This is a genomic window from Prevotella sp. Sow4_E9_plate (genome assembly GCF_052116205.1).
GTDB lineage: Bacteria > Bacteroidota > Bacteroidia > Bacteroidales > Bacteroidaceae > Prevotella.
Window position 1 is genome coordinate 1 of sequence record NZ_JBQKLN010000015.1, and the last position, 57,503, is coordinate 57,503.

Annotated in this window: 66 protein-coding genes (1 of these 66 running past the window's edge); 8 read left to right on the plus strand and 58 right to left on the minus strand. The window is 42.0% G+C overall.

The annotated features are described in order from the left end of the window. Positions 1–90: 90 nt before the first annotated feature. The 26 genes from ACTQ53_RS07580 to ACTQ53_RS07705 all read right to left on the minus strand — a co-directional run bounded on the left by ACTQ53_RS07580 (position 91) and on the right by ACTQ53_RS07705 (position 25,624). A complete protein-coding gene (locus tag ACTQ53_RS07580) occupies positions 91–1,080 on the minus strand; it encodes a toll/interleukin-1 receptor domain-containing protein (protein ID WP_441932679.1) in 990 nt (329 codons plus the stop codon). Position 1,081: 1 nt separating this feature from the next. Further along, positions 1,082–1,282 (minus strand): hypothetical protein, encoded by a 201-nt coding sequence (locus ACTQ53_RS07585; protein ID WP_441932622.1) that lies wholly within the window; start codon positions 1,280–1,282, stop codon positions 1,082–1,084. Between the two features lie 463 nt (positions 1,283–1,745). Continuing rightward, entirely contained in the window at positions 1,746–2,879 is a 1,134-nt protein-coding gene (locus ACTQ53_RS07590) for a dTDP-glucose 4,6-dehydratase (RefSeq protein ID WP_441932623.1), read from the minus strand. 208 nt (positions 2,880–3,087) lie between these two features. Beyond that, on the minus strand, positions 3,088–3,996 hold the full coding sequence (gene rfbA, locus ACTQ53_RS07595; RefSeq protein ID WP_441932624.1) for a glucose-1-phosphate thymidylyltransferase RfbA: 909 nt from the start codon (positions 3,994–3,996) through the stop codon (positions 3,088–3,090). An 11-nt stretch (positions 3,997–4,007) separates the two neighbouring features. Beyond that, entirely contained in the window at positions 4,008–5,108 is a 1,101-nt protein-coding gene (locus ACTQ53_RS07600; protein ID WP_441932625.1) for a glycosyltransferase, read from the minus strand. A 9-nt stretch (positions 5,109–5,117) separates the two neighbouring features. Next, positions 5,118–6,038 (minus strand): NAD-dependent epimerase/dehydratase family protein, encoded by a 921-nt coding sequence (locus ACTQ53_RS07605; protein WP_441932626.1) that lies wholly within the window; start codon positions 6,036–6,038, stop codon positions 5,118–5,120. A gap of 12 nt (positions 6,039–6,050) precedes the next feature. Next, entirely contained in the window at positions 6,051–7,523 is a 1,473-nt protein-coding gene (locus ACTQ53_RS07610; RefSeq protein ID WP_441932627.1) for an HD domain-containing protein, read from the minus strand. A gap of 7 nt (positions 7,524–7,530) precedes the next feature. Then, positions 7,531–7,839 carry a hypothetical protein gene (locus ACTQ53_RS07615; protein ID WP_441932628.1) on the minus strand — a complete coding sequence of 103 codons (309 nt, stop codon included), beginning with the start codon at positions 7,837–7,839 and terminating at the stop codon, positions 7,531–7,533. 6 nt (positions 7,840–7,845) lie between these two features. After that, positions 7,846–9,480, minus strand: a complete 1,635-nt coding sequence (locus ACTQ53_RS07620; protein ID WP_441932629.1) for an ATP-binding protein — start codon at positions 9,478–9,480, stop codon at positions 7,846–7,848. A gap of 464 nt (positions 9,481–9,944) precedes the next feature. Then, a complete protein-coding gene (locus ACTQ53_RS07625) occupies positions 9,945–11,207 on the minus strand; it encodes an SIR2 family protein (protein WP_441932630.1) in 1,263 nt (420 codons plus the stop codon). 240 nt (positions 11,208–11,447) lie between these two features. After that, positions 11,448–12,650, minus strand: a complete 1,203-nt coding sequence (locus ACTQ53_RS07630; protein ID WP_441932631.1) for a Coenzyme F420 hydrogenase/dehydrogenase, beta subunit C-terminal domain — start codon at positions 12,648–12,650, stop codon at positions 11,448–11,450. Further along, positions 12,637–13,830 carry a polysaccharide pyruvyl transferase family protein gene (locus ACTQ53_RS07635; RefSeq protein WP_441932632.1) on the minus strand — a complete coding sequence of 398 codons (1,194 nt, stop codon included), beginning with the start codon at positions 13,828–13,830 and terminating at the stop codon, positions 12,637–12,639. Before ACTQ53_RS07635 ends, ACTQ53_RS07630 begins: the two co-directional genes overlap by 14 nt. A gap of 8 nt (positions 13,831–13,838) precedes the next feature. After that, positions 13,839–14,900 carry a glycosyltransferase family 2 protein gene (locus ACTQ53_RS07640; protein ID WP_441932633.1) on the minus strand — a complete coding sequence of 354 codons (1,062 nt, stop codon included), beginning with the start codon at positions 14,898–14,900 and terminating at the stop codon, positions 13,839–13,841. Continuing rightward, positions 14,900–15,664: a hypothetical protein gene (locus ACTQ53_RS07645; protein WP_441932634.1), complete on the minus strand. Its 765-nt coding sequence runs from the start codon at positions 15,662–15,664 to the stop codon at positions 14,900–14,902. The genes ACTQ53_RS07640 and ACTQ53_RS07645 overlap by 1 nt, the downstream gene beginning before the upstream one ends. Positions 15,665–15,684: 20 nt before the next feature. Continuing rightward, on the minus strand, positions 15,685–16,473 hold the full coding sequence (locus tag ACTQ53_RS07650) for a glycosyltransferase family 32 protein (protein WP_441932635.1): 789 nt from the start codon (positions 16,471–16,473) through the stop codon (positions 15,685–15,687). A gap of 10 nt (positions 16,474–16,483) precedes the next feature. Beyond that, on the minus strand, positions 16,484–17,386 hold the full coding sequence (locus tag ACTQ53_RS07655) for a glycosyltransferase family 2 protein (protein WP_441932636.1): 903 nt from the start codon (positions 17,384–17,386) through the stop codon (positions 16,484–16,486). Between the two features lie 4 nt (positions 17,387–17,390). Then, positions 17,391–18,680: an O-antigen polymerase gene (locus ACTQ53_RS07660; RefSeq protein WP_441932637.1), complete on the minus strand. Its 1,290-nt coding sequence runs from the start codon at positions 18,678–18,680 to the stop codon at positions 17,391–17,393. Beyond that, the gene (locus ACTQ53_RS07665) at positions 18,677–19,321 is read right to left on the minus strand and encodes a CatB-related O-acetyltransferase (RefSeq protein WP_441932638.1); all 645 of its coding nucleotides are present in this window, start codon (positions 19,319–19,321) and stop codon (positions 18,677–18,679) included. The genes ACTQ53_RS07660 and ACTQ53_RS07665 overlap by 4 nt, the downstream gene beginning before the upstream one ends. Before the next feature lie 4 nt (positions 19,322–19,325). Beyond that, positions 19,326–20,180 carry a DUF4422 domain-containing protein gene (locus tag ACTQ53_RS07670; RefSeq protein ID WP_441932639.1) on the minus strand — a complete coding sequence of 285 codons (855 nt, stop codon included), beginning with the start codon at positions 20,178–20,180 and terminating at the stop codon, positions 19,326–19,328. Positions 20,181–20,295: 115 nt separating this feature from the next. Continuing rightward, positions 20,296–20,631 (minus strand): TIR domain-containing protein, encoded by a 336-nt coding sequence (locus tag ACTQ53_RS07675; protein ID WP_441932640.1) that lies wholly within the window; start codon positions 20,629–20,631, stop codon positions 20,296–20,298. Positions 20,632–20,648: 17 nt separating this feature from the next. After that, positions 20,649–21,800: a UDP-galactopyranose mutase gene (glf, locus tag ACTQ53_RS07680; RefSeq protein WP_441932641.1), complete on the minus strand. Its 1,152-nt coding sequence runs from the start codon at positions 21,798–21,800 to the stop codon at positions 20,649–20,651. 7 nt (positions 21,801–21,807) lie between these two features. Beyond that, the gene (locus tag ACTQ53_RS07685; RefSeq protein ID WP_441932642.1) at positions 21,808–23,244 is read right to left on the minus strand and encodes a flippase; all 1,437 of its coding nucleotides are present in this window, start codon (positions 23,242–23,244) and stop codon (positions 21,808–21,810) included. Further along, on the minus strand, positions 23,244–23,828 hold the full coding sequence (rfbC, locus tag ACTQ53_RS07690; RefSeq protein WP_441932643.1) for a dTDP-4-dehydrorhamnose 3,5-epimerase: 585 nt from the start codon (positions 23,826–23,828) through the stop codon (positions 23,244–23,246). The genes ACTQ53_RS07685 and rfbC overlap by 1 nt, the downstream gene beginning before the upstream one ends. Before the next feature lie 5 nt (positions 23,829–23,833). Next, a complete protein-coding gene (gene rfbA, locus ACTQ53_RS07695; RefSeq protein ID WP_441932644.1) occupies positions 23,834–24,742 on the minus strand; it encodes a glucose-1-phosphate thymidylyltransferase RfbA in 909 nt (302 codons plus the stop codon). Between the two features lie 534 nt (positions 24,743–25,276). Continuing rightward, positions 25,277–25,411, minus strand: a complete 135-nt coding sequence (locus ACTQ53_RS07700) for a hypothetical protein (RefSeq protein ID WP_441932645.1) — start codon at positions 25,409–25,411, stop codon at positions 25,277–25,279. Between the two features lie 81 nt (positions 25,412–25,492). After that, positions 25,493–25,624: a hypothetical protein gene (locus ACTQ53_RS07705; RefSeq protein WP_256626130.1), complete on the minus strand. Its 132-nt coding sequence runs from the start codon at positions 25,622–25,624 to the stop codon at positions 25,493–25,495. 443 nt (positions 25,625–26,067) lie between these two features. Between ACTQ53_RS07705 and ACTQ53_RS07710 the strand changes: the two genes are divergently transcribed. The 3 genes from ACTQ53_RS07710 (at position 26,068) to ACTQ53_RS07720 (ending at position 27,251) form a co-directional block, all read left to right on the plus strand. Beyond that, positions 26,068–26,298 (plus strand): hypothetical protein, encoded by a 231-nt coding sequence (locus tag ACTQ53_RS07710; protein WP_441932646.1) that lies wholly within the window; start codon positions 26,068–26,070, stop codon positions 26,296–26,298. A 71-nt stretch (positions 26,299–26,369) separates the two neighbouring features. Then, on the plus strand, positions 26,370–26,579 hold the full coding sequence (locus tag ACTQ53_RS07715) for a DUF4248 domain-containing protein (RefSeq protein WP_441932647.1): 210 nt from the start codon (positions 26,370–26,372) through the stop codon (positions 26,577–26,579). A gap of 156 nt (positions 26,580–26,735) precedes the next feature. Further along, a complete protein-coding gene (locus ACTQ53_RS07720) occupies positions 26,736–27,251 on the plus strand; it encodes an HU family DNA-binding protein (RefSeq protein WP_441932648.1) in 516 nt (171 codons plus the stop codon). Here ACTQ53_RS07720 and ACTQ53_RS07725 read toward each other — a convergent pair. Beyond that, a complete protein-coding gene (locus ACTQ53_RS07725) occupies positions 27,234–27,446 on the minus strand; it encodes a hypothetical protein (RefSeq protein WP_441932649.1) in 213 nt (70 codons plus the stop codon). The genes ACTQ53_RS07720 and ACTQ53_RS07725 overlap by 18 nt on opposite strands. A gap of 109 nt (positions 27,447–27,555) precedes the next feature. Here ACTQ53_RS07725 and ACTQ53_RS07730 point away from each other — a divergent pair, with 109 nt between their 5' ends. After that, entirely contained in the window at positions 27,556–27,654 is a 99-nt protein-coding gene (locus tag ACTQ53_RS07730; protein WP_441932650.1) for a smalltalk protein, read from the plus strand. An 80-nt stretch (positions 27,655–27,734) separates the two neighbouring features. After that, positions 27,735–28,169: an N-acetylmuramoyl-L-alanine amidase gene (locus ACTQ53_RS07735; protein WP_441932651.1), complete on the plus strand. Its 435-nt coding sequence runs from the start codon at positions 27,735–27,737 to the stop codon at positions 28,167–28,169. Between the two features lie 260 nt (positions 28,170–28,429). Here the strand turns inward: ACTQ53_RS07735 and ACTQ53_RS07740 are convergent, their stop codons facing one another. From ACTQ53_RS07740 to ACTQ53_RS07780, 9 genes are all read right to left on the minus strand, one after another. After that, positions 28,430–28,882, minus strand: a complete 453-nt coding sequence (locus tag ACTQ53_RS07740) for a hypothetical protein (RefSeq protein ID WP_441932652.1) — start codon at positions 28,880–28,882, stop codon at positions 28,430–28,432. 370 nt (positions 28,883–29,252) lie between these two features. Next, the gene (locus ACTQ53_RS07745) at positions 29,253–29,669 is read right to left on the minus strand and encodes a hypothetical protein (RefSeq protein ID WP_287621995.1); all 417 of its coding nucleotides are present in this window, start codon (positions 29,667–29,669) and stop codon (positions 29,253–29,255) included. A gap of 187 nt (positions 29,670–29,856) precedes the next feature. Then, the gene (locus ACTQ53_RS07750) at positions 29,857–31,044 is read right to left on the minus strand and encodes a hypothetical protein (protein ID WP_441932653.1); all 1,188 of its coding nucleotides are present in this window, start codon (positions 31,042–31,044) and stop codon (positions 29,857–29,859) included. 197 nt (positions 31,045–31,241) lie between these two features. Further along, a complete protein-coding gene (locus ACTQ53_RS07755) occupies positions 31,242–31,394 on the minus strand; it encodes an ABC transporter ATP-binding protein (protein ID WP_441932654.1) in 153 nt (50 codons plus the stop codon). A 349-nt stretch (positions 31,395–31,743) separates the two neighbouring features. Next, complete coding sequence (locus tag ACTQ53_RS07760) at positions 31,744–31,995, minus strand: hypothetical protein (RefSeq protein WP_295346478.1); 252 nt, start codon at positions 31,993–31,995, stop codon at positions 31,744–31,746. An 11-nt stretch (positions 31,996–32,006) separates the two neighbouring features. Beyond that, entirely contained in the window at positions 32,007–32,552 is a 546-nt protein-coding gene (locus ACTQ53_RS07765; RefSeq protein ID WP_441932655.1) for a UpxY family transcription antiterminator, read from the minus strand. 490 nt (positions 32,553–33,042) lie between these two features. After that, entirely contained in the window at positions 33,043–33,999 is a 957-nt protein-coding gene (locus ACTQ53_RS07770; RefSeq protein WP_441932656.1) for a tyrosine-type recombinase/integrase, read from the minus strand. Positions 34,000–34,203: 204 nt separating this feature from the next. After that, positions 34,204–34,425, minus strand: coding sequence for a hypothetical protein (locus ACTQ53_RS07775; RefSeq protein ID WP_441932657.1), 222 nt, complete (start codon positions 34,423–34,425; stop codon positions 34,204–34,206). A gap of 75 nt (positions 34,426–34,500) precedes the next feature. Continuing rightward, entirely contained in the window at positions 34,501–34,686 is a 186-nt protein-coding gene (locus ACTQ53_RS07780) for a hypothetical protein (protein WP_441932658.1), read from the minus strand. A gap of 232 nt (positions 34,687–34,918) precedes the next feature. Between ACTQ53_RS07780 and ACTQ53_RS07785 the strand changes: the two genes are divergently transcribed. Then, the gene (locus tag ACTQ53_RS07785; protein ID WP_441932659.1) at positions 34,919–36,112 is read left to right on the plus strand and encodes an acyltransferase family protein; all 1,194 of its coding nucleotides are present in this window, start codon (positions 34,919–34,921) and stop codon (positions 36,110–36,112) included. A 136-nt stretch (positions 36,113–36,248) separates the two neighbouring features. Further along, positions 36,249–37,841 carry an AAA family ATPase gene (locus tag ACTQ53_RS07790; RefSeq protein WP_441932660.1) on the plus strand — a complete coding sequence of 531 codons (1,593 nt, stop codon included), beginning with the start codon at positions 36,249–36,251 and terminating at the stop codon, positions 37,839–37,841. On the opposite strand, the gene ACTQ53_RS07795 is transcribed toward ACTQ53_RS07790, so the two are convergent. The 15 genes from ACTQ53_RS07795 to galE all read right to left on the minus strand — a co-directional run bounded on the left by ACTQ53_RS07795 (position 37,730) and on the right by galE (position 49,866). Further along, complete coding sequence (locus ACTQ53_RS07795) at positions 37,730–38,272, minus strand: type II toxin-antitoxin system RelE/ParE family toxin (protein ID WP_441932661.1); 543 nt, start codon at positions 38,270–38,272, stop codon at positions 37,730–37,732. The two genes, ACTQ53_RS07790 and ACTQ53_RS07795, sit on opposite strands and share 112 nt — an antisense overlap. Continuing rightward, a complete protein-coding gene (locus ACTQ53_RS07800) occupies positions 38,263–38,544 on the minus strand; it encodes a hypothetical protein (protein WP_441932662.1) in 282 nt (93 codons plus the stop codon). Before ACTQ53_RS07800 ends, ACTQ53_RS07795 begins: the two co-directional genes overlap by 10 nt. A gap of 28 nt (positions 38,545–38,572) precedes the next feature. Continuing rightward, positions 38,573–38,896: a type II toxin-antitoxin system RelE/ParE family toxin gene (locus tag ACTQ53_RS07805; RefSeq protein WP_294968350.1), complete on the minus strand. Its 324-nt coding sequence runs from the start codon at positions 38,894–38,896 to the stop codon at positions 38,573–38,575. Then, positions 38,884–39,171, minus strand: coding sequence for a hypothetical protein (locus ACTQ53_RS07810; protein WP_295346718.1), 288 nt, complete (start codon positions 39,169–39,171; stop codon positions 38,884–38,886). Before ACTQ53_RS07810 ends, ACTQ53_RS07805 begins: the two co-directional genes overlap by 13 nt. Positions 39,172–39,468: 297 nt before the next feature. Further along, positions 39,469–40,539 (minus strand): mannose-1-phosphate guanylyltransferase, encoded by a 1,071-nt coding sequence (locus ACTQ53_RS07815; protein ID WP_295346717.1) that lies wholly within the window; start codon positions 40,537–40,539, stop codon positions 39,469–39,471. A gap of 185 nt (positions 40,540–40,724) precedes the next feature. Then, positions 40,725–42,212 carry a xylulokinase gene (locus tag ACTQ53_RS07820; protein WP_217760677.1) on the minus strand — a complete coding sequence of 496 codons (1,488 nt, stop codon included), beginning with the start codon at positions 42,210–42,212 and terminating at the stop codon, positions 40,725–40,727. A gap of 105 nt (positions 42,213–42,317) precedes the next feature. Beyond that, positions 42,318–42,683: a hypothetical protein gene (locus tag ACTQ53_RS07825; protein WP_441932663.1), complete on the minus strand. Its 366-nt coding sequence runs from the start codon at positions 42,681–42,683 to the stop codon at positions 42,318–42,320. Between the two features lie 127 nt (positions 42,684–42,810). Next, positions 42,811–43,110, minus strand: coding sequence for a winged helix-turn-helix domain-containing protein (locus tag ACTQ53_RS07830; protein WP_294968300.1), 300 nt, complete (start codon positions 43,108–43,110; stop codon positions 42,811–42,813). Positions 43,111–43,385: 275 nt separating this feature from the next. Further along, positions 43,386–45,143, minus strand: a complete 1,758-nt coding sequence (aspS, locus tag ACTQ53_RS07835; protein WP_441932664.1) for an aspartate--tRNA ligase — start codon at positions 45,141–45,143, stop codon at positions 43,386–43,388. A 197-nt stretch (positions 45,144–45,340) separates the two neighbouring features. Then, positions 45,341–45,784 carry a hypothetical protein gene (locus ACTQ53_RS07840; protein WP_441932665.1) on the minus strand — a complete coding sequence of 148 codons (444 nt, stop codon included), beginning with the start codon at positions 45,782–45,784 and terminating at the stop codon, positions 45,341–45,343. Positions 45,785–45,836: 52 nt separating this feature from the next. Further along, positions 45,837–46,223: a hypothetical protein gene (locus ACTQ53_RS07845; protein WP_294968291.1), complete on the minus strand. Its 387-nt coding sequence runs from the start codon at positions 46,221–46,223 to the stop codon at positions 45,837–45,839. 53 nt (positions 46,224–46,276) lie between these two features. Further along, positions 46,277–46,816 (minus strand): RNA polymerase sigma factor, encoded by a 540-nt coding sequence (locus tag ACTQ53_RS07850; protein ID WP_441932666.1) that lies wholly within the window; start codon positions 46,814–46,816, stop codon positions 46,277–46,279. Between the two features lie 17 nt (positions 46,817–46,833). Continuing rightward, positions 46,834–48,354: a L,D-transpeptidase family protein gene (locus tag ACTQ53_RS07855; RefSeq protein ID WP_441932667.1), complete on the minus strand. Its 1,521-nt coding sequence runs from the start codon at positions 48,352–48,354 to the stop codon at positions 46,834–46,836. A gap of 11 nt (positions 48,355–48,365) precedes the next feature. Next, on the minus strand, positions 48,366–48,686 hold the full coding sequence (locus ACTQ53_RS07860; RefSeq protein WP_441932668.1) for a T9SS type A sorting domain-containing protein: 321 nt from the start codon (positions 48,684–48,686) through the stop codon (positions 48,366–48,368). 142 nt (positions 48,687–48,828) lie between these two features. Beyond that, positions 48,829–49,866: a UDP-glucose 4-epimerase GalE gene (galE, locus tag ACTQ53_RS07865; RefSeq protein ID WP_295346712.1), complete on the minus strand. Its 1,038-nt coding sequence runs from the start codon at positions 49,864–49,866 to the stop codon at positions 48,829–48,831. 216 nt (positions 49,867–50,082) lie between these two features. On the opposite strand from galE, the gene ACTQ53_RS07870 reads away from it, so the two are divergent. After that, complete coding sequence (locus ACTQ53_RS07870) at positions 50,083–52,074, plus strand: fructose-1,6-bisphosphatase (RefSeq protein WP_295346711.1); 1,992 nt, start codon at positions 50,083–50,085, stop codon at positions 52,072–52,074. Positions 52,075–52,172: 98 nt separating this feature from the next. Here the strand turns inward: ACTQ53_RS07870 and rsxA are convergent, their stop codons facing one another. The 7 genes in view from rsxA to ACTQ53_RS07905 are tightly spaced (at most 50 nt apart) and all read right to left on the minus strand, a layout consistent with a single transcriptional unit that may run on beyond the window. After that, complete coding sequence (rsxA, locus tag ACTQ53_RS07875; RefSeq protein ID WP_089542704.1) at positions 52,173–52,775, minus strand: electron transport complex subunit RsxA; 603 nt, start codon at positions 52,773–52,775, stop codon at positions 52,173–52,175. Between the two features lie 40 nt (positions 52,776–52,815). Then, positions 52,816–53,400 (minus strand): electron transport complex subunit RsxE, encoded by a 585-nt coding sequence (gene rsxE / locus ACTQ53_RS07880; RefSeq protein ID WP_089542705.1) that lies wholly within the window; start codon positions 53,398–53,400, stop codon positions 52,816–52,818. 6 nt (positions 53,401–53,406) lie between these two features. Next, complete coding sequence (locus ACTQ53_RS07885; RefSeq protein WP_294968274.1) at positions 53,407–54,081, minus strand: RnfABCDGE type electron transport complex subunit G; 675 nt, start codon at positions 54,079–54,081, stop codon at positions 53,407–53,409. Between the two features lie 13 nt (positions 54,082–54,094). Next, positions 54,095–55,096 carry an RnfABCDGE type electron transport complex subunit D gene (locus tag ACTQ53_RS07890; RefSeq protein ID WP_441932669.1) on the minus strand — a complete coding sequence of 334 codons (1,002 nt, stop codon included), beginning with the start codon at positions 55,094–55,096 and terminating at the stop codon, positions 54,095–54,097. A 50-nt stretch (positions 55,097–55,146) separates the two neighbouring features. Beyond that, the gene (gene rsxC, locus ACTQ53_RS07895; RefSeq protein ID WP_153121764.1) at positions 55,147–56,499 is read right to left on the minus strand and encodes an electron transport complex subunit RsxC; all 1,353 of its coding nucleotides are present in this window, start codon (positions 56,497–56,499) and stop codon (positions 55,147–55,149) included. A gap of 3 nt (positions 56,500–56,502) precedes the next feature. Then, positions 56,503–57,450, minus strand: a complete 948-nt coding sequence (locus ACTQ53_RS07900) for a Fe-S cluster domain-containing protein (protein WP_441932670.1) — start codon at positions 57,448–57,450, stop codon at positions 56,503–56,505. 28 nt (positions 57,451–57,478) lie between these two features. Beyond that, on the minus strand, positions 57,479–57,503 hold the 3' end of the coding sequence (locus tag ACTQ53_RS07905; protein ID WP_153121766.1) for a SoxR reducing system RseC family protein. The gene runs 389 nt beyond the window's last position; 25 of the gene's 414 nt are visible here — the last part of the coding sequence; the start codon falls outside the window, past its right edge; its stop codon occupies positions 57,479–57,481.

Here is a 57,503-nt window from a genome sequence, read left to right on the forward strand (position 1 = left end):
ACTGAAAATCAGCGACTTGACCAACTTTTTATAGTTAAGTTTTCATAAGCATTTCTTAATATAAGTTATTGATTTACAGCCGATTAAATATTAATTTAACGCAGTATTGTTTAACGGAAGCAATTGAATATGTGCCAACTTGGGATAATCTGATTCGATATAAGAATTAGGCGAGATACAAGACTTAATGAATAAGCCTATTTGTTTATTCAATTCTGGGTTTTCAATGACATCAACAAGCCATTCTGAGACCTCTCGATTTGGTAAGACACAAGCCATGTTATCCTCAACAAAAACAATAGTCTGAGAATCATATAACTTATTTAATAATTTTACAGCTATGTTTGCTTTTTCTTTTGGTGCAGAACTCAGAATATCTTCAAGTTCCGATTTACTGTATTCCCTACAATATAGGTTCAAGTAAATAATAAAATTTTCGATGCCTTCTTTAACATCTAAAGAAATACGATATGGTTCAATTTCTTTAGGTTTACCCAACTTATACAGGCATTGTTTAGCAAAAGCATCTTTACCGACTCCATTTCTTCCTGAGATAATAAGACCTCTTAAGCTTCTACCCCGATTGGAAAATCTTTTGTCTTCAAAAGCTTCATTTTCAATACTGCGACCAATTATAGTAGTCTCACGGGCCATAATATTAGGATTTTCTCTCCAAATCAATCTTCGAATTTTCTGCTCAATGTCTTTTCTCAACATTTCAGGACTAACGAAATATTTCAGATTAAAACATTCGTCCTTAGCCATCCATGAAGGAACATCATCCAACTTCAATGAAGAATCTATAATATAAGGCCAAAACTGTTCCAACTGCCCAGAAGTTAGCTCGTCTTTAGCCTTGTAGATTTCTTTTTGAACCCAACTTGAAGCCAATGCTTCTTTAGAAATTAATAAAACAAAGATTGTACAAGAATCTATAGCTTTAAAAATTTCATCAATAGACTTATATGCTGGCTCAAAATCAAAACAATCAATCTTACAATAATCTCGACCGATTGTATTGACTAGTTCTTGTGCAAATTCCTTTTGCGCACTACTATGTGATATAAAGGCTTTTATCATATTAATCAATATTTATTCCGTTCTTCTTAAATTCCTCGTATTTCTCTTCAACAAACTCCTTGATTTCTCTTTTGAATCTCTCTTCAGAGAAGCCTTCAGCCCATTGACGACAATCTGCAGGAGCAAATGGTTGTGAACCCATAGACTCAAACTTATTGATGGCTTCAACTATGACATCAGGAGTCTGCTCATTAAAGAACAATCCGTTTTTTCTTCATTTACAGTTTCTAGAGAACCACCATGGCCATATGCTATAACACTGGAGTACCGCAGCTTTGATTCTCTATAAGAATCATGCCAAAATCCTCATCGCCAGCAAAGCCTAAATCTTTGGCATACTGCATTGTTCTTTTCATACAACAAATGGTTGAGCAGATGCCCTTTACCTACCTAGGCATTGCCATCTTCATCTTGCGGAAGCAAGGAACGAAGGTCCCCCAGGTACATCCTGCCCTTCTGAATCCCCACCTACCCCTACCCCAGGCGGTCCCAGCCCGCACAACCTGGCCGCAGACCTTTGATGGTCCGCCAACCTTAGAGCGAAGCGGTTATGAGCACCTGAGGGCGGTTACATCCTCGCTCTTCGGGCAAGAGAGAGGCTTGGTGAGAGATGTGGAGCCTTCTTTAATGGTAAAGAAGGACGGGATGATTTTAGGAAAAAGACATTATCTGTCCTTATACATATTCTCATAATACTTCTGATACTCCCCAGAAGTAACATGATCCATCCATTCCTGATTCTCGAGATACCATTTTACCGTTTCTTCGATACCCTCCTCAAACTGCAGAGATGGCTCCCAACCGAGTTCCTTCTGGAGCTTGCGAGAATCGATGGCATAACGCATATCGTGACCCTTTCTGTCTGTTACATAAGTAATCAAATCCAAGTCAGCGCCCTCAGGGCGACCGAGCAATCTATCAACAGTCTTGATTACCACCTTGATGATATCGATATTCTTCCACTCGTTGAAACCGCCGATGTTGTAAGTCTCGGCAATCTTACCCTTGTGGAAAATCATATCGATGGCACGGGCATGATCCACTACATACAACCAGTCGCGCACATTCTCACCCTTACCATATACAGGCAATGGCTTGCGATGACGGATATTGTTGATAAACAGCGGAATCAACTTCTCAGGAAACTGGTATGGACCGTAGTTGTTAGAGCAGTTGGTTACGATGGTAGGCATACCGTATGTATCGTGGAAAGCACGGACAAAGTGGTCTGAGCTTGCCTTGGATGCAGAGTATGGAGAGTGAGGATTATACTTGGTAGTCTCCAGAAAGAACTCCTCGCCGTAAGCCTCATGGTTCTTACCGCTAGATGCCTTGGTAGTGAATGGTGCAGGGATGCCCTCAGGATGAGTCATCTGCAAGGCACCGTAAACCTCATCGGTAGAGATGTGGTAGAAACGCTTGCCCTCGTAACCCTCTGGCAGACTCTCCCAGTAAATCTTTGCCGCCTGGAGCAGAGACAGGGTTCCCATCACGTTGGTCTGAGCGAAAGTGAAAGGATCCTTGATACTTCTATCTACGTGGCTCTCGGCAGCGAGATGGATGATGCCATCCACCTTGTAGTCCTGCATCAGTTTCAACATCAGGTCGAAATCACAGATATCACCCTTTACGAAAGTATAGTTAGGCTTGTCCTCGATGTCCTTGAGGTTAGCCAGGTTGCCTGCGTATGTCAACTTATCGAGGTTGATGATGTGATACTCAGGATATTTGTTCACGAAAAGTCTTACTACGTGTGAGCCGATGAAACCAGCTCCACCTGTTATTATTATATTATGCATATATATATTTTAATTATAGGGAACCCTCATCCAGGCGGTCCCATCCCGCAAAATATGGCGAGACCTCTGACGGTCCGACAACCTTAGAGCGTAGCGGTTCCGAGCACGCCAAAAGTGTGCGGTTACATCCCCGCTTCCTGAGGAAGAGGGGCTTGGGGAGAAAGTGGAGCTCCCTTTGGAAAGGGAGACGGAGGGATTCGAAAAATATTTAATACTCAAGATTCTTTGTCAAAGAAGCTTCATTCTCTTCAAGAATGGAAAGGAGATATTTGCCATAGTCATTCTTCAACATTGGCTGAGCATTTTCACGCAACGTATCACTATCTATCCACCCTTGGCGGTATGCGATACCTTCCAGACAAGCTACCTTCAAGCCCTGGCGCTTCTCCAAGACTTCGATAAAGGTGGATGCCTCAGAAAGGGAATCATGGGTTCCGGTATCGAGCCATGCGAATCCTCTTGCCATAGTCTGTACCTTCAGTTCCTTGTCCTTCAGGAACTCCTGGTTTACTGTTGTAATTTCCAACTCACCACGAGCAGATGGTTTGATATGCTTAGCTACTTCCACCACCTTATTAGGATAGAAGTATAAGCCAACAACAGCATAATTGCTCTTTGGATGCTCAGGCTTCTCTTCGATACTCAGGCAATTGCCTTGCTCATCAAACTCTGCCACGCCATATCGCTCAGGATCACTTACCCGATAACCGAAGACTGTAGCCTTGTCATTCTGCTCAGCATCTGCTACAGCCTTTGCCAGGATTTGGTTCAATCCGGCACCATAGAAGATATTGTCACCCAACACAAGGCAAGCAGAATCATTACCGATGAACTTCTCACCGATTATGAATGCCTGTGCCAAACCATCTGGTGAAGGCTGCTCAGCATACTCAAATTTCACACCCAGTTGGCTACCATCACCAAGCAATCGTTTGAAACCAGGCAAGTCGAATGGTGTTGAGATAATCAGAATCTCACGGATACCAGCCAACATCAATACCGAGATAGGATAATATATCATCGGTTTATCGAAGATAGGAATCAGCTGTTTGCTGATACCTTTTGTGATAGGATACAAACGAGTACCGCTACCACCTGCTAATACGATTCCTTTCATGAAATACTAAACTATAATTTATTCAGATAAAATTTCATCATTCTAATTGCTTCGCTGTGAGAATCAAATCCATTCTTCTTTACCTCTTCAGCATAGCTTCTTCGCTTGCTAAGATTTGCATTCACCACATTGATAATAGTATCAGCCCAAACTTCAGGCGATTCATTTAATCCTATGTAGTGTGCCAACTCAGAAGCAGTAGTCTCTTCTGTTATATTCTTAGAGAAGAAGATTGGTAAACCTGCACATTGAGCTTCTATGCCAACAACAGGCATACCCTCATACAAACTTGGTAGCAAGAATGCATCAAAAGCATTATAAAATTGCTTGATGTCATCACGGCGACCTAAATCTTCAACTCTATCTTGCAATCCATATTCCTTTATCTTTTCATGCATTGCCGTTTCTAACTCGCCAAAGCCAATCATTACAAGTTTAGCATTAGGCTGTTTTTTAGCAATAGAATTGAATATATCAATCAGGAAAAGAGGATTCTTCTGATCAACATATCGTCCGATAAAGCCATAAATCACCTTGTCTTCCCATCCAAACTTCTTTCTGGTTTCATCTCTAAGAACCTTATCAAAAGCATTGGTATCAGCATTGATTACTGTCTTGAATATTGTAATTTCACCTTTATCATAGGTTTTCTTACCAAATTGCCAAACACCACAATCTATAGAATTTGCCATGTAGTAATTAGCAAACCAATGAGAGAAAGGACGAAGAGCCAGTTTTACTATAGTTTTCTTCTCATTCTTGTCACCTTTAGATATACTCTCAGAGATTCTAACCTTTACACCAGCTAGCCAACCCAAGAACATAGGAAATACATTCAAAGTATTATCAAAGGCATGCATGATTTCATATTTATTGTCCTTCAAAATTTTATAAGTCTCTCTCATATGCGCTCCAATATGTTTGTAAGGAGCAACCTTATAAACCCTGCCACCTAAAGAAAGAATTTCTTCCTCAGGAATACCATTTGAATCAGAATCACAGATAAAGTCAAACTGGATCTGGGTTCTATCAATATGTCGGTAATACTCCATAATAAGATTTCGTTTTCCGCCAGAATGGAGTACACCTGCAATAATAGCAATTCTCTTCATAACCATTAACTATTTTACAGATTCATTATAAAAAGTAGAGATACCATTCAACATAGGAGTCAACTCAACTTGTGCCAAACGTTGCATCTTTTCAGTATCCAAAACCATGTTAGACACATCCATAGGGCGGGCATTCTCATAGACAATCTTAAAATCTTTCTTTGTGATAATCTTCAAGAAAGCAAGAATATCATTCACAGAATAACCTCTACCACTGCCCAAGTTAACGGTCTCGTTGTAGACATCCTTATCTATCAACTGATAGAATACCTTTGCCAAATCATCAATATAGATATAATCACGGATTGCCGAGCCATCACCCCAAACTTCTACTGGCTTATCCTCCAAGATCTTACCAATTGCTACAGCCACCAATCCTTGCTTACCATGTAAATTTTGACCATGACCATATGGATTAGATGGACGAACTATCAAGTACTTCAAGTTTTCTGTACGATTCTTAAAAAGAATACTATTCTCCATCATTTGCTTTGACCAGCCATAGTAAGAAATAGGTGCCATTTCATCTGTCTCAACAAATGGTAGCATCGTTGAACGATTACCATATATAGTACCACCAGAAGAGAAATAAACAAACTTGATATTCTCCTTAGCACAAATCTCCATCAGTTTGATGGAAGGGAAAATCATGTTCTTAAACTCATTGTTGAAATCATCATAGCCACTGCCAGGAATCAGCGTAGACACAAGATGAACCACGATATCTATCTTGTTACCAATCAAAATCTTTTCAACCTTGTCGATATTACCTAAAGCCTCTCGGTAAATCTTTACATTAAGGCCATCAAGTCTCGACACATTGGCAAACTCTGGTTCTACAACAAAAACATTATATTTTTCGTTTGTCAAAAACTGCTTGACCAAACTGGAGCCAATAAATCCTGCTCCTCCTATAAAAAGTATATTCATTGGAATAACGTTTTAGTGCTGATGATATAATTCTGGATAAAGTTTTTGCATTACTGGCAACAAAACAGTTATTAATCGCTGTCTAAGTTCTTCTATTTCTTTCTGATTTTGATTTGGCTTCGTGACATAGACGTAATAGAAAACTACATCTTCTGTTGCACCTTCATCAGGATAAATCTCAGTGAATCTTTTAAGTTCCTTATGAACCAAGATATACAAACTTTCCAACAGGACTTTTGGCTTATAAGTAGCTTTCTTTATCAATATATCCTCCACAGCAATACCATTTTCTTTCAATGCAGAAATCACTTCTTTACCGAAATTTGGATTTTCGATAGATTGGTTTCGCTGAATTTTGAAAAAGCCAGCAAATTCATCAGGAGTCTTCCATATTGCAAAACGAGAGTATTTACGACTATACCATTCCTTAAAGGCTTCATTATCTTCATCCTGCTTCATCAAACTGATAAAATCCCCATCAGATGGATTAATCAATTTCAGATTGCCTAAAGGTAATGGCTGCAACATTGATTCGACACAGCAAAGTTTGTTTGCCGCTGCCGAAACAGCATCACTTTCCTCCTCATATTCTTTCTTGGTTTCTTCACCAAACAACTTATATGCTGTATGCTCAATAGCAGAAGTCAACAAATATTGGTCATAAACAACTGTATGATGATTAAATACATATTTCATCTGAAAGTCCTTTACTGTCATCACGTTATCTATTTCGTTAACAACATTGCTATCAAAACAAACTACATAATCATTAGTCGCTGGTTCTTTACGAATATGTAATGCAGAAATAAGTCTTTTCAAGTCATAGCTTGATGTGTGATAACCAGATGCCCACACATCCCGACAAGTATAATCCAACCTGTCTGCATCAATAACTTCCCCATGAAGTAATGACACCATACAGTTATCTATCTGATGGTTTTCTTTGTCCGTGTAGAACAATCCAATTATCATTCTTGCTACAAATTCTGGATTTCCACCCAATTCCGTTATTTCAGTCGAAAAACGATGCACCGCAACCCATGCACTTACATATTCATGAAAGTTTGCTTCCTTTTCTTTGCCCTCAATATCATGGGAAAAGCTTTCTGTATTAACAGCATCAGCTAATCGTTTTGCCAAGTTTTTCTTTGTCCCATAATACTTTTCAAGTGTATGAGAAAACGGAGCATGTCCTACATCATGTAGCAAACATGCCAACAAATAAGATTTCACAACAGACTCAAAATCAACATCTATTCCCCATTCGTTTTTCTCTGCATATAGCTGATTTGCTATCATCTGCCCGATATGATATACACCTAACGAGTGTATAAATCTATCATGTCTTGCACTTGGATAAACAGAGCGTATAGGTGATTGTTCTATACGACGGAGACGCTGAAACTCTGCAGTATCAATTATTTTTTCCAAATATTCTTCAGGAATAAGAATATGACCATGTACTGTATCTAGTATATTTTTCATAAATAAACTATCCTATGATCTCATTAATATATTTACAGATGTCTTCTGATGGAAGCATTCTATCAAGACGACTTTTCAACAAGTGATTAGACTTATCTATCACAATATCTGATTCTCTTATGGTAATCGCTTTCGTATTAATACTTACAAAAGAATGAAAAGCATATCTATCTGTATCCACGAAGACTGAAGGATGTTTCTTCTCTAACTTACATCCTATCTCTATAACTTTTTTAATACTAATTTTCACTTTATTACCCTTGCTTTGAGCTGCAAGACAAGCTATAATTGCGGAAGCATTAATCTCATGTATCATAATTATTTAGTTTTGATTGTTCTTATCATGAAGGGAAAAATTAAACCATTCTTTGTCTATCTCACAGTTTTTGCTGTTCGGATCAGGCGAAGCTTGTTCTACTTTTACCATTAATGGCATAGGCACACAATTGCCAAATATCAAAGCTTCACCAGGTACCGCCTGTTTTATCTTATTGACATAATCAGAAGAAAAATATGGAAGAACCGAATAAATATAATTCATGTCTATTTCATTCTGTATTCTATGCACAATATAATTTCCACATTGTGATAAAACTGTCTGCGATAACTCAGATGGTCGTTGAGATGAAATCATCAAGAATAAAGAATACTTTCTTCCCTCTCTGGCAATCTTCTCAAAAATGTTCTCTCTCATGATATATTCCGTATCCTTTCTAATATACCTATGAGCTTCATCCAATATCAAATGAATAGGATGCTTTCTACGATTGTCCCCCTTTTGCTTCTTTCGATAATCAAAAAGTATACGGCTTACCACACTTGTCATCAATTCAAGAACATCCGTTCCAACCTCACTTGAATCTATGCATATAAGTTGAGTTTCATTTGATTCTTCTGAAATTCCGAAGACCTTAGCCAAATAGTCTTCTTCATTTTCATAACGATACTCCGTTTCTTTCATAAACTTACATTCTGCGTTGTAGAGAAAAACATCCAGACGCGTCATTAATGTAGAAGTGAACTCTCTGACACGCAGATTACCCTTAGCCTCCTCTTCCAACAAAACCAATTCGGCTGCTGTTTTCAAAAAGCGATAATCGAAGTATTCGCCTGATTTCAATTTTTCTTCACTTATATTCATTGCAGATTTTTCATCTATTTGCTCGAATGCTTCACCGTTATTATCACGATGAGTTGATGTCACATAGTGAGCATTAGCCCCAGCTATCAAATCGACTCTTACATACCGAGCATTTTTTTTATCCTTTATGAATTTAGGCAAAGCTTCAGAAAGGGAATTATTGTTATTACCATAATATACAACGCACAAGTCTATACATACTGAAAAAAAGTTGTCCAAATCATCAACTACTTCGCTAGGTACTTCTTCCTTAGGAACCAATTCATAGATATCTTTCATCTTCTGAATTGCCCCCTTAGCAATAGTCATCTTTGAACTATCAGAATCAGCTTTTGCTATAATTTCAGATAATATCTTCCAAGTCTTCCATTTAATGTAATTAGCAAATTGCTTAACCACATTCTCTTCCTTGGTGTTGAACATACAATAGAACTTATAACATTCTTGCAGAACGTTGTCCCAAAAAGGCTTTTGAGTTCGTTCTGAAGCCATCAAAAATGCCAACCATTCATCAAGGTTCATCAGATAATATGGCAAAGTAAACTTAACCATACCCTCATCGACATCACCAACGTTAGGCTTATAGAATATTGCATGAATGCCATCGTTCAATTCTCTGTTAAAAGCCTTTGGATATTCGCCATTGGAATCAAACAAGATAACCTTGGAGCCGTATGCATGGTTATTCTCTTTACGGAAGACCTCCTGCAAAATGCGAGCGATTGTATTAGATTTTCCACTACCACTATTACCTAAAACTGCAGTATGAATATTGAAAAGTCTATTGATACTTAATGATATTTTATAGTTTATCAAACTCTTGCTATAGCCAATATCTATCGAATGATGGATTTTATCATCATCATCTTCTTCAATCTGAGAAGACAGGATTTGTCACAAATCTTGAAACGTAACAATCTCCACATCACTATATAAGGAAGGGAATATTCCTACACCCATAGTAAACTTACCAGTAGTAGTTATCGTACCTATTGGTTTGACAATAAACTCACGTGAACTATCTAGATTAAATGAAGAAAACATTTTCCCCTCTTGATTGTAATCCAAGATAGCACTAACTACACAAAATTTGGTCACCAGTAGCATTGCTCGTCTTCAAGTAACTACCAATGTTACCAAAGTAGTAAACCTGCCCATTGATAGATACAGTAGAATGCTTGGTTGTAGCAAACAACCGAACCCGAAACTTATCATATTCTACAGACACAATTTTTCCTATCTTCATAGCTTTACTTTTTAATGGTTACAAACTAGTGCTATTAAACCTTCTTGCTAATTTCTTTGAGACCTTTGACAAAGTCCTTAACTATCTTCTCTTCCTGAGCAAAAGCATTCAGGTTTGGCATCCATTCTCTTACAGTATAATCAAAATAATGCATTTGAATATTATCTTTTTTAGAATCTGGATTTTCCACTTCACCCCAAAGTCGGAATATACGTTTATCATCTATTTTGCATATTGGCTTATCCTCGGCTATATGGTCGATTACCACAAGGTTAAAAGTCGTATTGGTAGCTAATGCTCTATAAATAACGTCGTTCACATGCTCATCATTAAAGCCATAGCCCATCACAAAGAGAACGGTATTAGGTTCCAATAAGCGATGCTGAAACTCTCTAAACAAATCAACATATGGAGCACCAAGACTTTTGTTCTGCTTAGTAGGCGTAGGATAAATCAGAGTATTCTTATCTTTAGACCATTGTGGATTGGCATTCTCCATGATACTAAAAAAGTTGGAATCATCTTTGTCATCATCTATCCAGTTCACAGAGCCATGAATTTTGTAAAAATATACCATATTCTCAACAGGCTCATACTTGTCGATGCTGACATCCATACGCTTGGAAAAGGTATAATTGAACATGGCAGGATTGAAGTGCTTCTTGATGCCACCACTAAAGCCATTCACATAATGGATGTTCAGATTATCCATTGCCGTTTCATTAAAGAGGTCATTGTTGGTGGTAAAGACACAGATACGAGATAAATCTTTGTTGCGGAAAGCTATCTTTTGATAGAAGGATTTATAAATTTCAAGGACTTCAGGAGCTTTACCCTTGGCGAAATCAATATTGATACTTTTAAAGATAATTTCTTCTATGAACTTGATAAGGTCCGAACATTTCTCTTCCCTATATTTATAACCATCACCAAAACCTTGATAGTAAGCTCTACCAGAGTATAGCACAGAGAGAATTTCTTCCAGCTTGTTGTCACAAGCCTTGGCAATCTTGCCGAAACGTTTTTCCATATAATTGCCTTTCAAAGCCTTTTCAACTTTTGCATAAAGACCTGCCATATTTGGGATCGCAGGACAACTGGTACCAGCACCAAAGAGAAAGCATACATTCTTCATGTTGAAAAACTCCGCAATCTTAGCCTTGACAGCATTCTTACGTTCATTTTCCTTAATATTATTCTCTTCAAGATAATCTGACTGACCTTGAAAGAAATGCAATTCAAGAATATTCTCTTTTATATCCTTGGCTTCACATATTTTATTATTTTTTTCTATCATACATTTCATTTTTATTGATTATTTCAATAAAGTGAATACAAACAGAAGAAGAACACAACCAACGAGATTTTCCTTAAAGATTCATGAATACACAACAAAATAAAGCTCTTCATGAACTCTTTCAGAAAGTAAGACTTACCATCTCCAAACCTAGCAGAGAAAATGATTCTATTCTCTTGCTCAAACACCTGCCTGAAGTCTTGAATGTTTTGAGAAATATCAATTGTATCCATCATGTCTTTATCTTTTCACTTCCCCCACCATCTTCTTCACCAGCATACGGAATTGTTTATAGATACCTAACTGTAACATTAAGCTTCTAATATGCTTCTCCATCTTGGTTCTGAAAGTAACAGGAAAATATTTATCGAAACACTCCTTAGGCGAAAGCCTATCTAAGTCTTCAAAGAATGCTGTACGCTTAGGATTGTTCTTTGGCTGAGCAGTCAACTCATGAACACCAGCTATCAGCCTATCAACACCTACCTCTTTTATATAAGCATCAGCTTCTATGGCTTTCATGATTTTTTCAGCCTTGGCTGAATGAACAAGAACTTTAGTTACACCTTTATCATTATCCAACTCCTTACTATACTGGTACACCTCGAAGCAATCCCATATTGTGAAGTCTGTCACACGATACTGCTTCTTGAATCTACAAGCATAACAGCTTGGTCGAACATTGATACCAGAGAAGAACGAGCGAAGCCAAGGATCGGTATCAATACCTGCATGATAAGAACCTTTCTGTGAGTCGAAACTCATATTCGAATACTTATATCCATAGAATTTCTTATCTCTAAACTTCAGATTCTTTAAGTTATCTCCGTATGTCAAGCCTTGATATTCTATATATTTACGAAGCACCTTAGGTGATGGAACCGCTCTACAAACCACATCAACGATAATCAAATTATCGTATGGCTTTCTAAGATATGATACCAAACCTTCCATCTGGCACGGAGTACCACTGAAACATACCAAACGTCCTTGCTTCAAAAAATCCTTAGCCTGTTGATAAGTTTCCCCTATTAGACTCTGTACATACTTACTATTTCGGAATTTCCAAAGTTCATCCTCGCTTTCTATATAGATATGTCTTGCCTCATTATGCTCATTGAGAGCAGCTCCGAAAACCACGCCACCTTGTTTTAATACATACTTGGCTATAGCAGTATATGCTCCTCCTGATGTACTTTCCGCAAGAACCTTAGCATCTTTGTTTTGAAGCAGATAACCTCTCTGAGGCTTTTTCTCCTCAGGTTTAACATTAATAATTGGACATACCTTCTCACACAGATGGCAGTCGATGCAAGAATCCATATCCACCAGAGGATAACGGAAGCCTTCCTTATCCTCCACCATCGAAATGCAATGTTTTGGGCATGCGTTTTCACATGCCCAACAACCACAGCAACCTTGCTTATCTTTAATCTCTATCATATTTGATACCAGATTTTTCTAATGCATCAAAAACAAAGTTCTTGGTAAACTGGCGCAATTCTGCCAACTTATCATGAACCTTACTATAATCTATATCCAACAGCAACATACCATTTGGATCTTCATCACCCTTCAACAAGCGTTTCTCTTCACCCACCAATGAAAGTAAAGAATAGATACGGCCATTGGTTGAAACAATACTATCGTTGTTATATCTGCGGAATGTGAAGAACTTCTTGGCATGAAGCATAGAGAATACAGAGCAATGGAATGAGTCTGTAAATACATACTCTGCATCACGAATCAAACGGATAAACTCCTTAGGACCAACATTATATGGAGCCTCGTCAGGGAAATTCTCATCACTGCCAATAAATTCATCACAATGCTGCAACTGTACAATCTTATATCCCGTCAAAGCCTTTACCTTCTTGACAAACTCACGTTGAATAGGATTATTACCTAAGAAATAGCAGAGCAGATACTTCTCCTTTACGAATCGCTCCTTACTGATACCTTCACCCCATTCCTCAGCTGTAAACAAAATCGTAGGGTCACATACCACAGGTACATCTCTTCCTGTCAAATTCTTGATAAGCTTTTGACCACTTACTTCACGAACAGAGCAATAGTCGATACGAGGCAGAAACTCCTTAGCCAACTTTGCCTGTGCAGAAGGCAATTGAGATATGCCAAAGCTAGTTGCAAGCGCCATCTTTGGCACCTCTCTTGGCACGAAGTTCAAGGTATAATAGTTGGCTGCAATATTGGAAGGCAACCAAAGCTGATCACTTCCAACAACAAACATCTGATAATCATTGGAAGCCTTGCCCAGTTCAGCAAAAGAACCATAACGCTTCGATAGATGAAATTCATGCTGAGCGAAGGTATCAAACATATTATATCGCTCCATAAGATGTGAAGCATAGGTATGATTACTTTTCTTAGCTATCACCTTCTTTACCGTGGCCCATTTATCCTTGATGGTATTGGCATCAAATATCTTACTCAGAAAGTACTTATACTTTGCCTTATTGATTTCACCTTTCAAACCATCAATCATAATGGTTTCATTAGGAACATGAATATCATCAAAGAACTTCTGAGTGGCAAAAGCCTGGAGCTGACTTCCATAATTAGGCTGGAAGTAGCAAGTTACAAGTGCTATCTTATTCGTCATACAAAATATCAATAATTATATTTACCTCTTTTCAACATAAACTGTTTTGCTCTACCAAATATATCAAGAACAAAATACATTTTAATCTTAATAAAAAATAAAGCAATTTTTCTGAATTTATCAACTTCGTTATAAGAAGCTTTTTTAATCGCTTCTTTGAATAATAAATTCTCGTCTATTATTCTAGCAAATTTCCTTGTCCTTTTCACAAGCGAATCTGTATTTGCTGGATGAAAGTAAGTATTCATTGCCATTGCTAAAATAACATATATAGCCTTATCATACATAGGCTTTCGAAAATCTTCTTTATTACTAAAGGTAGAAATATCTTCCTCCATAACTTTAAGACAATCGATGATACATTTAACATTAGCTTCACTTACACTTTTTGAAATTGAGGTTGGATTATATCTATAATGATAAAAATACTCATTAATAAATAAAGCCTTCTGAGCATAATAGAACGAACGCATTGCAAAAATATTCCCCTCCAATCCTTGTTTAGTTCTAGAATCGTGGGTGACATTGTATTTCTTTGCAAAGTCCATTCTCACTAATCTTATGACAGGAGAAGAAACTCCTAAATTGTAAATCAAGGTATCAACCGCCAGTTGCTTACACTCGTCAGAACCATACACATGAGTATAATCATCACATTTCCATTCTAACTTACCAGTTATCTGCTGCCCATTAACCTCATGAACAAGTTTCCAAAAAACGACATTAATATCTGTATGAATATCTAACTGATGAACGATTTTCTCCATCATATCGACATCAAGCCAATCATCGCTATCCATAAAACAGAACCAATCACCAGTTGCTATTTCATAACCAGCATTGCGGGCAGAAACCAAGCCTCCATTTTGTTTATGTATAACCTTGATGCGATTATCTTTCTTAGCAAACTCATCACATACTAAACCACAAGTATCTGGACTTCCGTCATCTACCAAAATAATCTCGATATTAGAATAAGTCTGATTTTGCAAACTAACAATACAATCACGCAAATATTGCTCCTGGACTTTATAAACAGGTGCTATGATAGAGATTAATGGATTACTCATTATTTTAAAATTAAATCTTTAGACAATACTGACTTAAGCTTCCCTTTTACTTCTAAAGAATGGATGTATACACACAATGCTTCGAACTTTTCCCATTCCCAAGAATATAAATCATGTTCCAATGGGTGTCCTTTCTTACATATACTATGAAGTATTAAAAGGCAATCAGTTTTATTTTCTATTGCTTTATTAACAATATATTTAATCTGATCAAAACTGTTATCTAACAAAACTGGCACACCATGGAGAAAATACCCATTTTCAACTATATTTGCCAAAGTATTCTTATAAGTAATATATAAAGGCCATTTAAAACCACAGATTCTTGAGATTTTTCTAATGTAACGATAAACAGGCGAAAACTTATCATAAACTTGGCTTTTGCGTACATACAAAAAATTAGCCCCCTTGAATTTATTCAGAGGATTCTCATTTAAATCCAACTGAGAATGAGGGCTTGCAAAACCGAGTTTCTCATTTGTACTTAACCAACCCTCCAAAATTCGCTGACCTTTAACAATATCATTAAAGTCATTTACGTGAGTATGGCTATGGCCCGCAATTTCTACATTGGCATCATCATACAACTCTAAGACCTGCTCTTTAGCCATTGCAGGACAATCACCAGCATCTGTAGGAGCTGAATTCTCTACATAAGCCGTCGTTACATTCAAAGTACATTTCACACCATACTTAGATGCAAGTTTTATTGCATCATACTCATCAAAACGAGCATCATCAAATGATAAAACTATTCTTGTCATAGATTTTTTCATTAAAAATATTATCCTACCTTTTCTTTCGGAGTAACTTGACTTCTTAAAGTACCAAACTTAATAAGATTAATCAATCTTAATATTAATCTTAAATCTCGGATTCCTAGGAATGTCCAAAACTTCTGTTCCATTCTAAAATACCAAGGCAACCATGAGCCAGCAAAATGATGAATAGTAACAGTCTTTTCAGTAGACATAATTTTACCAGTATCATGATTTTTTGGACTAAAATATTCTAATGGAAAAACTGGAATTACAAGATTATTTTTAAGATTAATGGCCTCAGAAATACTAGTTACATCAAATAATTTATACCCATTTCGCTCAAGACATCTTTTAATTACACCTGGTAGGGGCTGAATATTGAAAGTACCATCTTGATTAATAAATTCACGAGTATCATAAAAATCCAAACATTTTTTTATCCATGGAGAGTGCTTTTCAACCCCAAAAGCAGCAACTTCTAAACCTTTAGCCTTGCTATTTTCATAACCAATCATGGTAACAAGACATAAATAAGGATCAAAAGGCTTTACAACCTCAACATCCATATCCAAATAAAATCCACCATAATGATACAAGGCATAAATGCGAATATAATCCGCAGCGAATGCATATTTCTTATTATCAAACGCATCTCTAACCCACTTTGACTTATCTTTAGGAAATCTTTCAAAATTCCAAAGTATGAACTCATAATCTGGAAGATATTTTTTCCATGAGTCCATACAAGTCTTTAAGTCATCTGGTATCGGGTCATTACTGAGCCAACAATAGTGTATAATTTTTGGTATCATAATGCAATAATTATAGTTTTACAACATTGATTAAATGTGTCTTCTTATCCTTAAAACTCCCTTTGATTAGCGGCATACTGAAGGAAAACATTATTAAATAGATAATTTTAAAAGAAATTTTAAATAATTGAAATAAAAAAGGATTCATGTCTTTATAAAAATAAATAAACATGCTTTTCATAACCATATCACGCCTTACAAGAGAGCGTTTTTTATTGCTAGCACCTTCTAAATGCACAATAGAAGGAGTCTTTATTATTACGCTATTGAATCCTAACTTTCGATAACGCGCACAAAGTTCAGAATCTTCATAATACATAAAAAAATCTGGATCGAACAACCCACAAATTTCATAAGCATCTCGTCTTATAAACAAATCTGCACCTGTTATGAATCCAACTTCAAAAGAATCTCTATCAGGTATACTCTCATGAAAATATTTTCTCAAATGTTTTCTCAGACCTAGATGAGAAAGTATTGGAAAAACGCACCATTCATCCATAGAATTGAGAACAGTATGAGTATCACCATAAGAATGAATTCGATGCCCTTCTGCATCAGTTAACAATGTACCACAACATCCGATATTTTTAGAAGAAGAGTCCATGAATTTAACGAATTCACACAATGCATTGTTTTTTAACAACGTATCGCTATTCAATAAAAAAAGATATCTACCTTTTGCAAATTTAGCACCCAAATTATTAGCTTTACCAAATCCCAAATTTTTTTCACTATATATATAGCGAATTCTAGCATCTTGAGAAAATGTACTATAAGACTCATCTTGAGATGCATTATCTACAAGTATAATCTCATAATCTAGATTCTCAGTTTTCTGAATAACACTATTTATACAATTAATAGTCATCTCACAAGTATTATAAGTGACAATTATTACAGAAACATCCATATAACTATATAATTTTATGATATTTAATAATTTTCATTCCATATAAAAACAAAAGCAACACAATTATAAATACTGATTTATAAGACAACCAATAGCCAAACCATCCCCAAAAATTAGTACCAAAAAAAGATAGAAAAACTTGAGGTATCATAGAAGAACAAGCTATAGTAGCAAAATTCGGAATACCCGAGAGCGAAAAATCAGAATTTAATGTTAATGCATAAAACATACGACTAACAAATGACATTAAAAATGTAAAAACTATTATTCCAAATAATCCTGCATCAATATATTCACTATGAAATACAGTGAATACATTGCCTAAAGTATAACTGCCTGCCGAATTAAAATACGTACCATCACTGTACGAAGCTAATGCTTTATTTTTAAAATGGCTGCCATACCAATTATATATGTATCTTAATGTTAACTTACCGAAAGGTTCAGTTTCTTTTGCTGGTTTTTCAAGCTCATCATCTAAGTTTTTGATTTCTGCACCACAATAAACTGCAAAGCCATACGTGACGACTTGAAGAGTTGGATCATCAGAATTTTCAGATCGACCGATTAAATTGCCCAACAAAGCAAAAGAACTGATAAATAACAATGCTGTTATTCCCATAATAATTAAAGGTTTCAATTTATGCTTAACATCATTAAAAAGAAAATAAAAAAAGGCAAGAGCAACAATGTTACAAAGCAATTCTGTTCTTCCACCAGCCAACAATGATCCAATCATATTAATAAGCAATGATAGAACAAGTAATAGAATTTTTCTTCTTTTAACCCTGTATTTAAAATATAATGGAATCAAAGCACAACACAGATATCCATATTCAGATACTATACTACTTGGAATTCCCCAAAATCCTAAACTATAATGACCATTACCAAACTTTGAATCCATCATAGTTTCATTTACAGCCTCCGCCAAAATCAAATTACCTGTTTGAGCCATTTTAATTTTGGCAACCATGTAGAATGTAACAAGCTGAAAAAAAATCATAAATACTATCTTGCTATCAGATATAAAAATAAATGATGAAGACTTATTCAGTTTTTTTTTCTTAACTCCAACAAGAACAGAACAAAAGATAGTACACCCCAATGCTATGGCAAAAAAGGTTGTAACATGTAAATTCAAATTCCATTCTTTTTGATAGATAATCGCCACCAAGACAGCAATAATCATACCAAATAGCAAATAGAATGATGGATTACTCAAATTTATCTCTGTCTTCTTACAGCTAAAAAAGAAGAGAATCAATAAGTAAACTAGCAATAAATATATCATAGGAAATCTCGAATATAAGAAGAGAATTCCGAAAGTTTTTCACTTCTCTCGTAATTCTCGATATCATTACAAATTATGTCTTTTTCAATAGCCCCAACATGTACTTTTTTTAAAACATCTATCGTTTGTAAATCAAAACGATATTTAATTAATTTGGCAGGTACTCCCCCTACAATAGAATATGGAGCAACGGAATTGACGACCACGGAACCTGCAGCAATTACAGCCCCTTGCCCAATTTTTACACCAGATAAAATCATGGCCCCCGCACCTATCCAAACATCATCCTCAACTATTATTTTTCCTTTTGATTCCGCCTCATCTAAACCTTTGAATTTTTGCATAAAAGGATATGTAAAAAGAGTATGATAATTATGACCGCCTCCTAACATAAACTTTACATCTTCCGCAATTGAACAATAGCTTCCGATTTTTAAACCTTCATCTTTTGGACTATACGAAAAAACTCTCAAAGGTCCATAAGTGTATTTACCTACCGAAACTTTATTTAAGGGAAAGAAATTATCAGATACGCTATTAGACGCTACTGTGAAGTTGTGTCGATTTTTATATCTCCACTCAGATTTAAACCATTGTACTTTCCAAAAGCGTAACACTAAAAGAAGTACATCTTTTATCATTTTACTAAAAATCAGAAACATTATATTTTTCTACTAAAAGCTTTATTTTATCAAAAACTCCTGCATTATTTAAACTAACTTTTATATCATCTGGCATTTTATAGGTATTTTTAGATGCCATATAAATTCTTATTTTATTTCTAAAAATCTGCCCATAAGATTCATTATTTAATATGATTTTTCCATTTGGAAAATCAACTAAAGGATAAAACTTAATTTTTAGATGATTTAAACTGGCATAAAAAGGCAATAAGCCTTCTGCCAAATAACCAAATATTCGACGAGGTCTTGAATACGAAGATAACTTAATGATTTTCTCCAAATCAAACAAGATCGAAAATTGCCAAGAAGCAAAATCGTCGAAAAGTCTTTTGTCACATACAAACATATTACATGGACTATATCTAACACCATGAATAAAAAAGTTGTCAATTTCCTCTTTCAAATGTGGAAAACGCGCAATCATATACTGATAAAAAATATGAATGTCCTCATTAACCAAACTTTCCTCCCAAAAAGAGAAAATAGACTTTCCAACATAAACAGGACTAGCCAAAATAATATCAAAATTAGCAAGAATCTCATCCAAGGAATCCTTGTCAAAAGTCTCACTAAAATAGCGTCTGTAATGACATAATCCAATATATTTACAGCGTAAATTCTTCCATGCCCAATATTGAGCAGTTAATTCACAGAAAGAATCATTCTTTTCACTAATATTTTCCCCTATGTTATCTGTCATAAATCCCAAATTGAGATTAGGATGTAAAGCCTTGCCTACATGTATAGGCGTATATATATCATCAGAATAGACTTCAGCTTTTTTGTGACAACACACTAAAATTTTTGATTTTTCCATATACAATGCATTTTTATTTAAAGGACATAGCAGGCTTCATGCCGCCAGCAGAAAAGTAGCTTATAAATAATACCTGATGGCAATCAGCCTGCCGAAGTCCCCAAATGTCTTTTGCTTATTTTACTAAGATAAGATCAACTCCTAAAATTCCACTTCTAGTGTTACCTTCACCATTATAAAGAGAGGCTTGAAACTCTCTTTTTATAAACTTTTGTTCATCTTCTCCTAAGTCTTCTGAACTATGTTCACCTATCAACACTATAGTAATTGTAGAATCAGAAAGATAGTCCTGACGAATTTTACGCATAATGTAATCTTCGTCATCCGAATCTATAGGAGTGTTTAATGACTTATCTATCATGTCAACTTTATTATCTTCACTCCAGTTTTGAATCTCTTTCTTGTACTTTTCATCTTCCGTTTTGAAAGATATAAAACACTTATGTCCCATATCAAAAATCTTTCTATTTAAAGTCTAACTTTACAGTTGACAGAGAACCTCTCCATCACCTTCTCGATAACAGGAGCCATATCATAATACTTATATTCTGCTAATCGACCACCGAAGATGACATTCTCTTCCTTGTCTGCCAGTCCTTTATACTTGGCATATAGCTCAGAATTCTGCTTGTCATTCACAGGATAGTATGGTTCCATACCGTCCTTCCACTCTGTGGAATACTCTTTCGAAATGACGGTCTTTGGGCATTCATACACATCCTGACCAAACATCTCGAAGTGCTTGTGCTCAATAACACGAGTGTAAGGAACTTCACGCTCTGTATAGTTCACAACTGCATTGCCCTGATAATTTGGTTTATCAATGATTTCTGTCTCAAAACGTACTGTACGATAGTTTAGTTTGCCAAACTGATAATTATAGAATTCATCTATCTTGCCAGTGAACACTATCTTGTCGGCGATACCCTCCCAATAAGAGCGGTTTTCAAAGAAATCTACATTTGTTTTCGTCTCTACTCCTTCTAACAAGCCTTCAATGAGTTTGTTATAACCACTAACAGGGATACCCTGGTACTTATCATTGAAGTAGTTATTATCGAAGATGAGACGAACTGGTAAACGTTTGATAATGAAAGCAGGAAGCTCTGTACACTTTCTACCCCACTGCTTCTCTGTATAACCCTTGATTAGTTTTTCGTAAATGTCTTTTCCTATCAACACCTGAGCCTGCTCCTCCAAGTTGCGAGGTTCTGTTACACCATCAACTTTCATACGAGCCACAGCTTCAGCTTTCTGCTCATCAATCTTAGCCTGAGCTTCTTCAGGTGTAGTTACGCCCCACATCTGATAGAAGGTGTTCATATTGAAAGGCAGATTATAGAGTTTGCCCTTATAGTTTGCCACAGGTGAATTGGTATAGCGGTTAAACTCAACGATAGAGTTTACAAAGTCCCACACCTTCTTGTTGGAGGTATGGAAGATGTGTGCTCCATACTTATGCACGTTGATACCTTCGATATTCTCACAATAGATGTTACCGCCTAAGTGAGAACGCTTATCTATCACCAAGCACTTCTTACCCTGCTTATGAGCAAGATGTGCGAAAGTGGCTCCGAAAAGACCGGAGCCAACTATTAAGTAATCATAATGATTTTCCATCTAATAATTATCGTTTTATTTTTAACAATATTTGAACTAGCATTTCGTCCTTGCAGATACATAGGATAATGAAGTAGGCTAAGACTCCACAGCAACCTTGCAGAAGCAAGATGGTGAGCGTAGGCAGTTGCAAGAGGCTTATGCCATATAAGGCTAAAGCCATCACAATGCAACCTAACGCATAAGTGAGATGTGATTTCTTAAAATATATGATAGGTATATACTTGCGACCAATGAAATACATTGACACAGTCGTGGCTACCTCAGCACCCAAATAAGCGATGGATGTTCCGATATAAGAGAAGAACGGAATCAAACACAGGTTGAGAATCAAATCAGCAACCGCTCCTATACCGCAACACAAAGTTACGATATTGATTTTCCCTTTAGGAAACAACACCTGAATGCCAAAGACATTAGAGATTGCGACCATTAATATAATCGGTGCAATAATCTGTGATGGCAATATAGAATGTTCGAACTTAACTCCACATAAAGCTGTGATAAGACTTGGCGCACAGAATATGAGACCTATCGTCATCGGAAGTGCTATTGCCAAAGTAAAGTCGTATGACTTTTGAATCAAACGATTGAATTCATCTTCCTTGTTCTCCGCGATGAGGTGGGATGCTCGTGGCATCATAACAGAACCAAGACAGGCAGACATCGTCAGCAACATTTGCATCACCTTAGTGGCTGCTGCAAAATATCCTACCGCCAAAGCATTCTTCAAGAATCCCAATAATACCGTATTCAGTTGGAGATAAATACTGGTTACCACAGAGAACGAGAATACCTTCAAGACTGGCTTGACATGTCGCTTAATATGAAGTTCTGAGAAGATGATGTTCTCACGATGGATGTACTTACGAAGACGGAAGAAGTTGAAGATATTACCACCTAAGACACCAAAGACGGTATAACAACCATAGTAGAGCAAATCTGTCTTACTATTCACAAAGATGAATAAGAGAACGACTGAAACCGTCTTGATGATAAGTCCTCGTATGGTGATATATTTAAAATCCTCTATTCCCTGATAAAACCATTCACAGCCGATAGCCGTAAAGAAGATGGTAAGGCTCAAAATCAAGAACAATGGTATGTTGACTTGAATCTGCGGAACTGTCAAACATAGGATAGCGACGATAGCGTATCCCACCAATGTCAGCATCGAATGCAGCAACAGAATCTCCATCGCCGTCCGATTCATCTGTACCACATCACTTCTATCTCTTGCTATCTCTCGGATGGCATACATCGGTATGCCCAAGCAAGTGAACAAGGAGATATAGCTGATGATGGACTGGAAGAAATTGATTTGTCCGATACCATCTGCCTCTATCACTCGGCAAACATAAGGAAAGGTTATCAATGGGAACAGCATCTGAGTTCCCGTATTGATAAGGTTGAGTATATAATTAACTTTTACTGATTGTGCCATTAGTATAAATCTACATTGATATCGAATGGTGAATCAAAGTCTTTCAGCATCGCATGCTTCGTATCCTTCTCTGAGAGATTAGCATGCTCTGTAGGAATCTTCCAATCAATACCGAGGGTATCATCGAGGATACTGATGCCTCCATCGGCCTCTGGATGATAGAAGTTATCACACTTGTATTGGAAGACGGCTGTTTCTGAGAGAACGGCGAAACCATGGGCAAAGCCCTTAGGAATGAAAAACTGAACATGATTGTCTTCTGTCAGTTCTACAGCCACATGCTTGCCATAGGTTGGTGATCCTTTGCGAATATCTACTGCTACATCAAGCACTCTACCTTTTACGCAACGTACCAGTTTGCTCTGGGTATAAGGAGGACGCTGGAAGTGTAAGCCTCGCATCACACCATAGCTGCTCATAGACTCATTGTCTTGGCAGAAGTGTACGCTATGACCCAAGATAGGAGTTACCTTTTCTTCAAACTCTCGCTCGCTGAAGCTCTCGAAAAAGTAGCCACGAGCATCACGGAAGAGGCGTGGCTCTATAATGAGAACGCCTTCTATTTCTGTTTTTACTATATTCATCGTTTCTAATATTCCAAATTCTTTTTCAATGTTTGATCTTTCTCTTCAAGTATTGAAAGGAGATACTTGCCATAGTCATTCTTTAACATTGGCTGAGCATTCTCTCTCAACTGTTCTGCGGTAATCCATCCCTGGCGGTATGCGATACCTTCCAAGCAAGCTACCTTCAAGCCCTGGCGCTTCTCCAGGACCTCAATAAAGGTGGATGCCTCTGAAAGGGAATCATGGGTTCCGGTATCGAGCCAGGCAAATCCTCTTGCCATGGTCTGAACCTTCAGCTGCTTATCCTTCAGGAACTCCTGGTTTACGGTTGTAATTTCCAACTCACCACGAGCGGATGGCTTGATATGCTTGGCTACTTCTACCACCTTGTTAGGATAGAAGTATAAGCCTACCACTGCATAGTTGCTCTTAGGATTTTCAGGCTTCTCTTCGATGCTCAGGCAATTGCCTTGCTCATCAAACTCAGCGACTCCATATCGCTCAGGATCGCTGACACGATAACCGAAGACTGTTGCCTTATTGTTCTGCTCAGCATCTACTACTGCCTGATGCAGCATCTGATTTAATCCTGCACCATAAAAGATATTATCGCCTAATACGAGGCAAGCAGAATCATTACCAATGAATTTCTCACCGATAATGAAGGCTTGGGCTAAGCCATCTGGTGATGGCTGCTCTGCATATTCGAACTTCACTCCTAACTGGCTTCCATCGCCTAAGAGGCGCTTGAAGCCTGGCAAATCAAATGGTGTTGAAATAATGAGTATTTCACGGATACCTGCCAACATCAATACTGATATTGGGTAATATATCATCGGTTTGTCGAAGATAGGAATCAGCTGCTTGCTGATTCCTTTTGTGATAGGGTACAAACGTGTACCGCTACCACCTGCTAATACTATTCCTTTCATATAATTATTATTTATTGATCAAAACAAGTTTCTAAAATCATCCCGTCCTTCTTTGTTGATAAAGCGAGCTGCACTCGGCAATTTGAAAGCGAGCTTTCATTGCACTCATTGGCATCGCTTTTTCCCATTAAAAAAGGCTTTTTTCTACCTCTCCGTCTCTCCTGCAAGGAGAGCTCCACTTTCTCCCCAAGCCCCTCTTCCTCAGGAAGCGGGGATGTAACCGCCCTCTGGTGCTCAGAACCGCTACGCTATAAGGTTGGCGGGGCATCAAAGCCCTCGCCATGTTTTGCGGGATGGGACCGCCTGGGGCATAAACAATGACGGAAAGGCTACATCCCAATTGCAAAGACGGCATTATAGCATAACGTCACTACTGAAATCTTTGGTTGTATCATTGTTATAAATTTAATAACATAAACACACTACCCAGTTGTTCCAGCAGCTTCCACTGCCAGAACAGCCTCGGGACTTATCGAGTTATAAAAAATAATCTTAAGTATCTATTGTGTGTTTCGTATGGTATCATTGAAGGGCTCACTCTGCTCTCAAGGATTCTATCTCGAATCTTTGGAAGCTTGCCTTGTAGCCGCCTTCCATCGGGCAGGGATCGTCGGGATAGACTTTGTGATACTCCTCTTCTATGTTGTCCAGATAGTCCATTATCAGCATCACCTTGTCTCTGGTGCTGTGACACTTCTTCAGCGAAGAACGAAGCAGGCAGTAGGACTGGGTATGACTGGCATAACCCTCTTAGACATGCTTGACTGAATCCTCATTCATGTGGCCAGCAACCTTTAAGGTGCGTACCACATTAGTACTGTCGCCGAGGATGGTATCCGTCAAAGCGCCCAGTGCCTTTTGTGTTTTTGTAAATCGTTTCATTTCTTAATATATTTAAAAATTCTACTATTTTTCGTTAAGCTATCGTAAATTCACCGCATTTTTGTACCTATATATGTAGGTACAGGATTCTTGGCGGTCTCAACCTTTTTTCTTAAATTCGCAGCAGCTTTCAAGAACGAGAGCTGAAGCAATCTTAAGTTACCGAATGGTGAACAGCGGGGTGAACACTTGCCCCAAGCATTCACCTTTTCGACTCAGGGGTGAACCCTAGTAAAAAGAACTTTGTATATACAGCGCATGCTAGAAATATAAGAGTCTATATTATAATGGGTTATATAGTGTTTTTAACACATTATTAACGCTAAAGGTTGGCATCGGGGTTCACCCTTCACCGACTTCATCGCCAAGTGTTCACCCACACTCTTTCGTAGAGTACGTTGCAAACAACAAAATAATATAAACAACTGCAATTTTTAAACAAAATGAAAAAAGAACAAAACAACAACAGCATGAATGGGACAGCTACGATGCCATCGTACTTCCCTTGTATCAAATCTTCGGAGAGCCATCCACTCGCCGACTTCCTAAAACCTACCTACATGTTCCAGCTCGACTTCGACCATGTGAAGAAGGAAGATATGGTCATAGAGAAGGAACCTATCGAGCTGAACAGCGACGCTGCCGTCGATCCTACGGATACTTTCGGGGACTAAGTATCTTACTTTCGACCCGTAAGTATGTTACTTTCAACCCGTAAGTATAATACTTAAACATCAAAAGCTATATGGATATAAGAAGCTATACGAAGCAGGAACTGGCTCTGCTCTATTTCCCCGATTCGTCACCCATGGTGGCAAGTGCTCATCTGATGCGTTGGATTTGTCGCAATCCCGACCTTCTGAAGAAGCTTCATGAAAGCGGATACGACAAGAACTGCAAGGAATTCACACCTATGCAAACTTCCTATATTATCTATTTTCTCGGCGAACCATAGGCTTCCAAGTATGAGAAAGTATGAGAAAGTGTGAGCAAGTATGAGAAAGTATGAAGTGGCGTTTTCAGATTTCGTATCTTTGCATTGTCATTCAAAGAGGATGATGCTCCTGCCCCATCGGGGGTAGAAGGATACTATCACTAAATTAACCACTTTATGATTCAGTACGTGTTAAAAAAGAACATCAATGAGAAGATGCCGAATGCCTATGGCAAGTTCTTCGCCTATCCGGTCATCACTCAGACCTACGACATCGACCAGCTCGTAGATCACATGGCAAGTCACAACACCCCATTTTCGCGAGGAGCGATTAAGGGTATGATTACCGACATGGTAGCGTGCATCCGAGAGTTGGTGCTCCAGGGCATCGCAGTGAAGATTGCCGACCTCGCCATCCTCTCCATTGGTATCAAGAACAAGGCGGGAGCCGCTACCGAGAAGGAGTTCACCATTGCCAAGAACATCGAGGGCTTGAAGATTAGAGCGCGTGGCACGGGCGATTTCAGTTGCCTGAATCTCAGCCTCGACGGAACGCTGAAGAAGGCCTCTGCCCTGTTAGGGGATGGCACCACCACGGATACCAACCCGGATACCGGGAAGGATACCCCTGGTGGCGACAACACCGACCAGGGCGGTAGCGGAACCACTGGAGGCTCAGATGTAGGCATATAGTCCTAGCCTCCTGGCATCTGAAACAAGAGAAAGCGCATCGGCAGGATGCAGTCCGGAGTAATCCGAGGGCACATCAGGAATGAAATTCAACATTGTCAAATCATCGCCCTGAACGGATGCTTGCTCGTCCTGCCCGCTTCCTTCTTGGTCTCCCACACGGATCTCACGGATCTCACGGATTTTTTTTCGTTGCAAGCAACGGTACTCACCAAGCCTCACAGGAAAGATTCCATAGGAGTCAAAATCCGTGAGATCTGTGAGATCTGTGAGAAAAGTAATCACTAATCATTAATTACTAATTAACATGAAAAAGGAAACTATCAAGAAAGTAATCAACTTCGTCATCACTGTCCTCACTGCCGTCCTCAGCGCCTTCTGTGTGCAGAGCTGCGCCAGCCTCTAAGTCGCACACGGAAAATCCGTGAGATCTGTGAGATCCGTGTGCAAAATTAAACATTTATCCTTTAAAATCCAAAGAATCCTATGAAGAATCAAAGAAAAATCAATCTGATCGTGGTACATTGCAGTGCCACACGTGTTAACCAGGACTTCCCGGTAGAAGCATTGGAAGCCTGCCACAAGGCAAGAGGCTTCAAGAGCATCGGCTACCACTACTACATTACGAAGGATGGCGTGGTCTATCCCTGCCGTCCAGAAACCGAGGTGGGGGCTCACGCCCGCCACTACAACGCCCACAGCATCGGAATCTGCTACGAGGGTGGTCTTGACGAGAAAGGCAAGCCTGCCGATACTCGCACTCCAGCCCAGAAGGAATCTCTGGAAGACCTCCTCTACAGTCTCGCCCTCGACTATCCTGGTGCCGAGATACTAGGTCATCACGACCTCCCCTGGGTTCGCAAGAGCTGTCCTTGCTTCGATGTCAAGGAATGGCTGAAGGAAATCGACTTCCATCTCTAGAAAATGCTCCTCATCTGAAAACAGATGGGGAGTTTTTTTCGAATCCCTCCGTCTCCCTTTAGCCAAAGGGAGCTCCACCTTTCTCACCAAGCCTCTCTTCAATGGTCTTTACACCCCCTTCGGTTCCCCCGTTCCCGGTGGACAGAAACCTCAGGAACGAGAGGATGTAACCGCCCTCCGGTGCTCAGAACCGCTACGCTATAAGGTTGGCAGGGCATCAAAGCCCTCGCCATGTTTTGCGGGATGGGACCGCCTTATTATTAGAGCATTTGCTTAGAAGAACGGCGAATCAATCTATATCCATAATTATCTGCTACAGCGTTTTGTAAAAGGTGGATGCTTGGGACAGGAATATCTATATATTCATGCAAAGCATCACGACTTTCAATGAACAATTTATAGATACCATCATGCTCTCCAACAATAGCTTTAAATTTAAACCATGCGCCTTTTATAGAAAACATATCTAAGTACAATTCTGGATCATATGTAAATTCTAAATTCTTCAGTTCGATTTCTGTCGTAGCAACTTCTTTAACTAAAGCCCATTTTTCCTTAGTGTCAACAGTGAATATTGAGTTATCATCTATATCTTTGAAATCTGAAGATATAGCCTCATGATCAATACGTATAACCTCGCATCGTATTGGGGTATTATTTTCTTTAAGTACCACATCTACATAATTACCAATTCTTAAATCTTCTATTCTCATATTATTAAATTATTATAGGACAGAAAGGATGAGGCGTGCTCTTATGAGAACGCCATCTATTTCTGTTTTGATTATATTCATTGGTTTAACTTTTGTTCTTAAAAATAAGAAGTTCTAAAATCATCCCGTCCTTCTTTACCATTAAAGAAGGTGATTCTTCGAAAACCTACCCGTCCTTCCTTACCCTTAAGGAAGGCTCCACCTTTCTCACTAAGCCTCTCTTTCCTCAGGAACGAGAGGATGTAGCTGGCTACGCTATAGCCTCCGCCAGAGTTCTGGTATCGTCAGCGAAGCCTGTGCCCTAAAGGGCTGACGATGATAGCTTACGCAATAGAATTGCGAGTATTTGTCAGCTGGCGCATCAACTGTTCTAACTACCCATATTCTTTTTGATATTAGCAATATCTCTTTTGATAGAATCCAATTCTAACTTTATTGGCTTAGGAATTCCTTTTTGCCAATCTACACATCCTTCATAATCTATGCTAAACAGAACATGTTCTACAGAATCTACCAAACTATATACATATTCCGGATTATCAACTAACTTTACTCCTGTCTCGTCAATCCGTTTGGTTAACTTTTCCACTTTACTATGCATTCTCTTTGACTCTAATGCAGACTGTAACCCTAAAACAAGTCCAATAACAAACTGAGTTATACTTAACGAGAGATTTCTCTCCATCCAATAGCAGATAAATGAAACTGTAAGAGAAAGCACCAATAAACATCCCGGAGTATACTTGCTACAAAAACATCTATAAAAGAAATCTTTCATATATTTCATTGCTTTAAAAGTATATCACCATTACAGCGTCACCACTATATTACAAGTAGTTACACCTATCAGTTTTTTGAAAAAAGTTATTTTGTATCGTTTGTTGGGTTAAGGATTGCTAAGCACACTCCTTCACCTTATCTGTTCTTTCAACATGGTAACGATTTGCCCCACCTGTCTTTAAGAGTTCAATACTCTATTGGGGCAGACTTTGCCCTATCATTCTCTCCAGATACCCATATAGTTCATCTTCCACATTGCTATAGTCGCAATAGGGACTATCGTCGTTAAGCATATCTTCCATACGAGAATCACCCCAGGCTAACTCCAGGTCACCAAAAAGACGATGATGCTTATTGGTCAGCAACAGATGGAAATCCATTGCCTCCTTCGTCTGCCAAGAAATATCTGGATGCTGGCGCAAATGACAGTACAGATGACGTAGCACATCTAAGAATAGAACGACACTTGTCTGAACTCCACCACACCAATATGAATCAAACCACCTTTCATGTTTTCTACATGCCTTACCTAAATGGTCGAACAAACAGAAGATTAAAGAAATGGCTTCCTGATATTGCTTGTTGCGGATATACTCATGTACATTATGAATGAATGGGAACAGACTTCGGGAAACTTCCCGCTCTTCTTCACGAACTATTGCTGCATCAAAAGCGGCAGAAACTTCAGCTTGATGTTCAGACTCAAACTTATTCCATTTGCAACTACACCATTTCTTGATGCTTTCCATCGCTGGTCGATATTCCTTATAGCCTCGCTCCTTCCACTCTTCCAGGATATCAAAAACCATCTGATTCAAATCATAAGGGGTGGTCTTGCAGTCATTGCGATACCAATCGTTATAGCATTCGTAGTAGCCATCCACAAACCATTCATTACGGAACCAGAAATGGCAATCCTCCATGTAATTCATCTCAAAAAGGAGATGAAGATACTTGAGCTGGTCTATATCCAGACCATCCAGTTTTGATTTCAGGTTTCTGAGATAGAAACGTGATTGAGCAGGTTTTGTTTTAGCAGCCTCCACTTTCACTTTAGCCGCAGCATATCGCTGTTCGACATAGGGAGCAAATGACTCACTTATCTCATCCAGCATCACAAATCCATCCTTGCCTTTGTTTGCATTATTGACCACTACCCAAACCATACATTTCAAATGGTGATATTTGAGCAAGTGACGTTTCCAAAGAACATTTTCCTTGCCACTTGATATGATATCGTGAGCAAGGACAATCTCCTCATCATCTAATATCGATACCATTTCTTCGGGATGTGATACGACATAGGATGATATATAATCTGCCATCTTCTCTTTCGACCAAGACATTGGAATCTTCAAGGCTATATCTTGTCCAATAGCCACAAGATTGTCTTTAGAAAGCATCTGTAAACAAGAAGAATATCTCTTCGTTGTATCGTACGTCGAAGAATGAAATGTAATATAGTAACGGGTAGCCATTTTTTATTATTTTGTTCCTCATTGCAGTATCGCTCTGCACTTGTCGCCACTCGAATGAGGAATATAATTTTATTAACCTATGCTTGACTTATAGATAAACATTACAACACACAAAATGATTCTGCTTCCTTACCGGTTCTGCGGCGATGGTCATCACGCATTCGCTTTTCCATTTGTGCTATGTATTCTGCCTTTCGTTCCCTAGAAGTCTTGAAGGGACGTATAAAATCTGCTCTTTTTTCTTCTATGTTCATAACGTAAGCTTCTTATTAATTATTGTATTGTTTTTTTCGAAAACCTACCTTCAATAGTCTTTACGACCCCTTCGGTTCCCCTTGTAGGGGACAGAAACCTTCCTTACCCTTAAGGAAGGCTCCACTATTCTCACCAAGCCTCTCTTCAATGGTCTTTACACCCCCTTCGGTTCCCCCGTTCCCGGTGGACAGAAACCTCAGGAACGAGAGGATGTAACCGCCCTCCGGTGCTCGGAACCGCTACGCTTTATGGTTGGCGGGGCATCAAAACCCTCGCCAGATTGTACGGGATGGGACCGCCTGGGGATAACTTGCTATAAACTTGGTAGGACAGGCTAGGACTTGTGCTTCACTTCTCAACCTTTAAGGTAATCTCATCACCAAAAGTCAAGATGACACGCTTGGCGTTCTCCTGCTCTAAGGTCTGCACCTGATTCTCAAGCCAAAGGCTCATGAAGGAAAGGTCAGGATGGTACAAATCCGTATAGCGATAGACTTCCGGGAAACCATGAACTTGATCCGTGGCTGTAATTTCCAAGAAATATTGAGGGGCTGGCGAGGTACTTTTCCTCGTCAGTACCACTTGCTTAAGATCTAACATTTCCATATACTCTATTCGATTTTTTGCAAGAATGCTTTAGGAATATATCCTGTCGTAACAGCACACAACCCCTTGATACTCACATAAAGTTTATGATCTTTTTTGATACGGACGACATAGCCTTCCGCTCCTTTCAAAGGACCTTCAATAACTCTGAACTTGTCTCCTTTGGTAAACTTCGGATTATACTCATCATAAAAATCCAGTCCTTCAACACCAGAAGTTGCCACAATATTGAAGATTTTCACTTCGCGTTCTGAAATTTTAGAAGGTTCTTTCAAGTTCTCTGAATTTTTGCCACGATAGAGCATCACTTTATTGAGAAACATACGCTCCATCTCTTCTGCTTCTATTCTCGTGGTACGGAAAAGAATGAGAGATGGCATAATGGGAACTTCCTTCACCAATTTCTTTTTCTTATTCTTGTCCCAATATTCTTGTTTCACATCATAAATATGTTCTATCTCATTGGTAACGAAATATGCCTTGATAGGCTTTCCTTTCCCAAAAAATATCTTGAATGCATACCAACTCTTCTCGTTGTCTGGTTGTATCATTGTTTATTTTTTTCTATTTTGATCAGGGTGTACTTCTCATTCCCCCGTGTCGTGAAATCATGTTTCAAAACACTTGGCAAGAAAGGGTTGGTTAGTCTATTCCCAATAACGGAAACCTCTAATCACAGACGTACTCCTGATCCAAGAGCATGATAGTCTGCAACCCTTGGAATGATTAGCTGTCCGATTCCTTTGTCCTCAAAATCCTTCCCTCAATCACTCCCGTTCTTCTGAATCTCTACATAAGAGATACAGAATCACCTTGCAAAAATACGAAAAATGTTGGAAACAAGCAAATTATGCGTGTTAAAAAATTAATATTGTTCTATAAAAATCAACATTTTTTTACTATTCTTTTAATACATAAATTCCTAAGTCGTTGATTGAACGAAAGTTTTCGGCATTTCTGTATCTCTTATGTAAAGATTCAGAAAAATTGGTTCATTTTGGTTCATTTTTCGAAAACCCTCTTTTTATTCTTTTTTGTGGCTCATAGGGCTGCCAGTATCTTGGCGTTGGCATCATCCACTTCTGAGCTTTTGATGGAGCGGAGATAGATTTGTGTGGTGGTTTCGGAATGATGTCCCAATGCCTCGCTGATAACGGAGATAGAGACATCATTGTCTCTTGCCGCCGTTGCCCAGGAATGGCGGGCGATATAGAGGGTAAGTTTGCCCTTGATGCCTATCTTAGTTCCTAGCTTCCTGAGGTGGTAGGAGATACGGGCTTCCGCATTGTGATACAGGCGCGCCTCTTCCTGCATTTTGTCAATAGTTTTATCCTGTCTTTTGTTTCCATCATCAACAAGGAAAGGAAAGAGATAAGATGAGGAGGCGGTCTGCGCCTGGTACTTTTCCATCAACTCCTGCATCTCCTTCTCCCATCGGATGGTGAGGCGCTGTCTTGTCTTGCTTCGGGTGTAATAAAGATAACCGTCCTTGAGGTCGGATTTGCGGAGATGTGCCAGGTCGATGAAAGAGATACCACGCAGATAGAAACTCATCAGGAATGTATCTCTTGCCATCTCTTCCTTGGGAGTGAGATCCTTGACAGATTGCAGACTCTTGATCTGGCTGACTTCCTCTGTAGGTATGGCTCTCTTGCGGGTTTGGGCAATACCGGTATAGACATCCGTAAAGGGATGCTGCTGTGGCGTCAGTCCCTTTGCCACAGCTTTGTTATAGGTGGCACGGAGGATGCGGAGATAGAAGGAGCTGGTGTTTCTGCATACCTCCACCGTATGATGCAGATATGCCTCATACGAGCGCATCACTTCTGCATCTATCTCTTTTAGGGCAATATCCTTGTTATCCCGGTATCGCTTAAAGCTGTTGAGGGTTGCCTTGTAATGCAGCGAGGTGCGGTATTGCCCGTTCTTCAGCAACAGGGCGATGAGGAGGTTCATGAACTGGAATAACGACTCTGATGTTTTCTTGTTTCTTGCCATAACGATTGTGTATTTATGAAGTTTATTAATATATGATAGGGGCACCTCTGTCTCTATTCAAGAAACAAAGATGCCCCTATATAATATATTAATCAGCTGATATTCTGCTTTTTGTCTTACAAACTCTCACCAAAATCTTTTCTGAACTTCTCTGCTAGTTCTTCCTGCCAATAACCTACTTCCTTCAGGCGACCAAAGAAGAAATCAGAATACGAATCCTGCATTGATGTAGAATCCTACATTCTTGCCCAGGTTGGAATAATTGGCCTGAATGCTTACCGGACCCAGGACGAAATCATAGGATGCCCGCAAGGCTCCTCCCCACAAATCATCACCGATGAGAATATGGGAATCCGGATGCTTCCTATGTGGTAGGCTTCTGTATGCGATGGTTTCTGTAGCCTGCCGTGTTTCCAGTCTTGCCATGTTTCATTTGTTGGCAACGAAACCTTCCTTTTCTTGGAAAGAGGAATATGAACGATATATTTCTCTCTTTCTTCTTTAGAAAGGAATGTCTCTGATTCCCTTTTCACCTGATCGCTCAGCAGGAGGCTGCAGGGATTGCGGAGATTGCATAGGTTGCAAAACTTGCGGATATTGCAAAGCTTGCTGGGCTTGCATAGGCGTATGCCACAAGAAGCCGAGCAGGAACAATAAACATAATGTCATTCTTTGACGTACCATCATATTGCTCAGGGTTTTAAAGAATAACTGACACGGCAAAGATACGAAGAAAGAATGGTACTAGCAAGTAAAACTACGATAAAATTGAAAATCCCCCTATTTTTCTTGCGAAATCAAAATATTCGTCGTATCTTTGCAGAAAGAATTTATGAATCCACTTGAAAAAGTGGATTCAAATATAGAAAATAAGAAATCAAATAAATCATCATCATAATAATATTAACAATCATAATTTATGGCTAACTTACAACAATCAGCAACTCATTTTGCAGATACCAAACCCCATTATGCACTGCTCGACGGATTGCGAGGCGTGGCAGCATTGCTCGTGGTGTGGTATCATGTGTTCGAAGGCTACCAGTTTGCATCCGGCTCAGCCATCATCCAGGAGATCAACCACGGCTATCTGGCGGTTGACTTCTTCTTCATTCTTTCCGGTTTCGTCATCGGCTACGCCTATGATGACCGTTGGGGAAAGACATTGACACTGGGAAAATTCTTCAAGCGCCGCCTCATCCGCCTGCATCCGATGGTAGTGATGGGTGCCTTGATAGGATTCGTAATGTTCATCCTTCAGGGAGCCGTAACCTGGAACGGCACACCGGCTCCGATACCTGCGATGATGATAGCCCTGCTCTGCGCCATGCTGATGATTCCCGCCCTGCCAGGTGGCGGATACGAGGTAAGAGGCAATGGCGAAATGTTTCCGCTCAACGGCCCCGCCTGGTCGCTCTTCTTCGAGTACATCGGCAACATCCTCTATGCCCTTTTCATCCGGAGGCTCTCCACCAGGGCTCTGGCTATTCTCGCCGGAATCCTATCCATCCTGCTGCTTTGGTTCACGGCTACGGATGTATGCGGATATGGCATGTTTGGTGTGGGCTGGACGCTCGATGGTCTCAACTTCTGGGGTGGACTTCTGCGCATGCTCTGCCCGTTTACGATAGGAATGCTGCTGTCCCGTGTTTTTCATCGCATCCAGTTCAAGGTAAAGGGTGCGTTCTGGATCAGTTCCATCATTCTTCTCCTGCTCTTCCACGTACCTTATATAGAGAGCATGGTTGGCGGCAGTAGTGTGGGCAGCGTTGATGGCATCATGGAGAATGGCATCATGCTGAATGGTGTTTTCGAAGCAGTGTGCATCATTCTGATTTTCCCGGCGATAGTATGGCTGGGAGCGAGCGGAACAACAACCGACCGTTTCAGTACCCGCATCTGCACGTTCCTTGGCGACATCTCCTTCCCGCTCTATATCGTACACTATCCGTGCATGTATTACTTCTATTCGTGGCTCATCGAGAAGCAGCTCTTCACGCTTGGTGAAACCTGGCCCGAGGCACTCATCACCTGTGCGGTTTCGATAGCAGCAGCCTGGCTCTGTCTGAAGTTCTACGACCTGCCAGTGCGCAGATGGCTGGCGAAGAAATAAAGAATCGCCACCTTTTTTATATTATCCCCCATTTTTTCTTGCGAAATCAAAATATTCGTCGTATCTTTGCAGAAAGAAATTGCAGAAAGGTGGATGGCTCACAAAAAGCTATCCTGAAAACATAGGAGATCAGATTATGACAGATACAGAAATGAACGATAGAAGATTGCCGGTAGGTATCCAGTCTTTTGAGAAAATAAGAAAAGAAGGATACCTCTATGTTGACAAAACGGATATGATATGGAAACTTGCTCATAGCAACAAGACTTATCATTACCTGAGCCGCCCACGCCGCTTCGGTAAGTCGATTCTCGTGGATACACTCCAGGCTTACTTCGAGGGGAAAAAGGAACTCTTCGAAGGATTGAAGGTGATGGAGCTGGAGAAAGACTGGACCTGCTATCCTGTCATTCGACTCGACATGAGTTGCGGAGGAGCTACCCCCGAAGAACTCAACTCCTATCTCGATGATGCTTTCTATAAACTCGAACAGAAGTATGAGGTAGCCGTGCGCCCGGAGGCTTCCCTTGCCGTCCGCTTCCAAAACATCATCGAAACAATGTTTCAGAAAACCGGGAAACAGGCGGTTATCCTCATCGATGAGTATGATTCTCCATTGCAGCATTCCTGGAAGACTCCAGAGCATGATGCCTGCACAGCCATCTATAAATCTGTGTTTGCCGTCTTGAAAAAAAAGGACGAGCACGAGCGTTTCGTCTTCATCACGGGCATTACCAAGTTTACGCAGATTTCTCTCTTCTCTGTGCTTAACAATCTGAGCAACATCAGTTTTGATGCACCTTACGCCACCATCTGCGGCATTTCGAAACAGGAAGCTGCCGACAACTTCATACCTGAGATTGAGGCAATGGGAGAAGAAAACGGATGGATTCCTGAGGAGACGCTGAAGCAGCTCACAGCGTTTTACGACGGATATCATTTCTGCAGCGATAACATGGTAGATATATTCAATCCGTTCAGCCTCATCAATGCCCTGGAGGATAGGAAATTGAGAAATTACTGGGCTTCATCTGGCGCCACTTCCCTATTGCCAAAGTTCGTGGATGACATGGAAATGAAGATGGAATATTTTGACCACTGCTTCATCGAGGGCGATACCCTGGAGACATCGGACGTGGTGAATGGCGGAGCCGAGCTCTTCCTCTACCAGTCGGGGTATCTCACCATCAAGGGTTACGATGATGGCGTTTACATCCTGGGCTTCCCTAACTTTGAAGTTCGCAAGGCATTATACCGGGTAGTGGTTCCTGCCCTGACCATGAAGTCGAATTCGGAAGTGGTTTCTGCGCAGAGCTTTCTCAGAAAAATGATGCAAGACGGCAATACCGCTGAAGCCAAGAAGGCATTGAAGGCTCTAATCGCCGATGTTCCATACAGCAACAAGAAGATGGCTAGCATGGATATGGAGGAGCGTTACCGACTGATAATGAGCACGATATTCAGAGCCTTGGGATTTAGGGTGGAAGTAGAGAGAATGCTGGCCACTGGCAGAATAGACATGATTGTGGAGGTTCCGTCCATTATCTACGTCCTGAAACTGAAGCTATCTAACAATGGCGGCATTTCTGCTGCCGAGAGCCAGATAAAGGAAAAGAGCTACACAGAACCATTCAAGGCCGACAAGCGCAAGGTCATCACCCTGGCAGTGGAACTCGATGAAACAGGCAAGGGATTGATAGATTGGAAAGAAGTGGATGAGTCTTTGTAAAATACAACTCCAAACAAACATCCCGCCAGATGTCCTACCGGATTCAAAATCCGTTGGGACACCTGGCGGGTTCTTTTGTTTATCATAAAGACTAATGATACTCCTTTCTTTCTATCCTTCCTGACCCGCATGTTCAGCTTACGAGGATCTTGGCGCATATCCCAGAGATCCACCAGCCAGAGGATATCTTTCTCTTCATTGTAGAAATAGATAATCTTGAAGTTCTTCATGATGATGGCACCACGAAACTTTCTCCATTTCTGCAATTCAGGTACAAACGGATAACTCTCAGGCATCAACCTCAGCTGATATTTAATACCAATCAAGCTATCAATCCACTTTTTGGCTGTTTTTCTGCCGAATTCCAACAAAGCGTAATCTACACATTTGTCAAATTCGCTATCAAACAAATCATCTGCCTTTATCTCCATTGCGCAATCTTCTGTTCTAATCTTGCAATCAAATCATCCACTGGATGACCATAGTTCGGGTCATCTAAATGCTTGTCTATTTCAGCGCAATGCTCCATCACCTGCTCCAGCGAGCGCCCCATAGGATAGGAATCAGTGTCGTAAGCCTCATCCCATGATACGGATGATACAGATGAAGCTGATGATGCCATAGAACGATAAGCAGGCGATGGCTCACATACCTTATCCCCTGCAATCTTCGATTCCTCGATATGATATTTCTTTTCCTCCATAATTCATTCTTTTTTAAGTTCTACATAATCATTTATATTTTGAGACTGAGAACCTTTTTGGATTCTGTCTCATATCCCAAATGTCAACAATATGCACCACATCCAAGGATTCATCATAATAATAAACCAACTTGAAATTACGCATAAAATTAGCACCCCGAAGCAAATAACTAAACTTTGGAGCACCAAGAAAAGGGGGTTTACCTTCAGGATATTTTTTCAGGAAGTTCTGAATTTTCATCAGTTCTTCTTTCCATCTTCGAGCTGTTTTCTTGCCAAAATTCTCATAAGCATCGATAATATACTGGCGTTCCTTTTCTTCATACAGCTTGTGGACAACTATCTCAGCCAAGGGAATTCCTCATATAAACGTTCATTAAAGGCATCAACAGATTCCCATTTAGAAGGATCATCCTTAATGGTTTCACAATAATCTATACTATCCAAAAGACCCTCATAGCTAAAATGATTTTTAAGAACAGGAATTTCATCTTTCTGCTCTATCCCAGAATCAATCACGTGATGAGATACAGACTCTGATGCAACAGATGCATAGGCTGGCGATGGCTCACAGACCTTATCCCCTGCAATCTTCGATTCCTCGATATGATATTTCTTTTCCTCCATATTTCTTTCGCTTTTAAAGTTCCACGTTTTTAACTTCCGGATGATTCCGAACCCTCTATAAATCAGAATCCTCACCCTTCAAGTGGCAAAGGTACGAAGAAAGATTGGAAATCGCAAGAAAATCTGAAAGAAAATGGCATAGAACGCTGAAATCAATGTACAGATGGAAGGAGATAACAAGATGGTAAAAGAGAAGCAAGAGGTGGTCCACAAAGCAAGAAGGCAATCTCAAGTGAACTTAATCACTTTTGATTGCCTTCTTTTTTTTATCATTAATCGTAAAGTAATATTCTGATTCTATTTTTCGCTTCCTGAGAAAATCTTGATGCGCTGTTCCTCAGAGAGCTTGCAGATGAGAAGCGTTCCGTCTTCCTCAGCTACGATATAGCCGTCGAGTCCCTGGATAACCACCTTCTTCTCGTTCATCGTATGGATGATGTTGTTCTTTGATTCTATCATCTCGATGTTTTTGCCAATCAGGGCATTGCCGTTGAGGTCCTTGCGGCTCTGAGCCAGCAGACTGCCCCATGTGCCCAAATCACTCCAACCGAAATCGGCTGGCATCACGAAAATCTCCTCTGCCTTCTCCATGATGGCATAGTCTACCGAGATACTCTCACATTCAGGATAACGGAGATCTATCTCTTCCTGCTCCTTGTCGGTGCCATAGATGCTTCTCATGCTCTCGAAAATCTTGGCGATGGCAGGCTGATAAACGCGGAAAGCATTCACGATGGTGGCAGCACTCATCACGAAGATGCCCGCATTCCAGAAGAAACTCTTGTCCTTGATATATTCTGTTGCCGTTGCCAGATCAGGCTTCTCTCTAAACTGGTCTACACGGAATATTTCCTTGTTTCTTGCCGAAGGAGTAGTCAAATCTGCCTGAATATAACCGTAGCCTGTCTCCGGACGGTTGGGCTTCATACCGAGCGTCACGATACTGTCGGTCTCGCTGGTAAATTTCATGGCAGAAGCTATCACTCTTCTGAACTCATTACCATTAGTAACAATATGGTCGGATGGTGTTACCACGATATTGGCATGTGCATCCTTCTCCTTGATGCGCCAACTGATATAAGCGATGCAAGGAGCCGTATTTCTGCGGCAAGGTTCCTGAAGGATGTTACTCTCCGGTATCTCAGGCAACTGCTCATGAACCAATGCTGCATATTTCTTGTTGGTGACAACCCACACGTTTTCCGGGTCACAAATACCTTCAAAACGGTCGAAGGTGAGTTGCAACAGCGTACGTCCCGTTCCTAGAACATCGATAAATTGCTTTGGCTTTTCAATGGTACTCATAGGCCAGAATCTACTGCCTACTCCACCTGCCATTATTACTAAATGATTATTTTTATGAGCCATAATTTAAAAATATATTTTAATAATGGGCAAAGGTACTAAAAATTATCTGTATAAACGAAAAAAAAGGATGGAAAAAACTTCCATCCTTTATTATTTGTCATTTTCTGACTGATTTATATCAAAAAAGACTGATTTCAATCCCTAAAGACTGATTTACATGATCATGATTTTCAGCAAAAGCCCGTTTAGAGCTTTGCCAATTCTGCCTTCCAGTTGGCATAAGCTTCGAGATAAGCCTGGCGGTTAGCCTCATCCGGTTCGATAACAGCCAACTTCTTCAGGGTTGCAAATGCCTCATCATGGTCCTTGTAGATACCGGCACCGATACCAGCACCCTTGGCAGCACCGGCACTACCATCTGTCTCATAGAGTTCGATGGTGGCTCCACTTACGCCAGCCAATGTATCTCTGAACAATGGGCTGAGGAACATGTTAGCCTTACCGGCGTGGATTTTCTTGATGTCCATACCCATCTGCTGCATAATTTCCATACCATAGCAGAAGCTGAATACGATACCCTCCTGAGCTGCACGTACGATGTGGGCACGGTTGTGCTTGGTGAAGCTCAAGCCACGGATGGAGCAGCCCACCTCTCTGTTCTCCAATACACGCTCAGCACCATTTCCGAATGGGATAATCTTCACGCCGTCGCTACCGATTGGCACACCGGCAGCCAGGTCATTCATATCAGCATAGCTGACGTCTGGAGTAACATTGCGATGAACCCAGGCATTCAGGATGCCGGTACCATTGATGCAGAGCAATACGCCGAGACGGTCGAGCTCTGTGGTATAGTTGACATGTGCGAAGGTATTCACGCGACTCTTAGGATCGTAGTTCACATCACCGAGCACACCGTAGACCACGCCAGATGTACCCGCTGTACTTGCGATTTCACCAGGGTTGAATACGTTGAGGCTGACAGCATTGTTAGGCTGGTCGCCGGCACGGTAAGAGATAGGAGTACCCTCCTTGAGTCCGAGTTCATCAGCAGCAGCCTTGCAGACTACGCTCTGTACAGAGAATGTAGGAGCAATGTCGGCAATCATACTCTCATCAAATCCGAAGTAATCGAACAGGAACTTGGCAGGCTTCTTGGCTGTAAAGTCCCACATCATACCCTCAGAAAGACCGCTGATGGTAGTCTTCACCTCACCGGAAAGCTTCATGGCGAGATAATCGCCTGGGAGCATGATTTTATCAATCTTGTCGAAGAGCTCTGGCTCGTTCTCCTTCACCCATGCCAGCTTAGAGGCAGTAAAGTTGCCTGGAGAGTTGAGCAGATTGCGCAAGCAGAGGTCTTCTCCCAGTTCACGGAAAGCCTTCTCGCCATAAGGTACGGCACGGGAGTCGCACCAGATGATAGATGGGCGCAACACCTGCTGGTTCTTGTCAACGCAAACCAATCCGTGCATCTGATAAGAGATACCGATAGCGAGGATATCCTCACCCTTGGCACCGCATTCAGTCATGATTTTCTTCAGCGCCAGCTTGGCATTATCCCACCACATCTGTGGATCCTGCTCAGCCCATCCAGCCTTCACCGCCATGATAGGCGCCTCATGGTCTGGATAAAACGCAGACGCTACAATTTCACCGTTGTCTACATCGGTAAGAGATGCCTTTACCGAACTGGAACCTACATCAAAGCCTAATAAATATCTTCTAGCCATAATTAGTTCATTTTATATGTTTATTATAATTAAATTGTTCTTTCTTTATATAATACGAACCAACATGGAATTCCCCCCGAAATGAAATATATTTTTTCTTGCTATTTACAGATTATCTCCAAAGAGATCGTTGCTAACGTAGTCATTTCCGCTGTCGAAACCGGAATTATCCTCCTCGTTATTGATGCCAGCCGTGGCAGAAGAAGAGAAGTCGAGCATTAGCTGCTGAACCTGAACCGACTTGAAATTGATATGATAAACACCATACCCCTTGCCTTTCTCAATAAGCGAACCTGGGTCTTTGGCGCAACGGGTGAGATACTGTGTGACATAGGCATGCACATCCTTATAATTCAATGGTGTAAAGATTGAATTACATGAATTATAAACATGACGGGCAATCTTCTCAAGTTTGAGACCATTGCTGCCCGCAGCCATCAACACTCTGAATATCTCCTGATCTATAGACATGGTTACTGTAATAATAAAGTTTTTAAGTCAAAACAAAGATAAAGAACAAAGAAAAAGAAAGACTAGAGACAGAAAGAGCCGCGGCATTCTCCTGAAAAGAAAACCGCGGCTCCTTGAGATTTCTTATTTAAGCGAGAGCAACCTTGTTGTCCTCGTCCTTAATCTTACCCTCTTTGAAGAGCCAACCGAGACCGAGGATAGTTTCCTCTGTGCTGATACCAGCAGCCTTAGCAATCTCTGCAACTGTCTGAGGCTTCTCTGCAGCAGCAAGAGCCTGATAAACATCACCAGCACGGAAGCCAGCGTTTTCTGCGTTCAAGTAAAGAACGTCCTTCTTTGCAACAGTTGTCTTCTTTGCAACTGGAGCCTTCTTTGTAGCTGTCTTCTTTGTGGCAGCTGTCTTTGTTGTTGATTTCTTTTCTACCATGATTTTAGTAAAATAATTATAGTCTCTATATAAGCACCACTTGATGCTTCACTTCCTTTTGAAGGAAGCATCTGATGATGCCCTTGCTTTAGTCATTTTTTAACACCTTTCAGCGTTATCTTTTATTTTGTACTGCAAATTTATAACATTTTTTTCAGATTATCAACTTTTTATTGAAAAAAATGACGTATAATAAATAAAAGCGCAGCATTTCTTGACTTACATCAAGATAATGCTACGCTTTTTTGCTTATATTCAGCGATTTAGCTAAAATATTAATCCTTTAAGTCTAACTTGATTTCCAACTCATCGAGCTGCTTTGGATCCAACTCTGATGGTGCATCAAGCATCACATCGCGGCCTGAATTGTTCTTAGGGAATGCGATACAGTCGCGAATGCTGTCGAGACCTGCCAAGATGCTGACGAAGCGGTCGAGACCGAAAGCAAGACCTGCGTGAGGTGGTGCTCCATACTTGAAGGCATTCATCAGGAAGCCGAACTGAGCCTCAGCACGCTCTGGTGTAAAGCCGAGAACCTCGAACATCTTCTCCTGCAACTGGGTGTCGTGGATACGGAGAGAACCTCCACCCACTTCGATACCGTTGCAGACAAAGTCGTATGCCTTGGCACGAACCTGCTCTGGATGCTCATCGAGCAATGGGATATCGTCTGGATTTGGCATGGTGAATGGATGATGGGTAGCCATCAGGCGCTGCTCCTCGTCGCTCCACTCGAAGAGAGGGAAGTCAATAATCCAGAGACACTTGAATACGTTCTTGTCGCGCAAACCAAGACGCTCACCCATTTCAAGACGCAGAGAGCAGAGCTGGATACGGGTCTTGTTGGCATTGTCGCCACTCAGGATCAATACCAGGTCGCCATCCTTGGCACCCATCACGGTCTTGATCTCAGCCAATTCCTCTGGAGTATAGAACTTATCGATGCTACTCTTGATAGTACCATCAGCATTATACTTGATGTAAACCAATCCCTTGGCACCTACCTGTGGACGCTTCACGAAATCGGTCAGTTCATTAAGCTGCTTGCGGCTATAGTCAGCGCATCCAGGAACGCAGATACCACCGATATACTTAGCCTCATCAAATACGGCGAAGATTCCCTTGCCCTTGAAAGCTTCCTTGAGTTCTACAAACTCCATGCCGAAGCGCAAGTCTGGCTTGTCGCTACCGAAGCGGCGCATAGCATCATGCCATGTCATCTGCTCCAGCTTAGGCAATTCTACGCCACGGATTTCCTTAAACAGGTGGCGTGCCATCTCTTCGAAAAGATTGATGACATCATCCTGGTCTACGAAACTCATCTCGCAGTCAATCTGTGTAAACTCTGGCTGACGGTCAGCACGGAGGTCCTCATCACGGAAGCACTTGGCAATCTGGAAGTAGCGGTCGAAACCTGCTACCATCAGAAGCTGCTTCAGGGTCTGAGGGCTCTGAGGAAGTGCATAGAACTGTCCTGGGTTCATACGGGAAGGAACCACGAAGTCGCGGGCACCCTCTGGAGTACTACCGATGAGGATAGGAGTCTCAACCTCCATAAAGTTCTGGCTGTCGAGGAAGTTACGGATGAGGATGCACATACGGTGGCGCAACTCCAGGTTCTTGCGTACGGCAGGGCGACGCAAGTCGAGGTAACGATACTTCATACGGATATCATCACCACCATCAGTATTATCTTCGATAGTGAAAGGAGGAGTCTGGCTCTTAGAGAGCACGTTAAGTTCCTTCACCAGGATTTCAATATCACCGGTATCCATCTTAGGATTCTTGCTCTGTCGCTCGCTTACTGTACCCTTAATCTGGATGCAGTATTCACGACCCAGCTTGTTAGCTGCATCGCACAAGTCCTTGTTATCGGCCTCATTGAAGACCAACTGTGTGATACCATAACGGTCGCGCAAGTCAACGAATGTCATACCACCCATCTTTCTTGTGCGCTGTACCCATCCGGCAAGAGTTACCTCTTTGCCTGCATCAGAGAGACGAAGCTCTCCACAAGTATTACTTCTGTACATACCTTTATATTATATATATTTATTTACTACAATGTGCAAAGTTACGACAAAAAGAGGAGAAAACAAAAAAAAAACGCGAAAATATTATAAAATAATACCTTCGCGACCTTATTCTATTATAAACCAACTATCAATTTGCATCATTCCTGCCCATTTGTGCATCTTGCAGGAATCTTATTTCTATCCAAGACGAAATATTATTTGTGCATCCTGCGGAATGCCTGTCTGTGGAATTTCTCCTCTGCCTTGATAACGCTGAGCACCTTATAGGCAGGCAGCACGGTCATGAATCTTGCATGATATTCCTGCTGCAGCTGTTTCAGCTGGATGTCTATCTCATCCTGTCGGCGAATAGCCGCTTCGCACGCCTCGTTGTCCTTAGGATTGATGTGTCTGTACCGGCGCATCTCATCGAAAAGCATACGCATCTTCTTGCCCATCTGCCGATACATGGGGAAGAATCTGGCAGCCTCTCCAGGCGTCAGGGCAGCATTGGTTGTGATATACTGCTCCAGTTCCGCCTGAAACTTCTTAGGGTCGAATGCAGCATGCTTTCTGCCATGCTGAGCCTGAATGCCAGTGATGCCCATCAGCAGCATGACCATCAAAATGATGATTCTATGTTGGAAATTCCATTTCATATCTTTAATTATTGTTTATTTCATCTGATTCCGTAACCAAAACGTTACTATCTTAGTTCTCTGTCATCAATGATGCATAGATAGTCTCATTGTCTATCATCGCATAGTCTGCCATCTCATTGAAAGCGGCTTCCTCACTGGCCACAGTTTTCTGTTCATGCTGCTTCACATGAGCCACCACCTTGCTGTTGCCTTCATGCTGCCAAGCCCAGAACGAGCCGCCGCCCAGCAGCGCCACGACAGCAACGGCAGCAGCTATCTTGCGCAATGGCAACTTCTGCCAGAGCGTCTGACGGCTGCGTATGTCGATGACACGAATCTCCTGTTCCGGCAAATTCTCCATGATTCTCTCGGTGAGATGATCGAAGTAACCATCAGGAACCTTGAAGGGATTCTCCTTGCCAAAACGTTCTTTCAATATGTTTTCTTCTCTTGTCATATACTACTACCTTTCCTTCTTTTTTATTATTGACGGATTCAACCTCAAAAGGTTTAATATTTCTGCAAGAATTCTGTTATTTTCTTCACTGCCAGATGGTAAGATGCCTTCAAGGCGCCTTCGCTGGTAGAGAGGATCTTGCTTATCTCAGAATATTTCATGTTGTCGAAATACTTCAGGGTGAACACCGTGCGCTGCACATCGGGCAACAGGGCTACGGCTTCCTGCAGATGTACCTGGATCTCATCCCCGTCGAAATATTCATCGGCAAGCAAGCGTGAAGCGATGCCGGGTTCATCATCCGCACTCACCTGCGTGGACTGCTTCTTCTTTCTGAGGAAATCCAGGGATTCGTTGATGGCGATGCGGTAAAGCCAGGTGGACAGGGATGACTTACCCTGAAAGGTTGCCAGATTGGTCCATGCCTTGATAAAGACATTCTGTAAAATGTCATCGGCATCGTCATGATTGAGTACGATGTTGCGAATCTTCCAATACAACGTCTCGCTGTACTGACTCACCAGCACAGCGAATCCTGCCCGTTGCGTCTTCGGATCGCTCAACATTTCCAAAAGTTCTTTATCTTTGATCATAATTAAGATTTATTTTCTTATAAATATTTCTTCAGATGCTCCCATATCACCTTGTCATATCCGTACACGTCGGGATATTCCCTGGTGCGTCCACCTGCCAGCGGATAGAGCGTATAGTAGGTGATGAAGAGAGGCACCTCCGGTTTCACCTTCACGCCATTCACCACCATCTTGCGGTTGCTCAGCGAGTCGTCTGTCATCGAATATTGTATCTTGTCCATCAGCTTCCGGTTCTTTTCTGCCAGGAGGAATACTGCAAAATCGTAAGGCTTCTCTATTCTGATACATCCATGCGATACTCCCCTTTCCTCTCTTTCAAAGACTCCCCTGCTGCTGGTATCATGCAGATAGACCGAGAAGTTGTTGTCGAATCGGAAGATGATGCGTCCCAGGGCATTGCCCTTTCCTCCGCGCTGCACCACTCCATAGGCACCAGAAACCAGCATGGCTCTCGTCACTCGATGCAGATCCACCTCCTCGCCGGTCTTCACATCCCTCACATAGTAGTTACGTGCCAGGAAATAGCCTGGGTTTCCGGCATGGCGGGCCATATCGTGAAGAATGATGCTGCGTGGCACAAACCATTTCGGATTGATATCCATTCTCTTGATATGGCTGTTGAGCAATGGGGTCTTGGTCTTGAGCGATCCGCAGCCGATACGCATGGTGAGCGTATCCTGCCCGTCTACCGCCATCAGCTGGTAAGCCGGGATATTGACCACAACATATTTCTGATGGTTCCAGATATTGTCCTTCTGTCTCCATCTGCTCCTTTCCATATTCACCAGCACCCGGTCACGCTCTCCTTTGGAAAGTCCTCCCCTGTTCAGTTTTTCCTTGAATACGCGGTAGAACGGATTTTCCGGCTGTACTGATTTCAGGAATGCGGTAAGCGAATCTGTTCCCATACCGATTCTTTCCATCGCCTGGGCAAAGAACGAATCATCAGGATGTTCCATCTTCACATCAAAGAGCCCTCTGAATCTTACAGGTAGCTTGATTGTATCATAGGGATTAGGAGCCACCGTATCCAGGCGGTTCAGCACGAAGTTGGGATTCATATAACCAAAGCGCTGACCGGCAACGTATCTCAGATACGATTTGGTAAGCCGGTACTCCAATCTAGCCATCACCCTGTTCACCTGGTTCTGCTGTCTGTCCAGGTGCAGGGTTCTGAGCCGTTCGATGTCTTCCGTAATCTCATCCACAAAAAAGCGTCGCTTATTGAATCCGAATTCATCTACAGTTTTCAGAAACGAGAGCAGCGAATCGGCACGATGATCTATACCATGACGGTCAATCCACAGGAAGCCGCCACGGTGCTGATAATATTTCCGAGTATGGAGGTCGGCAACAAGACGGTCTTTATCCTGCTGCATGAGGCTATCCATCAATCCTCGAATCACTTTAGAATTGACAGCATACGCCTTCTCGTTAAAATCCTGATAGTATTCTAACGTCAACAGCCTGTTGCTATTGGGTTGCGAATCCTTACACCCCATCATCATCAAACCGAGCAACAGGGGTAAAAATCTCAATAACTTCACTTTTACCTACGATTGACTGTAATTTTACGTGTAAACGATGGACCTACCTTAATAATATAGATACCATCCGACAAAGGCATGGAGATGCGCTTGTCCTGACCTTCTACCATAAAGGATTTGACAACGATGCCAGCCAGGTTATAAACCTTAACTACCAGCCCGTTGGCACCCGTGATATGCATCACGCCATTGGTATAGCTTACGGCAATGTCCTGTGCTTCCAGGTCTATCATTTCCACAGCACTGGTTTCTGCCAGCACCTGGGTAGGTGCTGCCATCATCATTGCAGCCAATGTTATCATAGAATGTATAGTTTTCTTCATATTGTGATTCCTTATATAATGATTTTACGTAAAATTCTTTCTGCAAAGGTATACAAAAAATAGAAACCTTCCAACATATAGCTGGTAAAGTTCCTATTATTTTTATATTTTTAACCTAACAGGCAATATGATTTCATCATGATTACATGATACCGTCTTCACGGAGTTTCTGCTGCCACTTCCATGCAGAAGCCAGGACGTCAGAAAGATTAGCTTCTGCCTTCCAGCCCAATACCTTGTTTGCCTTGGTGCAGTCGCCCCAGATCTTCTCGATATCACCCTCACGGCGAGGACCATACTTCCAGTTCAGCTTCACACCGGTAGCCTTCTCGAAGGTCTCTACGATTTCGAGGGTTGAATTACCGTTGCCTGTACCAATGTTGAAGTACTCGATAGGCTCTGTCTCCTTGTCAAGTACACGAGCCATAGCGCAAACGTGAGCCTTGGCAAGGTCTACTACATAGATATAGTCGCGGATGCAGGTTCCGTCTGGAGTATCATAGTCGTTACCGAAGATGGTCAACTCCTTGCGGATGCCCATAGCGGTCTGAGTAACGTAAGGAATCAGGTTGTTTGGCACGCCGTTAGGCAACTCACCGATTTCTGCAGATGGGTGTGCACCGATTGGGTTGAAGTATCTCAGCACGATGCTCTTGATGTTGGCACCGCTGTGGATATAGTCGGCAATGATCTGCTCGTTGATTTCCTTAGTATTACCGTAAGGAGAGGTAGCCTTCTGGTGAGGAGCCTCCTCAGTAACAGGAAGGTTCTCTGGCTTTGGCTGACCGTAAACGGTGCAAGAAGAAGAGAAGATGATACCCTTGACATTATATTTTGGCATCAACTCAAGCAGGTTGATGAGCGATACTACATTGTTACGATAATACATCAGAGGTTTCTGAACGCTCTCGCCTACTGCCTTGCTGGCAGCGAAATGGATGATACCCTGGATTTCAGGATACTTCTGGAAAATAGCCTCTGTTGCTTCCTTGTCACGCAAGTCTACTTTCTCGAAAGCAGGACGAATACCTGTGATCTTCTCGATACCGTCGAGAACCTCAATCTTTGAGTTGGAGAGATCGTCTACAATGACTACATTGTAACCTGCCTGCTGTAATTCTACTGTGGTATGACTACCGATAAAACCTGTACCGCCAGTTACCAAAATTGTCTGTTTCATACTTCTTAGTCTTTGATTGAATAATTGATAGTGTCTAGCGTTTATCGCTTAGATGGTTGCAAAAGTACTGCAAAAAAGTGAAACTACAAAATAATTCTGAAAAAATATGCTTACTTATTCTTTATTTTCAAGAATTCAACGTAACTTTGCAACTGAATCAGAATGATCAGCGGAAGAAATCTTTTGAATTTAACATTCATAGAAAACAAAATTATTATGAAACAGTACGATATTGAAAAAGACATAAGATACTTGCAACTGCTGTCGCAATCGTTTCCTACGATAGCAGAAGCCAGCACTGAGATCATCAATCTCAAGGCTATCCTCAACCTGCCTAAGGGCACTGAGCATTTCCTTGCCGACATCCACGGTGAGTACGAGGCTTTTCTGCATGTATTGAAAAACGCATCGGGTAACATCAAGCGTAAGGTGAACGAACTCTTCGGCACTACCCTGCGCGAACAGGAGAAACGTGACCTCTGCTCGCTCATCTATTACCCGGAGCAGAAACTCGAACTCGTCAAGATCAACGAGAAGGATATTGATGACTGGTATCACATCACGCTCCACCGCCTGGTGGCTGTATGCCGTGATGTTTCCAGCAAGTATACCCGTTCCAAGGTGCGCAAGTCGCTGCCTTGCGATTTTTCCTATATCATCCAGGAACTGCTCCACGAGCATACCGAAGATCATGACAAGACGGCATACGTCAATGTCATCGTAGATACCATCATCTCTACCGGCCGTGCCGATGATTTCATCATTGCCATCGCCAACGTCATCCAGCGCCTTGCCATCGACCAGCTGCATATCCTGGGCGATATCTACGACCGTGGTCCGGGTGCGCATATCATCCTCGACAAGATGCGCCGCTACCACAGCTGGGACATCCAGTGGGGCAACCACGATGTATTGTGGATGGGTGCTGCTGCGGGCAATGATGCCTGCATCTGCAATGTCATCCGCCTCTCCCTGCGCTATGCCAATCTCTCTACCCTGGAGGAAGGCTACGGCATTAACCTCATTCCGCTTGCCACCTTCGCCATGGAGACCTACAATGATGATTCTTGCACCGAGTTCCTGCCTAAGCTGAGCGGTGGCGCTGCCAGTCTTGACGACAAGACTACCCGACTTACGGCACAGATGCATAAGGCGATAGCCGTCATCCAGTTCAAGATAGAGGGTCAGCTCATCGAGAAGCATCCGGAATGGAAGATGGACGGCAGACGCCTCTTCGAACACATCAATTATGAAAAGGGTACGGTAGAAATCGATGGCAAGGAATACGAGATGAGTTCCTGCAACTTCCCTACCATCGACCCGAAATACCCAAACCGTCTCTCTGAAGAAGAAACGATACTGATGCAGAAACTGCACCACTCTTTCAAAGTCTGCGAAAAGCTGCATAAGCATATCCGGGTGATGTTGCAGCATGGCTGCATGTATGCCATCTTCAACAACAACCTGCTTTTCCATGCTTCCTGTCCGCTCAATGCCGACGGTTCTCTGAAAGAGGTAGAAATCTATCCGGGTCATAAATACAGCGGTCGCGACCTGATGCACTATACCGGCATGCAGATTCGTACCGCCTTCCAGCAGGACAGCGACCCAGCCGAGAAGGAATATGCCATCGACTACTTCCTGTATCTATGGTGCGGTCCGGACAGTCCGCTCTTTGACAAGAGCAAGATGGCTACATTTGAGCGCTATTTCGTGGCTGACAAGGAGACCCATAAGGAGGAGAAGGGTTATTACTTCCTCCTGCGCGACAACGAGGAGGTGATAGACCATATCATGGATGAGTTTGGCGTTACCGGACCTAACCGCCACATCATCAACGGCCACGTGCCGGTACGTACCCTGAAGGGCGAAAATCCTATCAAGGCAAACGGCAAGCTGATGGTGATAGACGGTGGTTTCTCCAAGGCATACCACAACGAGACGGGTATCGCCGGCTACACGCTGGTATACCATTCCCGCGGTTTCCAACTGGTACAGCACGAACCGTTTACCAGTACCGAAGATGCCATCAAGCAAGGTACCGACATCAAGAGTACCACCCAGATTGTGGAAATGTCCAACCGCCGTATGCTGGTTGCCGATACCGATATAGGTCAGGAACTCCGTAAACAGGTAGAAGACCTGAAGGAACTTCTGTATGCTTACCGTCATGGCTATATCAAGGAGAAGGAAACAAAGAAAATGTAAGTTCCAGAAAAGATAAGAGGCTGATGCTGTCATCGTTAACCGATAACAACACCAGCCTCTTTTTTATTCAATCGGCTTTTTTATTCATTCAGCCTTTTTTATTCCAATCCAAACAAAGCCTTCAGACCACCGTCTACACCAGAGAAGCCCATGAAGGCTAGACTGAGGAGTGCAGCTGTAACCATCACGATAGCTACGCCCTGCATACCCTTAGGAATGCGGACCAAAGCCTGCTGCTCACGAATGCCGGCAAAGACGATGAGAGCCAGGGCAAAGCCGAGAGCAGTAGAGAAGGCATAAACCACACTCTCCAAGAGATTGTAGTCCTTCTGGATAACCAGGATGGCTACACCCAGCACAGCACAGTTGGTAGTAATCAAAGGCAGGAAGATACCGAGCGCCTGATAAAGTGCAGGAGAAACCTTCTTGAGGATAATCTCTACCATCTGAACCAAGGCTGCAATCACGAGGATGAACGCCAGGGTTTGGAGATATTGCAATCCGAATGGATCGAGTACATACTTCTGAACACACCAGGTAATGATGGTTGCCAGGGTCAAGACGAAGGCGATGGCACCCCCCATACCGATGGCTGTATCAACTTTCTTCGATACGCCCAGGAACGGACAAATACCGAGGAACTGCGACAAGACGATGTTGTTGACGAATATCGCAGAGATAAATATCAATAAATATTCCATAATTTCTATTCTATTTCATGGATTGAAGCGATGCTTACGCTTACTTCTTTACCTTATTAAATATAGCAATGATGTATCCCAATGTGAGGAATGCTCCTGGAGGCAGGATAAACATCAAGATATTGGTAGTCTCTGGCAACAGAGTGATACCGAATACGCTTCCTGCACCGAGAATCTCACGGGCACTACCCAGGATGGTCAAACCGAGGGTGAAACCCAAACCGCAGCCGAGACCATCAAAGAGACTGGCAATCGGTGAGTTCTTGGCAGCAAAGCTCTCTGCTCTACCCAGGATGATACAGTTTACTACAATCAATGGGATGTAGATACCCAGTGCCTGGTTGATGCTGTCAGGAGCATAGGCGCTCATCAACATCTGCAGGATGGTTACGAAGGCTGCAATCACTACGATGAAAACAGGGATGCGAACCATATCCGGGGTAATCTTCTTGATACAGGAAATCACAAAGTTGGTACAAACCAATACTGCCATGGTTGCCAATCCCATGGAAAGACCATTGATGGCACTGGTAGTTGTTGCCAAGGTAGGACACATACCGAGGAGCAACACGAAGGTAGGGTTCTCCTTGATGAGTCCGTTCATCAAAATTTTCATATTACTCATATCGGCTTATCCTTTCTTTTCGTTATGTTCAACTTTAGATGCACGGCTCTCAGCATCTGCTTTCTGAGATGCACCACTCTCGCCATCTACATTCTTACCTGCATAGGCAGCATACGCCTGATTGATAGCCTTGAGGAAGGCACGGCTGGTAATGGTTGATGCGGTGATGGCATCTACTGCATTGCCACCCTTATCGTCCTTGCTTACGTGAAGGTCGCCATCCTTTGGAGTTTTTCCGATGATGCTACCCTTTCCGTCTTTCTGGAACCAGGTAGTTGCCTTGGCACCCAGACCCGGAGTCTCTGAAGCCTGAAGGATGGTGTAACCCATAATCTTGCCCTCGGTATCGAAACCTACGAGCACCTTCAAGTCGCCACCGAAACCGCCGGTAGTACTCTCTACGGCAGCCCCCAACTCCTTACCGCTCTTGTCAGAGCACTTGTGGAGGATAAAGGTAAACTCCTTGCCGCCAAACTCCTGCTTCACCTCTTCAGGTTCTGCTACCTGGAGGTCTTCAGTACCCATCACGCTCTTGATACCGGTAGCCAGACTCTGTGCTGCCTTCTCGGCGATAGGACCAGATGTAAGGTGATTGATGTATGCCAGCACAGCACCCACAACGAGCGCTACGCCTACGAGCACCAAAACCATGTTCTTTAATGATGATTCTAATTTCTGCATGTCTCAGTCCTCCTTATTTCTTAGCAGGCTTCTCACCGAAGCGCTTTGGTTTAACGTATGTATTAATAAGAGGTGTGAACGCATTCATGATAAGAATGGCGAACGACATACCTTCCGGATAGCTACCCCAGTTACGGATGATGACGGTGAGAAGACCGATGCAGACACCGTAGATGAGCATACCCTTGTGAGTCATTGGTGATGTTACATAATCGGTTGCCATAAAGATGGCACCGAGCATCAGACCACCACTGAAGATGACTGCCAGAGGATTGGCATAAACAGGATTAGCCAAATGCATCAAACCGCTGAAAACGAATACGGTAGCGATGATGCTGACTGGAATATGCCAGGTGATGACCCTCTTCCAGAGCATGTAAGCCAAACCGAGCAACAGGGCGAATGCACAAACCTCACCGGTAGTACCGGCACCGAAGGTATCTCCAGTAGCACCGAAGAGCAGGCTCAGGGAATCAGGCAACTGATTCAGGAGAGAAGAATCGCCAGTCTTGATGGCTGTCTTCATGATAGCCAGCGGTGTAGCACCAGTTGTAGCATCGGTATAGCTGAGCATCTGTCCAGCCACAGGCCATGATGTCATCTGTGCAGGGAAACTGACGAGCAGGAAGCAACGGCCTACCAAAGCAGGATTGAAAGGATTGTTACCCAGACCACCGAAACTCATTTTACCCACACCGATGGCAAACAGGGCACCGATGATGATAATCCAGAGAGGAAGGTTACTTGGCAAGTTCATGCCGAGCAGAAGACCGGTGATGATGGCAGAACCATCGAGCAAGCTGGTCTCCTCCTTCAGGAGATATTTTGTAATTGCCCACTCAAAGAAGACGCAGGCTGCCACAGAGGTGAGCAGTACGACTGCTGAACCCAGACCGAAGAAATAGAAAGATGCGAGGATGGCAGGCACAAGAGCGATGATCACTCCGTACATGTTCTTCTCCACGCTCTCATTTCCATGGGCATGTGGCGATAATGATACGATTAATTTTCCCATTTTATCTTTTAAATTCTTTCTTAAATGAAATTCATTCTTGACGTGAACGCTTACTTCTTGGCGTTGCGAGCTCTGATGATGCCCATTACCGCTGCCTTACCATTGATGATGTTATCGAGGATAGGACGATGAGATGGACAGGTAAACTGGCATGAACCGCAGGCAATGCAGGATGTTACCTCCTCTGCCTCCAGGCGTTCATAATCCTTCACTACGCTCAGGGTAGCAAGCAAGTATGGCTCCAGGCCCATTGGGCAGGCATCCACACACTTGGCACAGCGGATACATGGCTGAGCCTTCTTGCGATGAGCATCCGCATCGGTCAATACGGTGATGGAGTTGGTGCCCTTGGTTACAGGAACATCGAGACTGATTACAGCCTTACCCATCATCGGACCACCAGCCAACACCTTGTTGTCGCCCTCAGGCAAACCGCCACAATTCTCAATCATCTGAGAAAATGGAGTTCCCATACGCACGAGGAAGTTGCCCGGATTCTTCACCTGCTTACCGGTAACGGTGGTATAGCGTTCGAAGAGAGGCTTGTTCTTCATAACTGCCTGATAAACAGCGAAGGCAGTACCTACATTCTGAACTATTGCTCCAACGTTGACTGGGATAGCTGGAGGAGCAGGAACCTGACGGCGGATAACGGCATCCACCAGCTGCTTCTCACCTCCCTGAGGGTACTTCTTAGCCAGAGGAACAATCTCGATACGGGAGTCATTAGCAGTCTTTTCCTCGAAGAGTTTGATGGCAGCAGGCTTGTTGTCCTCGATACCGATGTAGCCCTTCTCTACCTTAGCCGCCTTCATCAGAAGGTTCAAGCCAACGAGAATCTCATCGGCATGCTCCATCATCAGGCGATAGTCGGCTGTGATATAAGGCTCGCACTCTACACCGTTGATGATGACACACTCTGCCTTGGCTCCTGGAGGAGGACAAAGCTTGATGAAGGTAGGGAAACCGGCACCACCCATACCAGTGACACCTGCCACCTTGATACGGTTTACAATCTCTTCTGGAGTCAGCTCAGCATGAGCCTCAAGCGTCTCGAGTTTATCAGAGCGGTCGATACTCTCCTCCCACTCATCACCTTCTACATTAATAATGATGCAAGGCTTGCGATAACCGGTAGCATCAATAGATGTATCTACCTTGAACACGGTTCCTGATACGGAACTGTAAATAGGAGCACTCACAAAACCACCAGCCTCAGCGATGAGTGTACCCACCTTCACCTTGTCGCCCTTGGCAACTACAGGCTTGGCAGGAGCACCGATGTGCTGACCAAGTGGGAAAATAGCCTGCTTAGGGAGAGGAGCCACCTGAGTAGCCATCTCAGCAGTAATCTTATTCTCTTCTGGGTGAACTCCACCAATTCTAAAAGTTCTCAAATTCATGATTTAGTCCTCCTTCTTTTCTTCTGAAGTTTCTACCTTTGGAGCGGCAACAGGAGCCTCTGCCTTTGGTGCAGCAACTGGAGCTTCTGCTACAGGAGCAGCCTCAGCAGCTGGCTTTGCCTTCTTAACTGGGAAATTAACTTTTACGAGAGCACCTGTCGGGCATTCGTCAACACACTTGGTACACATGCGGCACTTATTGAAGTCAACATAAGCCACATTGTTTTCTACCGTAATAGCATCAAACTTGCAGACTTTCTGACACTTACCGCATCCGATGCAAGCAACACTACAAGCCTTCTTAGCCACAGCTCCCTTGTCGTGGTTCACGCACTGAACGTAAACACGGCGACCCTTAGGACCCTTCTTACGGAGTTCGATGATATAACGTGGACAAGCCTTGGCGCACGCACCACAACCCGTACACTTCTCCTCATCAACCTCAGGAATACCCGTCTCAGGATTGATAGAGATGGCACCAAACTGGCAAGCAGCCACGCAATCACCACAACCCAGACAGCCGAATCCACAGCCGGTTTCACCAGCGCCACAGGAGTTCATAGCAGCACAAGTATGCAAACCATCATACTCGGCGATGCGAGGACGATGCTCGCAAGAGCCATTACAACGAACCACAGCCACCTTTGCCTCTGTGTTAGCCACAGCCAGACCCAGGAGATCAGCTACCTTGCCCATCACGTCGGCACCACCTACAGGACACATCAGCCCATCGATGCTACCTGCATCAGCACCCTTGACCAGCGCTGCAGCCATACCGGAACATCCGGCAAAACCGCAACCACCACAGTTGGCACCCGGAAGGAGTTCTCCCACCTGTCCCAGTCGAGGGTCTTCTTCGACGGCAAACTTCTTAGATACTCCGAAGAGCACCAACGCTGCAATCAGCGCAATGGCACCGAGTACTAAGACCGCAATCAAAATAAAATTCATAATAATTTGTATTTGTTTTAGTTAATAATCAACAACGTTCGAGTTTAAAACTG

Coding starts and splice junctions, on each gene's coding strand:
- ACTQ53_RS07580 (WP_441932679.1), bottom strand. CDS start 1,080: ATGATAAAAGCCTTTATATCACATAGTAGTGCGCAAAAGGAATTTGCA.
- ACTQ53_RS07590 (WP_441932623.1), bottom strand. CDS start 2,879: ATGCATAATATAATAATAACAGGTGGAGCTGGTTTCATCGGCTCACAC.
- rfbA (WP_441932624.1), bottom strand. CDS start 3,996: ATGAAAGGAATCGTATTAGCAGGTGGTAGCGGTACTCGTTTGTATCCT.
- ACTQ53_RS07600 (WP_441932625.1), bottom strand. CDS start 5,108: ATGAAGAGAATTGCTATTATTGCAGGTGTACTCCATTCTGGCGGAAAA.
- ACTQ53_RS07605 (WP_441932626.1), bottom strand. CDS start 6,038: ATGAATATACTTTTTATAGGAGGAGCAGGATTTATTGGCTCCAGTTTG.
- ACTQ53_RS07610 (WP_441932627.1), bottom strand. CDS start 7,523: ATGAAAAATATACTAGATACAGTACATGGTCATATTCTTATTCCTGAA.
- ACTQ53_RS07615 (WP_441932628.1), bottom strand. CDS start 7,839: ATGATACATGAGATTAATGCTTCCGCAATTATAGCTTGTCTTGCAGCT.
- ACTQ53_RS07625 (WP_441932630.1), bottom strand. CDS start 11,207: ATGATAGAAAAAAATAATAAAATATGTGAAGCCAAGGATATAAAAGAG.
- ACTQ53_RS07630 (WP_441932631.1), bottom strand. CDS start 12,650: ATGATAGAGATTAAAGATAAGCAAGGTTGCTGTGGTTGTTGGGCATGT.
- ACTQ53_RS07635 (WP_441932632.1), bottom strand. CDS start 13,830: ATGACGAATAAGATAGCACTTGTAACTTGCTACTTCCAGCCTAATTAT.
- ACTQ53_RS07640 (WP_441932633.1), bottom strand. CDS start 14,900: ATGAGTAATCCATTAATCTCTATCATAGCACCTGTTTATAAAGTCCAG.
- ACTQ53_RS07645 (WP_441932634.1), bottom strand. CDS start 15,664: ATGACAAGAATAGTTTTATCATTTGATGATGCTCGTTTTGATGAGTAT.
- ACTQ53_RS07650 (WP_441932635.1), bottom strand. CDS start 16,473: ATGATACCAAAAATTATACACTATTGTTGGCTCAGTAATGACCCGATA.
- ACTQ53_RS07655 (WP_441932636.1), bottom strand. CDS start 17,386: ATGGATGTTTCTGTAATAATTGTCACTTATAATACTTGTGAGATGACT.
- ACTQ53_RS07660 (WP_441932637.1), bottom strand. CDS start 18,680: ATGATATATTTATTGCTAGTTTACTTATTGATTCTCTTCTTTTTTAGC.
- ACTQ53_RS07665 (WP_441932638.1), bottom strand. CDS start 19,321: ATGATAAAAGATGTACTTCTTTTAGTGTTACGCTTTTGGAAAGTACAA.
- ACTQ53_RS07670 (WP_441932639.1), bottom strand. CDS start 20,180: ATGGAAAAATCAAAAATTTTAGTGTGTTGTCACAAAAAAGCTGAAGTC.
- ACTQ53_RS07675 (WP_441932640.1), bottom strand. CDS start 20,631: ATGGGACATAAGTGTTTTATATCTTTCAAAACGGAAGATGAAAAGTAC.
- glf (WP_441932641.1), bottom strand. CDS start 21,800: ATGGAAAATCATTATGATTACTTAATAGTTGGCTCCGGTCTTTTCGGA.
- ACTQ53_RS07685 (WP_441932642.1), bottom strand. CDS start 23,244: ATGGCACAATCAGTAAAAGTTAATTATATACTCAACCTTATCAATACG.
- rfbC (WP_441932643.1), bottom strand. CDS start 23,828: ATGAATATAGTAAAAACAGAAATAGAAGGCGTTCTCATTATAGAGCCA.
- rfbA (WP_441932644.1), bottom strand. CDS start 24,742: ATGAAAGGAATAGTATTAGCAGGTGGTAGCGGTACACGTTTGTACCCT.
- ACTQ53_RS07700 (WP_441932645.1), bottom strand. CDS start 25,411: ATGCTGATAATGGACTATCTGGACAACATAGAAGAGGAGTATCACAAA.
- ACTQ53_RS07705 (WP_256626130.1), bottom strand. CDS start 25,624: ATGAAACGATTTACAAAAACACAAAAGGCACTGGGCGCTTTGACGGAT.
- ACTQ53_RS07710 (WP_441932646.1), top strand. CDS start 26,068: ATGAAAAAAGAACAAAACAACAACAGCATGAATGGGACAGCTACGATG.
- ACTQ53_RS07715 (WP_441932647.1), top strand. CDS start 26,370: ATGGATATAAGAAGCTATACGAAGCAGGAACTGGCTCTGCTCTATTTC.
- ACTQ53_RS07720 (WP_441932648.1), top strand. CDS start 26,736: ATGATTCAGTACGTGTTAAAAAAGAACATCAATGAGAAGATGCCGAAT.
- ACTQ53_RS07730 (WP_441932650.1), top strand. CDS start 27,556: ATGAAAAAGGAAACTATCAAGAAAGTAATCAACTTCGTCATCACTGTC.
- ACTQ53_RS07735 (WP_441932651.1), top strand. CDS start 27,735: ATGAAGAATCAAAGAAAAATCAATCTGATCGTGGTACATTGCAGTGCC.
- ACTQ53_RS07740 (WP_441932652.1), bottom strand. CDS start 28,882: ATGAGAATAGAAGATTTAAGAATTGGTAATTATGTAGATGTGGTACTT.
- ACTQ53_RS07745 (WP_287621995.1), bottom strand. CDS start 29,669: ATGAAATATATGAAAGATTTCTTTTATAGATGTTTTTGTAGCAAGTAT.
- ACTQ53_RS07755 (WP_441932654.1), bottom strand. CDS start 31,394: ATGAACATAGAAGAAAAAAGAGCAGATTTTATACGTCCCTTCAAGACT.
- ACTQ53_RS07760 (WP_295346478.1), bottom strand. CDS start 31,995: ATGTTAGATCTTAAGCAAGTGGTACTGACGAGGAAAAGTACCTCGCCA.
- ACTQ53_RS07765 (WP_441932655.1), bottom strand. CDS start 32,552: ATGATACAACCAGACAACGAGAAGAGTTGGTATGCATTCAAGATATTT.
- ACTQ53_RS07770 (WP_441932656.1), bottom strand. CDS start 33,999: ATGGCAAGAAACAAGAAAACATCAGAGTCGTTATTCCAGTTCATGAAC.
- ACTQ53_RS07775 (WP_441932657.1), bottom strand. CDS start 34,425: ATGGCAAGACTGGAAACACGGCAGGCTACAGAAACCATCGCATACAGA.
- ACTQ53_RS07780 (WP_441932658.1), bottom strand. CDS start 34,686: ATGATGGTACGTCAAAGAATGACATTATGTTTATTGTTCCTGCTCGGC.
- ACTQ53_RS07785 (WP_441932659.1), top strand. CDS start 34,919: ATGGCTAACTTACAACAATCAGCAACTCATTTTGCAGATACCAAACCC.
- ACTQ53_RS07790 (WP_441932660.1), top strand. CDS start 36,249: ATGACAGATACAGAAATGAACGATAGAAGATTGCCGGTAGGTATCCAG.
- ACTQ53_RS07795 (WP_441932661.1), bottom strand. CDS start 38,272: ATGGAGATAAAGGCAGATGATTTGTTTGATAGCGAATTTGACAAATGT.
- ACTQ53_RS07800 (WP_441932662.1), bottom strand. CDS start 38,544: ATGGAGGAAAAGAAATATCATATCGAGGAATCGAAGATTGCAGGGGAT.
- ACTQ53_RS07810 (WP_295346718.1), bottom strand. CDS start 39,171: ATGGAGGAAAAGAAATATCATATCGAGGAATCGAAGATTGCAGGGGAT.
- ACTQ53_RS07815 (WP_295346717.1), bottom strand. CDS start 40,539: ATGGCTCATAAAAATAATCATTTAGTAATAATGGCAGGTGGAGTAGGC.
- ACTQ53_RS07820 (WP_217760677.1), bottom strand. CDS start 42,212: ATGGCTAGAAGATATTTATTAGGCTTTGATGTAGGTTCCAGTTCGGTA.
- ACTQ53_RS07825 (WP_441932663.1), bottom strand. CDS start 42,683: ATGTCTATAGATCAGGAGATATTCAGAGTGTTGATGGCTGCGGGCAGC.
- ACTQ53_RS07830 (WP_294968300.1), bottom strand. CDS start 43,110: ATGGTAGAAAAGAAATCAACAACAAAGACAGCTGCCACAAAGAAGACA.
- aspS (WP_441932664.1), bottom strand. CDS start 45,143: ATGTACAGAAGTAATACTTGTGGAGAGCTTCGTCTCTCTGATGCAGGC.
- ACTQ53_RS07840 (WP_441932665.1), bottom strand. CDS start 45,784: ATGAAATGGAATTTCCAACATAGAATCATCATTTTGATGGTCATGCTG.
- ACTQ53_RS07845 (WP_294968291.1), bottom strand. CDS start 46,223: ATGACAAGAGAAGAAAACATATTGAAAGAACGTTTTGGCAAGGAGAAT.
- ACTQ53_RS07850 (WP_441932666.1), bottom strand. CDS start 46,816: ATGATCAAAGATAAAGAACTTTTGGAAATGTTGAGCGATCCGAAGACG.
- ACTQ53_RS07860 (WP_441932668.1), bottom strand. CDS start 48,686: ATGAAGAAAACTATACATTCTATGATAACATTGGCTGCAATGATGATG.
- galE (WP_295346712.1), bottom strand. CDS start 49,866: ATGAAACAGACAATTTTGGTAACTGGCGGTACAGGTTTTATCGGTAGT.
- ACTQ53_RS07870 (WP_295346711.1), top strand. CDS start 50,083: ATGAAACAGTACGATATTGAAAAAGACATAAGATACTTGCAACTGCTG.
- rsxA (WP_089542704.1), bottom strand. CDS start 52,775: ATGGAATATTTATTGATATTTATCTCTGCGATATTCGTCAACAACATC.
- rsxE (WP_089542705.1), bottom strand. CDS start 53,400: ATGAGTAATATGAAAATTTTGATGAACGGACTCATCAAGGAGAACCCT.
- ACTQ53_RS07885 (WP_294968274.1), bottom strand. CDS start 54,081: ATGCAGAAATTAGAATCATCATTAAAGAACATGGTTTTGGTGCTCGTA.
- ACTQ53_RS07890 (WP_441932669.1), bottom strand. CDS start 55,096: ATGGGAAAATTAATCGTATCATTATCGCCACATGCCCATGGAAATGAG.
- rsxC (WP_153121764.1), bottom strand. CDS start 56,499: ATGAATTTGAGAACTTTTAGAATTGGTGGAGTTCACCCAGAAGAGAAT.
- ACTQ53_RS07900 (WP_441932670.1), bottom strand. CDS start 57,450: ATGAATTTTATTTTGATTGCGGTCTTAGTACTCGGTGCCATTGCGCTG.